Annotated in this window: 51 protein-coding genes and 2 pseudogenes (1 of these 53 running past the window's edge); 14 read left to right on the plus strand and 39 right to left on the minus strand. The window is 68.8% G+C overall.

Annotation, left to right across the window (positions count from 1 at the left end; translation table 11 throughout):
• The 22 genes and pseudogenes from AU196_RS25540 to AU196_RS13260 form a co-directional block, all read right to left on the minus strand.
• Positions 1–137 (minus strand): annotated as a pseudogene (locus AU196_RS25540) (HNH endonuclease); the annotation flags it as partial.
• Between the two features lie 180 nt (positions 138–317).
• Positions 318–1,139, minus strand: coding sequence for an EspK C-terminal domain-containing protein (locus AU196_RS26110; protein WP_231737555.1), 822 nt, complete (start codon positions 1,137–1,139; stop codon positions 318–320).
• A gap of 1,505 nt (positions 1,140–2,644) precedes the next feature.
• A complete protein-coding gene (locus AU196_RS13165) occupies positions 2,645–3,595 on the minus strand; it encodes an ESX-1 system-associated protein (RefSeq protein ID WP_231737556.1) in 951 nt (316 codons plus the stop codon).
• Between the two features lie 265 nt (positions 3,596–3,860).
• Complete coding sequence (locus tag AU196_RS13170; protein WP_231737557.1) at positions 3,861–4,676, minus strand: hypothetical protein; 816 nt, start codon at positions 4,674–4,676, stop codon at positions 3,861–3,863.
• Between the two features lie 189 nt (positions 4,677–4,865).
• On the minus strand, positions 4,866–6,224 hold the full coding sequence (gene pafA / locus AU196_RS13175) for a Pup--protein ligase (RefSeq protein ID WP_157530996.1): 1,359 nt from the start codon (positions 6,222–6,224) through the stop codon (positions 4,866–4,868).
• A gap of 87 nt (positions 6,225–6,311) precedes the next feature.
• Complete coding sequence (locus AU196_RS13180; RefSeq protein ID WP_059095525.1) at positions 6,312–7,100, minus strand: IclR family transcriptional regulator; 789 nt, start codon at positions 7,098–7,100, stop codon at positions 6,312–6,314.
• Between the two features lie 10 nt (positions 7,101–7,110).
• Positions 7,111–8,943, minus strand: coding sequence for a putative nucleotidyltransferase substrate binding domain-containing protein (locus AU196_RS13185; RefSeq protein ID WP_059095526.1), 1,833 nt, complete (start codon positions 8,941–8,943; stop codon positions 7,111–7,113).
• The gene (locus AU196_RS13190; protein WP_059095527.1) at positions 8,940–10,475 is read right to left on the minus strand and encodes a GMC family oxidoreductase; all 1,536 of its coding nucleotides are present in this window, start codon (positions 10,473–10,475) and stop codon (positions 8,940–8,942) included. Before AU196_RS13190 ends, AU196_RS13185 begins: the two co-directional genes overlap by 4 nt.
• Positions 10,468–12,033 (minus strand): APC family permease, encoded by a 1,566-nt coding sequence (locus tag AU196_RS13195; protein WP_059095528.1) that lies wholly within the window; start codon positions 12,031–12,033, stop codon positions 10,468–10,470. Before AU196_RS13195 ends, AU196_RS13190 begins: the two co-directional genes overlap by 8 nt.
• Before the next feature lie 19 nt (positions 12,034–12,052).
• On the minus strand, positions 12,053–13,555 hold the full coding sequence (locus AU196_RS13200; protein WP_059095529.1) for an aldehyde dehydrogenase family protein: 1,503 nt from the start codon (positions 13,553–13,555) through the stop codon (positions 12,053–12,055).
• Positions 13,556–13,558: 3 nt separating this feature from the next.
• The gene (locus AU196_RS13205) at positions 13,559–14,716 is read right to left on the minus strand and encodes an aromatic ring-hydroxylating oxygenase subunit alpha (protein ID WP_059095530.1); all 1,158 of its coding nucleotides are present in this window, start codon (positions 14,714–14,716) and stop codon (positions 13,559–13,561) included.
• Positions 14,713–15,846 (minus strand): N-methyl-L-tryptophan oxidase, encoded by a 1,134-nt coding sequence (gene solA / locus AU196_RS13210; protein ID WP_059095531.1) that lies wholly within the window; start codon positions 15,844–15,846, stop codon positions 14,713–14,715. Before solA ends, AU196_RS13205 begins: the two co-directional genes overlap by 4 nt.
• A 4-nt stretch (positions 15,847–15,850) precedes the next feature.
• Complete coding sequence (locus AU196_RS13215; protein ID WP_059095532.1) at positions 15,851–18,277, minus strand: GcvT family protein; 2,427 nt, start codon at positions 18,275–18,277, stop codon at positions 15,851–15,853.
• Positions 18,278–18,505: 228 nt separating this feature from the next.
• The gene (locus tag AU196_RS13220) at positions 18,506–19,546 is read right to left on the minus strand and encodes a ferrochelatase (protein ID WP_059095533.1); all 1,041 of its coding nucleotides are present in this window, start codon (positions 19,544–19,546) and stop codon (positions 18,506–18,508) included.
• Positions 19,547–19,554: 8 nt separating this feature from the next.
• Entirely contained in the window at positions 19,555–20,364 is an 810-nt protein-coding gene (gene inhA, locus AU196_RS13225) for an NADH-dependent enoyl-ACP reductase InhA (RefSeq protein WP_059095534.1), read from the minus strand.
• Positions 20,365–20,400: 36 nt separating this feature from the next.
• Complete coding sequence (fabG1, locus tag AU196_RS13230) at positions 20,401–21,165, minus strand: 3-oxoacyl-ACP reductase FabG1 (RefSeq protein WP_059095535.1); 765 nt, start codon at positions 21,163–21,165, stop codon at positions 20,401–20,403.
• Positions 21,166–21,221: 56 nt separating this feature from the next.
• On the minus strand, positions 21,222–22,229 hold the full coding sequence (locus AU196_RS13235) for a VWA domain-containing protein (protein WP_059095536.1): 1,008 nt from the start codon (positions 22,227–22,229) through the stop codon (positions 21,222–21,224).
• 31 nt (positions 22,230–22,260) lie between these two features.
• The gene (locus tag AU196_RS13240) at positions 22,261–23,208 is read right to left on the minus strand and encodes a DUF58 domain-containing protein (protein WP_059095537.1); all 948 of its coding nucleotides are present in this window, start codon (positions 23,206–23,208) and stop codon (positions 22,261–22,263) included.
• The gene (gene moxR1, locus AU196_RS13245; RefSeq protein WP_059095538.1) at positions 23,205–24,362 is read right to left on the minus strand and encodes a chaperone MoxR1; all 1,158 of its coding nucleotides are present in this window, start codon (positions 24,360–24,362) and stop codon (positions 23,205–23,207) included. The genes AU196_RS13240 and moxR1 overlap by 4 nt, the downstream gene beginning before the upstream one ends.
• A gap of 143 nt (positions 24,363–24,505) precedes the next feature.
• Complete coding sequence (ripB, locus tag AU196_RS13250; protein ID WP_082695710.1) at positions 24,506–25,231, minus strand: NlpC/P60 family peptidoglycan endopeptidase RipB; 726 nt, start codon at positions 25,229–25,231, stop codon at positions 24,506–24,508.
• On the minus strand, positions 25,225–26,652 hold the full coding sequence (ripA, locus tag AU196_RS13255; RefSeq protein ID WP_059095539.1) for an NlpC/P60 family peptidoglycan endopeptidase RipA: 1,428 nt from the start codon (positions 26,650–26,652) through the stop codon (positions 25,225–25,227). Before ripA ends, ripB begins: the two co-directional genes overlap by 7 nt.
• Positions 26,653–26,870: 218 nt before the next feature.
• The gene (locus AU196_RS13260; protein ID WP_059095585.1) at positions 26,871–27,401 is read right to left on the minus strand and encodes an Rv1476 family membrane protein; all 531 of its coding nucleotides are present in this window, start codon (positions 27,399–27,401) and stop codon (positions 26,871–26,873) included.
• A 190-nt stretch (positions 27,402–27,591) separates the two neighbouring features.
• Between AU196_RS13260 and acnA the strand changes: the two genes are divergently transcribed.
• The gene (gene acnA, locus AU196_RS13265) at positions 27,592–30,405 is read left to right on the plus strand and encodes an aconitate hydratase AcnA (protein ID WP_059095540.1); all 2,814 of its coding nucleotides are present in this window, start codon (positions 27,592–27,594) and stop codon (positions 30,403–30,405) included.
• A gap of 15 nt (positions 30,406–30,420) precedes the next feature.
• Positions 30,421–30,999 carry a TetR/AcrR family transcriptional regulator gene (locus AU196_RS13270; protein WP_059095541.1) on the plus strand — a complete coding sequence of 193 codons (579 nt, stop codon included), beginning with the start codon at positions 30,421–30,423 and terminating at the stop codon, positions 30,997–30,999.
• Here AU196_RS13270 and AU196_RS25160 read toward each other — a convergent pair.
• The 5 genes from AU196_RS25160 to AU196_RS13290 all read right to left on the minus strand — a co-directional run bounded on the left by AU196_RS25160 (position 30,992) and on the right by AU196_RS13290 (position 35,116).
• Positions 30,992–31,192 carry a helix-turn-helix domain-containing protein gene (locus AU196_RS25160; RefSeq protein WP_011559843.1) on the minus strand — a complete coding sequence of 67 codons (201 nt, stop codon included), beginning with the start codon at positions 31,190–31,192 and terminating at the stop codon, positions 30,992–30,994. The two genes, AU196_RS13270 and AU196_RS25160, sit on opposite strands and share 8 nt — an antisense overlap.
• A gap of 113 nt (positions 31,193–31,305) precedes the next feature.
• Entirely contained in the window at positions 31,306–32,943 is a 1,638-nt protein-coding gene (locus AU196_RS13275) for an ABC-F family ATP-binding cassette domain-containing protein (RefSeq protein WP_059095542.1), read from the minus strand.
• A 133-nt stretch (positions 32,944–33,076) separates the two neighbouring features.
• Positions 33,077–33,919, minus strand: a complete 843-nt coding sequence (locus AU196_RS13280) for an enoyl-CoA hydratase (RefSeq protein ID WP_059095543.1) — start codon at positions 33,917–33,919, stop codon at positions 33,077–33,079.
• A gap of 27 nt (positions 33,920–33,946) precedes the next feature.
• Entirely contained in the window at positions 33,947–34,312 is a 366-nt protein-coding gene (trxA, locus tag AU196_RS13285; protein WP_059095544.1) for a thioredoxin, read from the minus strand.
• 90 nt (positions 34,313–34,402) lie between these two features.
• Positions 34,403–35,116: an ankyrin repeat domain-containing protein gene (locus AU196_RS13290; protein ID WP_059095545.1), complete on the minus strand. Its 714-nt coding sequence runs from the start codon at positions 35,114–35,116 to the stop codon at positions 34,403–34,405.
• A gap of 69 nt (positions 35,117–35,185) precedes the next feature.
• Between AU196_RS13290 and AU196_RS13295 the strand changes: the two genes are divergently transcribed.
• Positions 35,186–35,551 (plus strand): SpoIIAA family protein, encoded by a 366-nt coding sequence (locus AU196_RS13295; protein ID WP_059095546.1) that lies wholly within the window; start codon positions 35,186–35,188, stop codon positions 35,549–35,551.
• Between the two features lie 54 nt (positions 35,552–35,605).
• On the plus strand, positions 35,606–36,874 hold the full coding sequence (locus AU196_RS13300) for an HNH endonuclease signature motif containing protein (protein ID WP_059095547.1): 1,269 nt from the start codon (positions 35,606–35,608) through the stop codon (positions 36,872–36,874).
• A 53-nt stretch (positions 36,875–36,927) separates the two neighbouring features.
• Here AU196_RS13300 and AU196_RS13305 read toward each other — a convergent pair whose 3' ends face one another.
• Genes AU196_RS13305 through AU196_RS13340 form a run of 8 tightly spaced genes read right to left on the minus strand, consistent with a single transcriptional unit; the run spans position 36,928 to position 43,848 of the window.
• Positions 36,928–37,494, minus strand: coding sequence for a hypothetical protein (locus tag AU196_RS13305; RefSeq protein WP_353647245.1), 567 nt, complete (start codon positions 37,492–37,494; stop codon positions 36,928–36,930).
• Between the two features lie 39 nt (positions 37,495–37,533).
• Positions 37,534–37,881 carry a metal-sulfur cluster assembly factor gene (locus AU196_RS13310; protein ID WP_059095549.1) on the minus strand — a complete coding sequence of 116 codons (348 nt, stop codon included), beginning with the start codon at positions 37,879–37,881 and terminating at the stop codon, positions 37,534–37,536.
• Entirely contained in the window at positions 37,878–38,336 is a 459-nt protein-coding gene (gene sufU, locus AU196_RS13315) for a Fe-S cluster assembly sulfur transfer protein SufU (protein WP_059095550.1), read from the minus strand. Before sufU ends, AU196_RS13310 begins: the two co-directional genes overlap by 4 nt.
• 1 nt (position 38,337) lies before the next feature.
• Positions 38,338–39,591, minus strand: a complete 1,254-nt coding sequence (locus AU196_RS13320) for a cysteine desulfurase (protein WP_059095551.1) — start codon at positions 39,589–39,591, stop codon at positions 38,338–38,340.
• Between the two features lie 14 nt (positions 39,592–39,605).
• Positions 39,606–40,382: a Fe-S cluster assembly ATPase SufC gene (gene sufC / locus AU196_RS13325; protein WP_059095552.1), complete on the minus strand. Its 777-nt coding sequence runs from the start codon at positions 40,380–40,382 to the stop codon at positions 39,606–39,608.
• Positions 40,382–41,572 carry a Fe-S cluster assembly protein SufD gene (sufD, locus tag AU196_RS13330; RefSeq protein ID WP_059095553.1) on the minus strand — a complete coding sequence of 397 codons (1,191 nt, stop codon included), beginning with the start codon at positions 41,570–41,572 and terminating at the stop codon, positions 40,382–40,384. Before sufD ends, sufC begins: the two co-directional genes overlap by 1 nt.
• Positions 41,573–43,036 (minus strand): Fe-S cluster assembly protein SufB, encoded by a 1,464-nt coding sequence (gene sufB / locus AU196_RS13335; protein WP_059095554.1) that lies wholly within the window; start codon positions 43,034–43,036, stop codon positions 41,573–41,575.
• The gene (locus AU196_RS13340) at positions 43,033–43,848 is read right to left on the minus strand and encodes a helix-turn-helix transcriptional regulator (protein WP_197415779.1); all 816 of its coding nucleotides are present in this window, start codon (positions 43,846–43,848) and stop codon (positions 43,033–43,035) included. The genes sufB and AU196_RS13340 overlap by 4 nt, the downstream gene beginning before the upstream one ends.
• Positions 43,849–43,881: 33 nt before the next feature.
• On the opposite strand from AU196_RS13340, the gene mptB reads away from it, so the two are divergent.
• The 3 genes from mptB to AU196_RS13355 are packed head-to-tail and all read left to right on the plus strand — an operon-like array spanning position 43,882 to position 47,326.
• Positions 43,882–45,612 (plus strand): polyprenol phosphomannose-dependent alpha 1,6 mannosyltransferase MptB, encoded by a 1,731-nt coding sequence (gene mptB / locus AU196_RS13345; protein WP_197415781.1) that lies wholly within the window; start codon positions 43,882–43,884, stop codon positions 45,610–45,612.
• 32 nt (positions 45,613–45,644) lie between these two features.
• The gene (locus AU196_RS13350) at positions 45,645–46,553 is read left to right on the plus strand and encodes an ABC transporter ATP-binding protein (protein WP_082695714.1); all 909 of its coding nucleotides are present in this window, start codon (positions 45,645–45,647) and stop codon (positions 46,551–46,553) included.
• Positions 46,550–47,326: an ABC transporter permease gene (locus tag AU196_RS13355; RefSeq protein ID WP_059095557.1), complete on the plus strand. Its 777-nt coding sequence runs from the start codon at positions 46,550–46,552 to the stop codon at positions 47,324–47,326. Before AU196_RS13350 ends, AU196_RS13355 begins: the two co-directional genes overlap by 4 nt.
• Here the strand turns inward: AU196_RS13355 and AU196_RS13360 are convergent.
• Positions 47,294–47,923, minus strand: coding sequence for a hypothetical protein (locus AU196_RS13360; protein WP_059095558.1), 630 nt, complete (start codon positions 47,921–47,923; stop codon positions 47,294–47,296). The two genes, AU196_RS13355 and AU196_RS13360, sit on opposite strands and share 33 nt — an antisense overlap.
• An 85-nt stretch (positions 47,924–48,008) precedes the next feature.
• On the opposite strand from AU196_RS13360, the gene AU196_RS13365 reads away from it, so the two are divergent.
• Both AU196_RS13365 and AU196_RS13370 read left to right on the plus strand, forming a co-directional pair.
• Positions 48,009–48,578 (plus strand): TetR/AcrR family transcriptional regulator, encoded by a 570-nt coding sequence (locus AU196_RS13365; protein ID WP_059095559.1) that lies wholly within the window; start codon positions 48,009–48,011, stop codon positions 48,576–48,578.
• 77 nt (positions 48,579–48,655) lie between these two features.
• The gene (locus tag AU196_RS13370) at positions 48,656–49,657 is read left to right on the plus strand and encodes a COX15/CtaA family protein (protein WP_231737559.1); all 1,002 of its coding nucleotides are present in this window, start codon (positions 48,656–48,658) and stop codon (positions 49,655–49,657) included.
• Positions 49,658–50,227: 570 nt separating this feature from the next.
• Here the strand turns inward: AU196_RS13370 and AU196_RS26425 are convergent.
• Positions 50,228–50,479 (minus strand): annotated as a pseudogene (locus AU196_RS26425) (DcsG N-terminal domain-containing protein); the annotation flags it as partial.
• A gap of 24 nt (positions 50,480–50,503) precedes the next feature.
• Between AU196_RS26425 and AU196_RS13375 the strand changes: the two are divergent.
• Both AU196_RS13375 and AU196_RS13380 read left to right on the plus strand, forming a co-directional pair.
• A complete protein-coding gene (locus tag AU196_RS13375) occupies positions 50,504–51,478 on the plus strand; it encodes a quinone oxidoreductase family protein (protein ID WP_059095561.1) in 975 nt (324 codons plus the stop codon).
• A 51-nt stretch (positions 51,479–51,529) separates the two neighbouring features.
• Complete coding sequence (locus tag AU196_RS13380) at positions 51,530–52,336, plus strand: DeoR/GlpR family DNA-binding transcription regulator (protein WP_059095562.1); 807 nt, start codon at positions 51,530–51,532, stop codon at positions 52,334–52,336.
• Here the strand turns inward: AU196_RS13380 and AU196_RS13385 are convergent, their stop codons facing one another.
• Together AU196_RS13385 and AU196_RS13390 are read right to left on the minus strand one after the other, a co-directional pair.
• The gene (locus AU196_RS13385) at positions 52,337–53,098 is read right to left on the minus strand and encodes an inositol monophosphatase family protein (RefSeq protein ID WP_059095563.1); all 762 of its coding nucleotides are present in this window, start codon (positions 53,096–53,098) and stop codon (positions 52,337–52,339) included.
• On the minus strand, positions 53,095–53,910 hold the full coding sequence (locus AU196_RS13390; protein WP_059095564.1) for a BtpA/SgcQ family protein: 816 nt from the start codon (positions 53,908–53,910) through the stop codon (positions 53,095–53,097). Before AU196_RS13390 ends, AU196_RS13385 begins: the two co-directional genes overlap by 4 nt.
• A 155-nt stretch (positions 53,911–54,065) precedes the next feature.
• Between AU196_RS13390 and AU196_RS13395 the strand changes: the two genes are divergently transcribed.
• The 3 genes in view from AU196_RS13395 to AU196_RS13405 are tightly spaced (at most 59 nt apart) and all read left to right on the plus strand, a layout consistent with a single transcriptional unit that may run on beyond the window.
• Positions 54,066–55,550, plus strand: coding sequence for an FGGY-family carbohydrate kinase (locus AU196_RS13395; protein ID WP_059095565.1), 1,485 nt, complete (start codon positions 54,066–54,068; stop codon positions 55,548–55,550).
• Positions 55,550–56,341, plus strand: coding sequence for an SDR family NAD(P)-dependent oxidoreductase (locus tag AU196_RS13400; protein ID WP_059095566.1), 792 nt, complete (start codon positions 55,550–55,552; stop codon positions 56,339–56,341). Before AU196_RS13395 ends, AU196_RS13400 begins: the two co-directional genes overlap by 1 nt.
• 59 nt (positions 56,342–56,400) lie before the next feature.
• Positions 56,401–57,671, plus strand: the 5' portion of a protein-coding gene (locus AU196_RS13405; RefSeq protein WP_059095567.1) for an ABC transporter substrate-binding protein. Its footprint extends 61 nt past the window's final position; the window shows 1,271 of its 1,332 coding nt (coding positions 1–1,271); its start codon is at positions 56,401–56,403; its stop codon lies off the right edge, out of view.

Consider the following 57,671-nt stretch of genomic DNA (forward strand, 5'->3'; position numbering starts at 1 on the left):
ATTTCGGCGGCGATCTCCACGATGCGGCCGTCGATGGCGTTGCGCTGACCGGCCAGCTCGGACAGTTCCTCGAACAGTGCCTCCAGCCGCGCAGCACTCGGCGTGCTCGGGACGAAACACGGTGCGCTCGAGGGCATGACTACATACAAGCAGAGGGGTACGACAAATCTGAGGCCCGTGGACCTCGCTTCCCAACGCCACGCGCTGCAGCGATGCCACCGCCCGTGTCCCACTTCGTCTTGCGACTTGTCGGCCGGCGCGAACGTTCGCAGTGGCCATTTCGTCAGTCGCTATCGCGCATCAACGCAATGCTCCGATTACTGTTTGACGACGATGGCGTCGCTGCTCACCACGCTGATGTGTTGCCAGTACACCCAATCGGCGATTGCCGCGCGCTGTGTCTCGGCATCGGCCGCCGTTTGCGCTCTGTGCAGGGCAAGCTCTTGCGCGTGGTTGGCGTAGTGGACCATCGCTTCGAGATGCGCAGGTCCGCGATCATCGGACGTGCTCATCAGCGGCTTCATCACGTCGAACCACAGCATCCTCGAATTGTCGGCGGGCGGAGTCGCGTCTGCGGGCGCGGGCGGCAGGAGCTCAGCGAGCATCGGGTCCCCGACTGAGTCGAGTTGGCGTGCAGCGTCCGGTGCGATGACCTCGAGACGGGAACGGCCCGACATGTCACCTCGCTCGGGGATGTCCTCGGGTTTGAGGATGACGCGCGCTGCGCCCGGATCGAACCCGTCGAACTGATCGGCCGTCGCGATCACGGCGCGCAAAGGGTTGTCGTGGTGCTGGGCCCATCCGTGCAGCGCGAGCATGGGGAACGTCGCCCACTTCGCGCGGTCCTCGATCGGGATCGACTCGTCGGCGCTGACCATCTTCACGCCCTCGGGCAGTTTCACCCCTCCCGGGATGTAGCCGATGCCGTAGCTGTTGGCGACGAGGATGGCGCCGTCCTTGGTGACGCCCGTCGCCCAATAGAAGCCGAAATCCGTTGACTCGGCGGCGTTTAGCGCTGCGGCAACGCGACGAGCGACTTGCACGGGGTCACCGCTGGACGGTCGTCGCATGGAAGCGGCGATAGCGTCGCGCTCGGCGCGTGCCGCCGACACCGGCACCGGAGCGGGCGCTCCGACCACCGACCCGGCGCTTGAGGCCGCAGGCGCCACGGGAGGTGGCGCGGCGGACGCGGGTACGACCGGCGCGGCGGGCGCCGGTGTAGGGGGCGGACCCAACGGCATCGGAGGCGGAGGCATAGGCGGACCACCACCGGCCATCGGCACACCGCCGCCGGCCGACGGCGGAGCGACGGGTGCGACTGGAGCGTGAGCCGCTTGGCTCGTCACCGGATTTGCGGGAGCAGCCGGAGCGGGCGCTGCGACGTCCGCCGGCGCGGCCGGTGCGGCCATCGGCGCGGAGGTGGGTTGCATCGGAGGTCCGATGTTCGACAAGGTTTCGGCGATCGGTGGGGACTGGTAGGACGGCTGCCCCCCGCTGCCGGAGGCCAGACCCGAGGCGCCCTTGGTCGGATCGATGCTTGGCTGGTCGCCCGCAGGGGACGGGCTGTCGCCGATCGGGCTGCTCGAGGTGTCGCCTCCCAACGACCCGCCACCGCCGCCGACCCCGGATGAAGCGCCACCGCCGGTCGAACCGCCGCCTCCGCCGAGACTTGGCACTCCGCTGGGCGACGACGGTTGGGTACCGCTAAGCGGCGACCCTAAAGACCCGGTAGGTGGTGGCGGACCCGTGGCGACGCCGCCAACAGGTTGAGAAGCCGACCTCGGCGGAGTTGAGGGGCCGGGCACGTTGGGCCGAGCGGGAGGCACGTACGCCCCCGTAGTCTCGCCAGACTGTCCCGTTCGCAAATGATTCGCCCCAGGATGTGCAACCGTCGCGAGCGGGGGTGACGTCGCTTGGGGCCCCGCACTTTCCTCAGTCTGGGACGTCCTTGCTGACCCACTCGCTCCGAGCGGAGCCGAACCTGACGGCGGCGCGAAGAAGTCGGCGCCATGCGTTTCTCCACGTTGGCCATCTCGGCTTATTCTGCTGACTAATTGAACGCGATCAGAATCCTCCTCACGGCTTGGCTCCGCCACCGGGCCTTGTTCATCCTCCTCGTCAAACGGGGCCTGCGGCGGAAGGGGTTTGCCTCCAAGCCCTACGGCGAGCGTGTTTATTGTTTCGAGGTTCTCGAAGTATTTGGTATTCACCAAGGCGTGTACCTGTTGGGTGGGGTCCGTACCCGCCCTCGCTGCCTCGTCCTCGATATCGCGAATCTGCTCTTGTCCGTCTCTGACGTTCTTAGTGACAGTTTCTTTCGCGCCAACGATATTCGTTGCAGCTTCATCGCACCAAGAGATCGCTTCGCGGAGTCGCTGCTCATGCTCGCTCATCGACCTGGTGCAGTCGTCCACTCTGCCCCCGGCTTTCGTCGCACCTGCACCTTGCCAGACATACTCGCCATTAAATAGTGATGCCTGGTTCAACTGCCAACTCTGCCGAGCGCCCGTCATCGCGGACAAAGTCTGATTCAGTTCGCTCGCGCGCTCCTTGAAAACGATTTCGTCAGTTTCCGGCCAGGCGCCGTTGCTCGTCATCTCCGTTGCGAAACGTCCAGATGGCCGTTCGACGCCCGCACGGCCAATCATTGTGTTGCCTTACACGCGCTGTCTACGACTCGAACTAAGAAAGTGGCTGACTGCGCGAGAAAATTGTCATTGGGGTCGTAAGTGGGTATGGCTTCAGCGAAGCCGCGCCGGTATTGTGCGCCCAGACTAGCGAAATCTCCAAGCACTGCGTTTTCGCTTTCCTGTCCCAGCTTAACCAACTCATCGGCGTTCGCGTCCATCACACGAGCCGCGTCCTCGTTGATTCTCTGTTGTTCGAGACTCCAGTCGCTTGCCGGCACAGCTGGATCTAGTGCCACCCAATCTGCAGTTTCATCGCCGAACCTGATGACCATGTCACCCCACTTCTCACATACCGGGTTGACCCGCTCCAGGAACCGGGTAGGCGACGCAGGATCGCCGATAGGTGCGGTGGCGGTCGGTGGTGAAGGCGTGGAAAGCAGCGGCGCGATTGCAGCCGCGGAATCGTAATCGATGGCGGAACAGATGTTCGCCGTGGCGGTCACCAAAGAATCCGTCGTGAAAGCTAAATGCCGATCTGGTTCGTCGTACTCGGGGATCGTCGAAACAAAGGCGGCCGAATATGCGATAAATTGCTGATACAGCTCGCGCATGACGCGATGCGGGGTGCTTCTCGCCAAATTAGCAGCCTGGTCGGCAGCTCGGCTCATCGCGTCCCCCACTGCTTCATACATAGAGCGCTGGTCCGACGTCCACGCTGAGGCAGGTAACTGGGGATCCCTTTTCTCCCAGCCGACGGCCTTCGTCTTGTCTACGAATTCTCGCGCCACCTTCCCCCAGGCGTCGCACGTCGGGTCCTCGGTGATGATGTTGACCGGTCCGGTGTCGTTGGCACTCGCGAACTCCGACGCCTGCCCGTCCCCCGGCGGCGTCGGCGAACTCCCGCCTGAACCGTCGCGCGTCACCAAGATCGTCAGCGTCACCGCCAGCGCGACGACCAGCAACACGATTACCCCGCCAAGAATCCACTTCCCCTTGCCACCCTTCTGCGGTGGCGGACCGGGGGGCGAGCCACCCCACTGCGGTTGCTGCGGCGGCGGGCCCCACGGCGGCGGCCCACTGAACTGCCCCTCACCCGCACCCGGCTGCTGGCCACCCCACTGCGGCTGACCTCCGTACTGCGGCTGGCCGCCATAGGGCGGCTGGCCACCGTACGGATTCGGAGGGGGAGGCAGACTCATATGCGCACCTTCGCGTCAGAAACACTCACGGTCACAACACAATCGACGAATCGGCAGGCCTGGTGGGCGCCGGCTTCGGGCCGGGCGGCGTGGGCTCCGGCGCCGCAGCAGCGTCCGGTGTCTCCGGAGCCGCGTGCCGCGGCACGTACTCGGGTGCCCGCTCCCCTGTCCCCTCGGCCGGCGCCGCGCCCTCCTGCTCCCGCTCCTCGGCCGGCACGTCTTCCTTCTCGCGCAGTTCGTCTTCGAGTGTCGCCTTCTCGTCCTTCTCGGCGCCGTCCGTCTCACCGAACTGGCTCGTCATCTGGCCGACCTGCTGCATTCCGCTCTGAACGCCCTGCATGATCCCCTGCGGGATCTGCATCGCCATCCCGGCGAGCTGCATCGGGATCTGAGCGGCCTGCTGCGCCAACTGCATCGGCATGCCCATCATCTGGCCCATGTCCTGGCCCGCGCCCGCGCCTCCCCCACCTGCCGCACCGGTCGCAGTGCCGACGGCACCGGCGCCGGCACCGCCACCCGCAGCGCCACCACCGCCCGCAGCTTGGGCGCCGTCCAATTCCGCCAGCGCCTTGCGCACCTGATCGGCGATCTGCTGATCGCTCTGCTCGTAGAGCGCGGCGGCTCTGATGATGTTCTCCGCCGTCGCCAGCGCTTCGGCCTTCGTCTTCGGCATGCCCTCGATGAGGGGCAACTCGACCTCGTTGGTCCGGGCGGCCAGCGCGAGCGAGAGCGCATCCGTGCCCGTGGTCACCAGCGGCTGCAGCGGCTCCGGAATCGCCTGTGCGCCGCTGACCAGACCGTTCCCCCCGTTAGCCAGCTCACCGGTGTTGACTCTCAACTCGGTCATCGCCACCCCCACTCACCCAGCGCGCGAAGGCCTGCCGTCGAACCGCCCAGCAAGTGCTTCGCCGACAAGATCAAACCCTCATCTGCCTCGGGACACGTCTCGACCACCCGTTTCACGAATCGTCCAGCAAATGTTACCTGAGCAGGGCTCGACCCCACCGCACGAAATTCGGCGCCGGTGGGGCAGGGACTACATGCTGGCGATGAGCCGCTTGACCCGTTCGTCGACCGAGCGGAAGGGGTCCTTGCACAGGACCGTGCGCTGCGCCTGGTCGTTGAGCTTGAGGTGCACCCAGTCGACCGTGAAGTCCCGGCCGGCTTCCTGTGCCGCGCTGATGAACTCACCGCGCAGCTTCGCGCGCGTGGTCTGCGGCGGCGTGTCCACGGCGGCGTCGATGTCCTCGTCGGTGGTGATGCGCGCCGCCAGGCCCTTGCGCTGCAACAGGTCGAACACCCCGCGGCCGCGCTTGATGTCGTGGTAGGCCAGGTCGAGTTGGCTGATCTTCGGGTCGGACAGCTCCATGTTGTAGCGGTCCTGGTAGCGCTGGAACAGCTTGCGCTTGATCACCCAGTCGATCTCGGTGTCGACCTTCGCGAAGTCCTGACTCTCCACCGCGTCGAGCTGGCGGCCCCACAGGTCCACGACCTGCTCGATCTGCGAGTTCGGCTCCCGCGTCTGAAGGTAGTCGACGGCGCGCGAGTAGTACTCGCGCTGGATGTCGAGCGCGCTGGCCTGCCGCCCGCCGGCCAGCCGCACCGGCCGCCGACCCGTCAGGTCGTGGCTGACCTCGCGGATCGCCCGGATCGGGTTGTCCAGCGAGAAGTCGCGGAACGGCACGCCCGCCTCGATCATCTCCAACACCAGCGAGGCCGTGCCCACCTTCAGCATGGTGGTGGACTCGCACATGTTCGAGTCGCCGACGATCACGTGCAGCCGTCGGTACTTCTCGGCGTCGGCGTGCGGTTCGTCGCGGGTGTTGATGATCGGCCGGGACCGGGTGGTCGCCGAGGAGACGCCCTCCCAGATGTGCTCGGCGCGCTGGCTCAGGCAGAACGTCGCGGCCTTGGGCGTCTGCAGCACCTTGCCCGCACCGCAGATCAACTGCCGGGTCACCAGGAACGGCAACAGCACGTCGGAGATCCGGGAGAACTCACCGGCGCGGACGATCAGGTAGTTCTCGTGGCAGCCGTACGAGTTGCCCGCCGAGTCGGTGTTGTTCTTGAACAGGTAGATGTCGCCGCCGATGCCCTCGTCGGCCAACCGCTGCTCGGCATCGATGAGCAGGTCTTCGAGCACCCGCTCGCCGGCCCGGTCATGGGTGACCAACTGGATCAGGTTGTCGCATTCGGCCGTGGCGTACTCCGGGTGGGACCCGACGTCGAGATACAACCGCGCGCCATTGCGCAGAAAGACGTTCGAACTGCGGCCCCACGACACCACCCGCCGGAACAGATATCGGGCGACCTCGTCCGGACTCAACCGGCGGTGGCCATGGAACGTGCAGGTCACGCCGAATTCGGTCTCGATCCCCATGATTCGTCGCTGCACCTCATCGAGCTTACGGGTTTGTCCCCGGTCTCGGCAGGCAAGGCGCCCGATGACGCGCCGTCGACGTGACACCGACGGGTCGGTCTGTCACACCGTGTCGGGGTCGATCCAGCCCAGTCGCCGGCTGATGGCGTCGGCGGCGGCGACGGTCTGTTTGGCGACCTCGCCGAACTTGGCCTCACCCAGCCGGTACGACGGCCCCGACACACTCAGCGCGGCGACGACGCGGGAGTTCGCATCCCGGACCGGTGCGGCGACCGCGTTGAGGCCCACCTCGAGCTCCTCGGTGACGCTGGCCCACCCGCGGTCGCGGACCTCGGCCAGCTCGGTCAGCAGCCGGGCCACCGTCGCGATGGTGGCCGGGGTGAACGACGCCAGCGGATCGGTCAGCCGCGTCCGCACCTCGGCGACGTCGAGCCCGGCCAGCAGCACCTTGCCACTCGACGTCGCGTGCGCCGGGCAGCTCTGCCCCACCCAGGTCCGCAGCGTGATCTCGCCGGGACCGATGGACTCGACGATGTTGACGATGCGGTTCTCGTCGAGGATGGCGACGTTCGTGGTCTCGCCGAGCGCCTCCGTCAGGCCGTCGCACACGTCCTGACTGAGCCGCCCCAGGTCGAGGTGGCCGCTGCTGGCGCGCGCCAACCGGGCGATCGCGAAGCCGAGCCGGTACTTGCCCCGGCCGGACACCTGCTCGACGTAACCGCGCGACTCCAGCACCGCGATCAGACGCGAGACGGTCGACTTGTGCACGTCGAGCGCGGTGGCGATCTCGGTGACCCCGGCCTGACCGGCCTTGGCGAGGATCTCCAGGACGACGAGTGCGCGGTCGACGGACTGCACCGCCGCGGCCGGCCTGTCGTCATCCCTGGGCATCGGCGTCAGCCTAAACCGGTGGGATGCCGGTTTGGCGCAGCCGCCGCTGCACGGCGGCGATCTCCCGCAGGCCTTCGTTGAGCAGGCTCCGGTTGAGCGGCGACAACTCCGACATCGTGATGACGTCACCGGGGGTGTGCCCGGCGGCGAGTTGCTCGACCTGATGGGTCATGCGCAGGCGCTGCAGCATGAGGAAGACGTCGCACAGGGTGGTGGCGTCCTGGCTGCTGATGGCCCGGGCCTGCGCGGCGGCCGCCAGCCGCGCCGGTGTGGTCGCAGTCGTCACACCGGCCGTCAGACCACCCCACCTGGCCAGGTTGACGATCGGCGTGACGGCGTGGCTCTTGAGGTCGAAGGTGCCGCCGCGGCGGGCGAGCACGTCACGTAGCGAGCGCGTGCGCACGCGGCCCGACACGGCGTCGAGCAGTTGCAGCCGCAGCGCCTCGGGATGGTCCCGCAGCCGGCGGTACGCCGTCGGCACGGTGTGCAGCGCCGGGTCTCCCCAGACCACCCGGGCGTCGATCATCAACGAGGACATGATCAGGCCGCGGTCGCGCAGCGGATGGTCCAGCCAGCCCTGCGCCGCGGTCGACCACTGCGAGGCCGACCGGGAGAACCCGGGTTGGGTGGCGACGGCGCCGTTGGAGTCCGACGGCAACCCGCAGCCGTCGAGGATCGCGTGGGTGCGGGCCGCCACCTCCCGCAGTTGCGCCGCCTCCCAGCGGGGTTCGTCGCGCCACGACAGCGCGCTGTCCACGTCGGACGACGGCATCGCCTCCCGCCTGGCCACACTGCCCAGCGTGAGCCATGCGAATCCGTCCACGCTGCAACCGGTTTCGGACAAGGCGAGCTCGAGCGCGCGGTGTACCAGACTGTCGACGACGACCGACAGGATCGCACTGGTCGCCGACGCCTTCGTCCCGTTGCGGAACAGGTCACCCGCGATGCGCCGCACCCGCTGTCCGGCGCGCTGCAATTCGCGGGCGTCCACGGCCGAACCGATCGCCCGGCGCAGCAGGAAACTCTGCCGCGCCGACGCCGCGAGCAGGTCGGCGTCCTCGAGCACGCCGACGACGTCACCGCGGCCGGTCAGCACCGGCATGTGCCGCACACCGCTCTCGAGCATCTCCATGAGCACCGTCTCGGCGGTCAGGTCGGCGGTGACCGTGCGCGCCGGGGCGCTCATCACGCGGCTGATCTCCACGTCGACGGGCAGCCCCGCCGCGACCACCCGGGTTCGCAGGTCCCGGTCGGTGAAGATGCCCAGACCCCCGTCGGGCAACCAGATCAACGCGTACGACACGCGGTGGCAGGTCATCTGGGTGACGGCCTCACGCACGGTGGTGTGCGGGGGGACGGTCAGGACGTCCCCGGCGACCATCTCGCCGACCGCCTGACCGGCCGATGCCGCGGGCGGGCGCGCGGCCGTGGTCGCGGCCCACGCCGACGACGCCAGGAACGCCAGCCCGGCCGGGCTGGCGAACTGCGACCGCACCAGCGCGGAGGGGAGCCGAATCAACCTGCTCGGCAACGCCGTACGGGCCTGGAACTGCATCTCGCCGCCCACGAGCATCGGGGTGTATCCGAAGATCCCGCCCGGATCGACGGTGTCGATCAGCGCGCCGTCCACGCTGGCGTGCAGGGTGACCTGCCCGTCGAAGACCATCCACACGCCGTCCGGGACCCCGCTGGCGTAGTCGGCGACCACGGCGCCCGGGGGGAACTCCTCGACACGGGCGCCGTCGGCCAGCCGGTCGAGCTCCTCGTCGGGCATCGACTGGAAGGGAGTGTGCCCGGCGAGGAACGCCCGGACCGCGTCGTCGGTCGAGCCCGCGGAGGTCATGACGCTCGGATCAGGTCAGCACATTTCTCCGCCATCGTCATGACGGTGATGTTCGGGTTGACCGCGGGCAGTTTCGGCATCGCGGAGGCGTCGACCACCCGAAGCCGCGACACCCCCTTGACCCGCAGTTGCGGGTCCAGAACCGCCATCGGATCGCCGGTGGCGCCCATCCGCGCGGTCGCCGCGGGGTGGTAGACGGTGTTGTGGCACTGGTGGATGTAGTCGAGCAGTTCGTCGTCGGTGGTGGCGTCCGGCCCCGGCGCCAGTTCCCGCTGCACCCACGGCGCCAGCGGAGCCTGCTCGGCGATCGAGCGCGCCAGCTTCACCCCGGCCAGCATGATGCGCTCGTCGTAGCCGTCGGGGTCGGTGAAGTACCGCGGGTCGACGCGTGCGCGGTCGCGGAAGTCGCGGCTGCGCAGCCGTACCGTGCCCCGGCTGCGGCCCTGGGTCACGTTGGGCGTCAGGCAGAATCCGTTGTCGGTCGTGGGGTAGCCACGCCGCAGGGTGTTCATGTCGAACGGCACGCTGCCGTAGTGCATCATCAGGTCGGGTTGCGTCACTCCCTCGTCGAGGGTGGTGAACAGCCCGATCTCCCACCATTGCGTGGAGGCGGTCACCATGGGCCTGGCGGCCTCCCAGAACACCAGACCCTCGACGTGGTCGTCGAGGTTCGCCCCCACCCCCGGGGAGTCGACGCGCACCGGGATGCCGATCTCCCGCAAGTGCGCGGTGGGCCCGATCCCGGAGAGCATCAACAGCTTCGGGGTGTCGATCGCGCCGGCGCACACGATGACCTCCCGCCGCGCCGTGACGGTGTCGTAACCGGTCAGATCGGGGCGTTGGTAGCGCACCCCGGTCGCGGCGTTCGCTCCTGGTGTGTCGCTGTCGAACAGGATCTCGGCGATCCAGCAGTCGGTGCGCACCTCGAGGTTGCGCCTGGTGTCGAGGATCGGGTGCAGGAACGCGTGTGAGGTGGAGTTGCGGATGCCGTCTTCGCCGGCGTTGATCTGGAACCATCCGGCGCCGTTGCGGACCGTCTCACCGCGATTGAAGGCGACGGTCGGCATACCCATCGACGCGGCCGCCTCCAGCACCGCGGCACCGCACGGATCGTCGGGCGGGACGTCGCGCAATTGGACGGTCTTGGTCAATCTGTCGGTCAGCGGCAGGATCTCGGCGGCGCTCCAGCCATCGGCGCCCATGGTCACCCATTCGTCCAGCGCCTCGGCAGGCGGCCAGAACGCGATGCACGAGTTGTGCGACGAACAGCCGCCGAGCACGCGGGCCCGCGCATGCCGCATGAACGAGTTGCCGCGCTCCTGCGGTTCGATCGGATAGTCCCAGTCATAGCCCGAGTCGAGCAGGTGCATCCAGTCGGCGAGCACCAGGATCCTGTCGTCGCCGACGTCGGTCGGCCCGGCTTCGATCAGACAGACCGTGACGCCGGGGTCCTCCGACAGCCGCGCGGCCAGGACACAACCGGCGGTGCCGCCGCCGGCGATCACGTAGTCGAACGTGCCGGTGTCAGCCATCGAGGGCGGCCTCGTTTTTCGTTGTCGCCGCGTGGGATTCGAGGCACCCGATGTGGTGGCGGCCCTTGACCGCGTACCACAGCAGGCCCGCGCCCAGGATGACGCCGATGTACACGAACGCGCCCCAGGTGTTGTACCAGGGCTCCCCGTACACCGCGGCGCGCGGCCACGCCAGGTTGAGCGCCATACCGATTCCCCACACCACGGCGAAGATGTTCACCGGCAGACCCCAGCGGCCCATCGTGAAGTAGCCGCCGTCGGCGAGGTCCTTCGGCGGCCACTGCCCCTGCAGGCGTTTCTTGAGCAGCGGTCCGGTCACCATCAGATAGGCCAGGTAGATCATGATGATCGCGATCGATGTCAGCACCGTGAAGATCTTCGGCTGACCGATGTTGATGACGAGGATGAACACGGCGATGATGCCGATGGTCACCGCGGGCACGATCGGCGTCTGGGTCTTGGGGTTGACCGTCGCCAGCTTCTCGCCGAAGGGCAGCGCGTTGTCGCGCGCCATGGCGAATGTCAGCCGGATCGCGGCGGTGTGCACCGCGAGGGTGCACACGGTGACCGCGATGACGATGCAGACCAGGAACACCTTGCCGAGCGGACCCCACATCACCTGTTCGACGATGTACTGCAGTCCACCCGAGCTCTCACCGAGGGCGGGATCCTGTAGGTTCGGAGCGGCCATCACCGCGAAAACCAGGATGGCGCCGCCGATCACGAAGGAGGCCAGGATCGCGCGGGCGATGGCCTTGGGGGCGGTGCGGCGGGGTTCGACGGTCTCCTCCCCCAACGACGACGCGGTGTCGAAGCCGTACATGACGTACCCCGACGCCAGCGACGCCACCAGGAACGCTCCGAGGTATCCCATGCTCTCGTCGGCGCCGTATCCGTTCGCGGAGAAGAAGATGTCGGGGGCGTTCTGGACGTTGATGGCGAGCAGGAAGGCGATCAGCACGGCGGCGATCAGCTCGATGAACACCCCCGAACTGTTGATCATCGACATCAGCCGCACACCGAGCGCGTTGACCAGCGTGGTGAACAGGATCAGGATGGTGCCGAGCAGGACCGCGTTGGCGGCGTAGTCGTATTCGCCGGAGCCGTCGCCGATGATCTGGAATCCGCTCCACAGGCGCGGCAGGTTGAGCTGGTAGGCCAGCGCCACCGCGGAGATCGTCACGATGGACGCGGTGAGCATCAGCCACCCCGACGACCAGCCGACCAGGCGGCTCGCCAGCTTCTTGCTCCAGTTGTAGACCGATCCGGCGACAGGGTATTTCGCCGCCAGCTCCATGAAGCACAGCGCCACCGCCATCTGCCCGACGAACACGATCGGCCATGACCACAGGTAGGCCGGACCGGCGGTGCCGAAGCCGAAGTAGAACAGCTGGAACGTGCCGGTGAGGATCGAGATGTAGCTGACGCCTGCGGCGAAGCTGGCGAACTTGCCGATGCTGCGGTCCAGCGACTCCCGGTATCCGAAGTCGTCCAGGCCGCTGTCGGCCGACACATTCCCCGTCGCTCCGCTCGCCCCGGAAGGCTCCTTGATGACCATTGTGGTGTCCTTTCTGCGGTCAGCCCTTGAACCAACCGGCCTTCTGCGGCGCGACTCTGTGCCAGATATGTTTGATCTCTTGGTATTCCGCGAGCCCGGCGGGTCCGAGCTCGCGACCGTTGCCCGACTTGCCGTATCCGCCCCATTCCGCTGCGGCGGTGTAGTAACCGAAGTCGTTGAGCCATACCGTGCCGTGCCGCAAGGCCCGCACCACACGTTCGCCCCGCGCCGTGTCGGAAGTCCGCACACCGGCCGCGAGACCGTACTGCGTGTCGTTGCCGAGGAAGATCGCCTCGGACTCGTCGGTGAACCGCTCCACCGTCAGGATCGGCCCGAAGGTCTCTTCGGTGACGATCCGCATCGACCGGTCACACCGGTCGAAGATCGTGGGCAGGTAGAAACTGCCCTTGGACAACGCCGGGTCGCTGGGCCGCGCACCCCCGCAGACCAACTCGGCGCCCTCCGAGATACCCAGGGCCACATAGGCCTCCACCTTGGCGCGGTGCTGTTCGGACACCAGCGGACCGGTCTCGCTGGCGGGGTCCATTCCGTCGCCGACGCGGATCTTGGCGGCCCGCGCGGCCAGGTCGGCGACGAAGTCGTCGGCGATCGACTCCTCGACGATGAGCCGGGTCCCCGCCGAGCACACCTGCCCCGAATGCAGGAACACCCCGGTCAGGACCTGATCGACCGCCGTGTCGACCTGGCCCGCCTCCGCGACGTCGGCGAAGACGATGTGGGGGTTCTTGCCGCCGAGTTCGAGCGCCACCTTGGTGACGTGCTTGGCCGCGACCTCGGCGATGGTGCGCCCGGTGGCCACACCGCCGGTGAACGAGATGAAGTCGACGTCGGCGGTGTCGGTGAGCGCGCCGCCGAGGGTGGCGCCGCTGCCCTGGACGAGGTTCACCACACCGGCGGGCACGCCACATGCCGCGAAGGCCTCGTCGAGCAGCCGGGTGAACGCGATGGTGCTCAGCGGGGTGACCTCACTGGGTTTCATGACCATCGTGCATCCGGCGGCCAACGCCGGGGCCACCTTCCACGACATCTGCAGCAGTGGGTAGTTCCAGGGCGCGATGAGCACGCACACCCCGATGGGCTCGTGCACGACGCGGCTGACGACCGCCGGGTCGCCGACGTCGACGAGCCGGTCGGACTGCACGGCGATCAACCGCGCGTAGTAGCGGAACACCGAGGTGACGTCGTCGATGTCGATACGGCTCTCCGGCAGCGTCTTCCCCGTGTCACGGGTCTCCAGCAGCGCGAGGTCCTCCCTGTCGCGGACGAGCAGGTCGGCGATCCGGTCGAGCAGGGCCGCGCGTTCGGCGACGGGAGTGGCGGGCCAGGCGCCGTCGTCGAAGGCGTGCCGCGCGGCGGCGACGGCGGCGCGGGCGTCGTCCGGCGTCGCTTCGTCCACGGTGGCGGCGAGGCTGCCGTCGGCCGGGTTGACGATGTCGCGGGTACCGCCGTCACCGGCATGCCGCCAGGAACCTCCGATGTAGAGGTCCGGTCCACCGTCCATGGGTCAGCCCCTTGCGCCACCGTCCGACATGCCGAGACGGGACACTACCCACTGATGGAACTCCGCGAGGTGGTGTTCGGCGGGTACGAGCACACCGCCGTGCCGGTACGCCCGTGACGACATGGCCGGCTGCGTGCGTTCGCACGCCTCGAAATCCTGCTTGTTGACCCGGTGGAACAACTCGACCGAGCGTGTCACGTCGTGTCCGGCGGTCACGACGTCCGGTGCGTAGAGCCAGTCGCATTCGACGACGGTGCGGTCCGCCGCCAGCGGGTACATGCGGTGGAAGATGATGTGGTCGGGGACGAGGTTGACGAACACCGAGGGCCGCACGGTGATCGCGAAGTACCGCCGGTCCTGATCCCCCGACAGCCCGGGCAGGGTGCCGAATCCCGCCGACCCGTCGACGGTGAATCCGGCGACGTCCGAACCGAATTCGGCGCCGTGGCCCACGTAGGACTGGGCGGCCATGCCTCGCGCGAACTCGGGCAGCACGTCGACCAGCTCTGGGTGGATCGACGAGCAGTGGTAGCACTCCATGAAGTTCTCGACGATGAGCTTCCAGTTCGCGGCGACCTCGTAGACGATGCGGTGGCCGAGTCGGAGACCGTCCACGCCGTAGCGGTCGATGGTCCCGGCGTCGCCGAGCCGCAACGCCACCTCGCCCACGACGGTCTCCTCGAACGAGGGCGGCACGTCGGCCAGGCACACCCACGCATAACCCAGCCATTCGGTGAGCGCCACCGGCACCAGCCCGTACTCGTAGCGGTCGATCGCCGCACCGGTGTTGTCGGTGAGCGCCGCGATGTTCGGCGCGGCGACGAGCCGGCCGTCCAGCGCGTAGGTCCACGCGTGGTAGGGGCAGCGCAGCGTGCGCCGGACCTGGCCCTCGGGTTCGGTGCACAGTTGCGCGCCGCGATGCCGGCAGACGTTGAGGAACGCCCGGAGCATGCCGTCGCGGGCACGGACCACCAGCACGCTCTCCCGCCCGATCTGGATCTTCTTGAACTGTCCGGGCGCGGCGAGGTCGGCGGCGCGGACGGCGCACATCCAGGAGTCTTCGAAGATCCGGGCCTGTTCGGCGGCGAATACCGCGTCGCTGGTGTAGAACTCGCCGCCGAGGGTGGCGAGCAGGGTTGCGGACTGGTCGGTGGCGGTCATGCGGTCACCAGCCGGCGGGGATCGAAGAGGCCGATGGGATGGGCGGTGGCGCCGTTCGTGGCGAGGTCGGCGAGGATCTCGCCGACCACCGGCACGAACTTGAACCCGTGTCCCGAGAATCCGCATGCCACGGTCACATTGACGCTGTCGGGGTGACGGGCGATGACGAAGTGCTGGTCGGGGGTGTTCGAGTACATGCACGTCGCGGAGTGCACACAGGGCCCGTCCAGCGCGGGCAGCAGCTGTGCGACCTCGTCGCGCATCTCCCGGATCTCCTGTTCGTGCACGACGCGATCGATGGTGTCCGGTGTGCACACGATGCCCTTGCGGAAGAACGCGACCTTCACCCCTCCGCGCGGGCCGTCGATCGCCGGGAAACCGTAGATCTGCTCGGCGCGTTCGTTTTCGGCGATGAAGATGGGGTGGTCGGCGAACGGGTCGACGCCGCCGACCGGGTCGAGCCAGTACAGCACCTGACGCTCGACGGTGATGGGGATGCCGAACTCCGCGAGCAGTTGCGGCGCCCACGCGCCGGGGCAGATCACCAGCTGGCCCGCCGTGTACGTGCCGGCGGCGGTGGTCACGCGGACGCCGTCGGCGGTCTCCGACCACCCGGTGACCTCCTCGCCGAACCGCAAGGTGGCACCGGCCCGATCGGCGAGGTCCAGGTGGGCCTGCACAGTCGTCTCGGGGCGGGCGAACCCGGCCTTGGCCTCGTACAGCGCGATGTCACCGTGGCGGGGGGTGAAGTTCGGATAGCGGCCGCGGATCTCGCCGGCGTCGAGCACCTCGTGCGGCAGGCCCCACTGTCGGCTGGCGCGCAGACTGCCTGCGACGGTGAGGCAGTCGGGGGGCCCGATGAACAGGCCGCCGGTCAGCCGGTACACCTCGCGGGCGGAGTCGGCGGCGAGCCGGTCCCACAGGTCGTAGGCGCGCAGCAGCAGCGGAACGTAGGCGGGGTCCTCGAAGTAGGACTGCCGGATGATACGGGATCCGCCGTGGCTGGACCCCTTGTCGTGGGCCGGGGTGAACTTCTCCAGCCCGAGCACGCGCTGACCCCGGGCGGCCAGGTGATACGCAGCGGCGCTGCCCATACCGCCGAGGCCGATGACGATGACGTCGTAAGGCATCGGGCTATCTCCGGATTCGCAGCATGTCGGGGTCGACGACCGGCTCGCCGTGCACGGTGGCGGCGTGCCGGGCGCCCCGGTAGTCGACGGTCACCGCGTCACCGGTGTCCGCACCGGCGGGCAGCCAGGCGTAGGCGATGGTGCGCCCGACCGTCGGGGAGTATCCGGCGCTGGTCACGTGGCCGACGCAGTCATCGGCCACATGGACGGGCTCCTTGCCGAGTACGACGGCGCGAGGGTCGTCGAACACGATGCTGCGCAGCGTCTTCCGCGGCGGTGACGCCTCCTCGAGCGCTGCCCTGCCGACGAAGTCGCCCTTGTCCATCCGGACCGCGAACTCCAACCCCACGTCGGCGGGGCGGTGCTCGGTCGTCATGTCCGTTCCCCAGCTGCGGTAGCCCTTCTCGACGCGCAAGCTGTTGAAGGCCACTCGGCCGGCCGCGATCACGCCGTGTGCACGGCCCGCCTCGGACAGGATGTCCCACAGGGCGCGGCCGTACTCGGCGCCGGTGTAGATCTCCCACCCGAGCTCGCCGACGTACGACACCCGCATCATGGTGACGGGAACGGCGCCGAGATACGTGCGCAGCGCGCGGAAGTACCGGAATGCGCCGTGGGACAGGTCATCCGGACACAACGGCTGGACCATGTCACGGGCCAGCGGCCCCCAGACGCCGACGCAGCACGTGGCGCCGGTGATGTCGCGCAGGACGACATCGTCGGGCCGGTGGCGCTCGAGCCAGTCGAAGTCGCGCGGGGAGTTGGCCCCGACCTGGAAGGCCGCGTCGCCGAGGCGCGCGACGGTGAGGTCGCTGCGGATGCCGCCCTGTTCGTCGAGCAGCAGCGTGTAGGTGACCGAGCCGACGCTCTTGTCGACGTTGTTGGTGGTCATGCGCTGCAGGAACGTCGCGGCGCCCGCACCGGTGACCTCGTAGCGGGTCAGCGGTGTCATGTCGTACATCGCGACCCGCTCGCGGGTCACCCGCGCCTCGGCGATCGAGACGGGTGACCAGTGTCGGGCGGACCACTCGTCGCGCTCGGGCGCCTCCCCCTCGCGCAGGAGTGCGGCATTGGCCTCGAACCAGGCGGGCCGCTCCCAGCCCCCGCCTTCATAGAAGTGCGCGCCGAGTTCGCGGTGACGCTCGTGGAACGGGCTGGTCCGCAGTCCCCGTAGCGCGGTGCGGAACTGGTACGGATGGACCACGTCGTAGACCTCGACGAACGCCTGCGCGCTGGTCGTCCCGATGAATTCCGGACTGCGGGCCATGTCCTCGAAGCGGTAGAGGTCGCATTCGCCGACGTCCGTTGCCGGAGTGCCGTCGAGGATCCACTCGGCCGTCGCCTTCGCCACCCCGGCGGAATGCGTGACCCACACCGCCTCGGCCACCCAGAAACCGGCCAGGTCGCGGTGATGCCCCATGATCGAGTAGCCGTCGGGCGTGAACGAGAAGATCCCGTTGAACGCCTCTTCGACCTTCGAATCGTCGAGCACGGGAATCAGTTTCGCGGCCTCGCGCCACGCCGGGGCGAAGTCGTCGTCGGTGAACGGCAGCATCGAGGGCATCGCCTCGCCCGCGGTGTCGGCCATCAGCGTCGACAGGTCGACGGGCATGGGCCGGTGGCAGTAGGACCCGATGCCGATGCGGTCGACGTGTTCGCGGAAGTACAGGTCGGCATCCTGATGGCGCAGGATCGGCAGGCCGGCCTCGGAGTGCTCGGTGTTGCGGCCTATCAGTGGGGCGATCTGTCCCGTCCGGGCGTACTGGTGGGCCATCGGCACCAGCGGCAGCACCAGCCCGACCTGCTTGGCCAGTTCGGCACCCCAGAAGCCGGCGGCGCACACGACGACGTCGGCGGCGACCGCACCGTTCGATGTCCGCACCCCGGCCACCCGCCCGGCCTTCTCGACCACGCCGAGGACCTCGGTGTGCGGGAGAAAGACCGCGCCGCGGGCCATCGCCCGGCGGGCCTGCGCTTCGGCGGCACGAACGGCCTTCGCCAAACCATCTGTGGGAGTGTGGAATCCGCCGAGGATGCGGTCCCGGTCGATCAGCGGGTGCAGGGCGGCACACGCGTCGGCCGACAGCAGCCGCCCCTCGACTCCCCATGACTGCGCCCATCCGGCCTTGCGGTGCAAATCGGCCCAGCGCTCAGGCGTCGTCGCGACCTCCAGACCGCCGACCTGATTGAACGCCCAGCCGTCCGGGTGGTCGAGGGTGAGGAACTTCTCGACGGTGTAGCGGGCGAACGCGGTCATCGTCTTCGACGCGTTGGTCTGGAACACCAGTCCGGGCGCATGGGAGGTGGACCCGCCGGTGGCGAACAGCGGACCACGATCGACCACCGTGACATCGGTGGCGCCGCGCGCCGTCAGTTCGTCGGCCAGCGATGTGCCGACGATCCCGGCACCGATCACGACGATTTTGGGCATGGGCGGACCGCTTCCACTCAACGATTGAGTTGTTGCGTTATTTGCAACACGATGTTTATGACGCAACAGCGATGATTCACCCACGCCGCACTGTGCGCAAGACGAACACGCTGTGAGTTTTCTGCGTCGAGTGTGCGACCAGGGCGGAAGGTCAGCCGGATGGCCGCCGTGGCGGCACAGTCGGCGCCCTCACGGCACAATCGGCGCCCCGCCCCGTCCTGGGATCGGTCAGCCGGTGATGCGGGCGACGCAGCGCGGCGACTCGGCGCAGGTGGTGCCGTCGACGCTGTGCCCGCAGCCGGGTGCGGGGTCGGGGCCCACGAGGCGCGCGGGTGACCGGTCGGAACGCAGTTCGTCGACCAGGTCCAGGGCCAGCCGGGCGTAGCGCCGGTCGGCGTTGGGGGTGCGGGCCCGGGCCATCGCGATGCCGAGGTCGGCCGCCTGGTCGCGGACCTCGCTGTCGAGATCCCACACGACCTCGATGTGGTCGGCCACGAACCCGATCGGGCAGATGACGACCGCCTTGGTGCCGCGCTCGGCGAGGGCGGCCACGTGATCGCCGACATCGGGTTCGAGCCACGGGATGCGCGGCGGGCCCGAGCGCGACTGCCACACCTGGTCGAAGTCGGCGAATCCGGCCGCGTCGGCCACCAGTCGGGTGGCGTAGGCGACCTGGCGGCTGTAGAGGTGCGGGCCGTGCCGCTCGTCGGCGGCGACCGGGATGGAGTGAGCGGTGAACACCAGCCGGGCCTCGTCGCGCAATTCGGCCGGCAGCGACTGCACGGCAACGCCGATCGACTCGGCGAACATCTCCACGAGCAGCGGGTGGTCGAAGTAGTGCCGCAGCTTGACCAGGTGCGGGGCGTCGTCACCGGCGGCGGCGCGGCCTCGGGCGATGTCCTCGTTGTACTGCGTGCAACTGGAGTACCCGCCCCATGCGGAGGTGGCGAAGACCGCAGCGCTGCGCACTCCGTCGGCGCGCATCGCGGCCACGGCGTCCTCGACGTAGGGGTCCCAGTTGCGGTTGCCGAAGTACACCGGCAACGTCTCACCGCGGGCGTCGAGTTCGGCTTCGATCTCGGCGATCAGCGCCCGGTTGATGCCGTTGATCGGTGAGACGCCACCGAAGTGCAGATAGTGTTCGGCCACGCTCGCCAGCCGTTCCCGCGGGATTCCGCGGCCCCGGGTGACGTTTTCGAGGAACGGCATCACCTGATCGGGGCCCTCGGGTCCGCCGAAGGACAGCAGCAGCAGCGCGTCGAAGTCCACTGGAACAACTAGAGCAGCTGGGTGCTGGCGCCGCCGTCGGCGTACACGATGGTCCCCGTGGTGGCAGGCAACCAGTCCGACAGCAGGGCACACACGGTCTTGGCGACCGGCGTGGGATCCTTCATGTTCCAGCCGAGCGGGGCCCGCTGATCCCAGCCCTCTTCCAGCAGCTGCATCTGCGCACCGGCCTCGTCACCGAGGGCGCCACCGACGATCGCGCTCATCGCCAGCGTCCGGATCGGGCCGGCCGCAACGAGATTGGACCGCACACCGACCTTGCCGGCCTCGCGGGCGACGAAACGGTTGACCGATTCGAGGGCGCTCTTGGCGACCGTCATCCAGTTGTAGGCGGGCATCGCGCGGGTGGGGTCGAAGTCCATGCCGACGATCCCGCCGCCGGGGTTCATGATCGGCAGCAGCGCCTTGGCCAGCGAGGCGTACGAGTACGCCGAGATGTGGATGCCCTTGGCGACGTCCTCGTAGGGCGCGTCGAAGAACGGGTTGATGCCCATGCCGGTCTGCGGCATGAAGCCGATGGAGTGCACGACACCGTCGAGCTTGTTGCCCTCGCCGATCACCTCGGTGACCCGGTCGGCGAGCGTCTCGAGATGCTTCTCGTCCTGCACGTCGAGTTCGAGCAGCGGCGGCTTGGCCGGCAGCCGGTCGAGGATGCGCTCGATCAGCCGCATCCGGTTGAAGCCCGTGCACACGACCTCGGCGCCCGCCTCCTGGGCGACCTTGGCGATGTAGAACGCGATCGAGCTGTCGGTGATGATCCCCGTGACGAGGATGCGCTTGCCTTCGAGAAGCCCTGCCATGTCTGTCCTAAACCTTTCGGGTCCTGTTTCGGTCCTCTAGTGGCCCATGCCCATGCCGCCGTCAACGGGGATGACCGCACCGGCGATGTAGCCGGCATCCTCGGATGCCAGGAAGCTCACCGCGCCGGCGACCTCCTCGGCGGTGCCGACCCGCTTGGCCGGGATGAAGTCCAGCGCCCCGGCCTGGATCCGCTCGTCGAGCGCCCGGGTCATCTCGGTGTCGATGTAGCCCGGCGCCACGACGTTGGCGGTGACGTTGGCCTTCGACAGCTCACGGGAGATCGAGCGAGCCATACCGATCAGACCGGCCTTGGCCGCGGCGTAATTGGCTTGGTTGCCGATCCCCCACATACCCGACACCGAGCCGATGAAGATGATCCGGCCGAACCGCTTGCGTTGCATGCTGCGCGATGCGCGCTGGGCCACCCGGAACGCCCCGGTGAGGTTGGCGTTGATGACCTCTTCGAACCGGTCCTCGGTCATCCGCATGAGAAATGCGTCCTTGGAGATGCCGGCGTTGGACACCAGCACCTCGACCGGGCCCTGGTGCTCCTCGACCTCTTTGAAGGCGCGGTCGACGGCGTCATTGTCGGTGACGTCACATACGACGCCGAACAGCCCCTCAGGAGCGCCGGAGCCGCGGTGGGTGACGGCGACCTTGTGTCCGTCGGCCGCCAGCCGCTGGGCGATCGCCAGACCGATACCGCGGTTGCCACCGGTGACCAGCACAGATCGGGACACGAACGGCGGTCTGCCGCTCGTCGACTGGCTCTCGGTCTCGGCTACTGCGCTGTCGGTCATGTCCGTCAACTTAACGTCTGGCCCGTCGTCCGCCGAAATCGACTCGGGCACCGGCGTCATCCCGGCAGGCGCCGGTTGAACAACAACGCGGCGAGCGCCGACAGCGCCAGCACGAGCGCGCCGAGGCGCAACCAGCCCACGCTGGCGTCGCCCTTGATCGTCTCGTAGCCAATCTGCTGCTGCAAGTTGGCGTAGACCTCGCGGAGCTGCTCGAGGCTCGACGCGGTGAACGCCTCACCCTCCGACAGGTCCGCGATCTTCTTCAGCATCTGGTCGTCGACCGGCACCGGCTGGCGCTGCTCGTTGATCTCCACGTAGCCATACGGGGTGCCGAAGGAGATCGTCGAGATCGGCACGCCCTGATCCTTCGCGGTGCGCGCCGCGGTGAACGCGCCCTTGGGGTTGTCCGGGTTCGACGGCACCGTCTCCTTACCGTCGGAGAACAGCACGACACGCGCGGGCGGCGGCTCGTCCCCGCCCCCGATGACGGCCCCGACGGTGGCGATGGCCTGCAGGGCGGTGAAGATGCCCTCACCGGTCGCGGTGCGGTCGGCCAGCTGGAGTTTGTCGATCGCGTTCTTGGTGGCCTCGCGATTGGTGGTCGGCGACACCAGCACCGTGGCCGTTCCCGCGTAGGCGATCAGGCCGAGGTTGATGCCGGGTGTCAACTCGTCGGCGAACTGCTTGGAGGCCTCCTGGGCGGCCGCCAGGCGACTCGGCGACACGTCGGTGGCGCGCATCGACTGCGACACGTCGATCACCAGCATCACCACGGCGCGGTTGCGCGGGACCCGCACGTCGCGCGTCGGCCCCGCCATGGCGACGGTGAGCAGCACCAGAGAGGCGACGAGCAGGATCGCCGGCACGTGCCGCCAGCGGTTCGGCCGGTTCGGCGCGACACTCTCGAGCAGCTCCATGTTGGCGAAGCGCAGGATCCGGCGCTGCCGGGCCAGCGCGACGATGACGTAGAGCGCGGCCAGGCCGAGCACCACGATCAGGAACAGGAAGAACCACGGATGTTCGAAGCCCGAGAAAGACATCGGGCCGAGCAACGGTAATGTCATGTGCGGCTTGTCATTTCGATTGAGTGGTCGCTCACCGGCCAGCCATGGCACCGCGCCGGCGGCTCGCCACGAACCTCACCACGTCGGCGATCCAGTCCCGGTCGGTGCGCAGGCTCAACAGCGGGGCGTCGCAGCGCCGCAGCGTGCGGGCCACCTCGGCCCGGTGCTCGGCGGCCGCCCGCTCGAAGTCCTCACGCAGTTGGTGGTCGATGGTGAACTCGCGAGTCACCCCCGTCTCGGCGTCCTGCAGCACGACGTCGCCGACCTCGGGCAGCTCGACGTCGCGCGGGTCGAGCACCTCGATACCCAGCACCTCGTGGCGACCGGCGATCGCCCGCAGCGGGCGCATCCAGTTGATCGGTCCCAGGAAGTCGCTGATGACCACCGCCATCCCCCGCCTGCGCTCGGGACGGCGCAGTGCGTCGATCGCCTCGGCGAGGTTTCCGCGTACCCCCGGCGGGGCCTTCGGCGTCGTCGCGATGGTCCGCAGCACCTCCTGCTCGTGCATGCGCCCCGAGAGCGCCGGTACGCGCCGCATGGTCTCTCCGTTGGAGATCACCGCACCGAGCCGGTTGCCGCCGCCGCTGTTGAGGAACGCGATCGCGGCTGCCGCGGCCACCGCGAGGTCGCGCTTCTCGCACCCCGCGGTGCCGAAGTCGAGGCTGGCCGACATGTCGACCACCAGCCACGTCTCCAACTCGCGGTCGGCGATCATCTCCCGCACATGCGGGACGGTGGTGCGCGCGGTCACCGACCAGTCCATTCGGCGCACGTCGTCGCCGGGCTGGTAGCTCCGCGACTCCCCCGGCTCTGAACCGGGACCCGGGATCAGGCCGAGGTGATCACCATGCAGGACGCCGTCGAGTTTGCGCCGGACGGTGAGTTCCAGTTTGCGCAGCGCCGCCGACAGTGCGGGGTCGCGGATCTGGCCACGCTGCAGCGACGGCAGATCGACCGAACGGCCGTCGGAGGGGGTCACCGACCGCCCGCCACACCCGCTCCGGCCGGGACTGCGGGCTGCGCCGAAGGACCTTGTTGCGGAATGGCATTGACCTGCGGCAGCGCGACGGTCTGCATGATGCGGTTGATCACCGTCTCCGAGGAGACCTCGTCGGCCAGCGCGTCGTAGGTGAGTACGAGGCGGTGGCGCAGCACGTCCGGGATCACCTCGACGACATCCTGCGGGATGACGTAGTCGCGGCCGCGGATCAGGGCCAGCGCGCGGGATGCGGCGATGATGCCGAGCGACGCACGCGGCGAGGCGCCGTAGGCGATCCAGGACTTGGCGTCGGGCATGCCGAACTTCTCCGGTTCCCGGGTCGCGGTGACGATGCGGACCACGTAGTCGACCAGCGCGTGGTGCACGAAGGTGTTGGCCGCGACGTCCTGCAGGCGCAGCAGGTCACCGGTGGCGAGGATCTGCTTGGGCTCCGGGGGCTTCACGCCCATCCGGTAGATGATCTCGCGCTCCTCCTCGGGCGACGGGTAGTCGATGTTGAGCTTGAACAGGAAGCGGTCGCGCTGCGCCTCGGGCAGGGCGTACACGCCCTCCTGCTCGATCGGGTTCTGGGTCGCCATGACGAGGAAGGGCTGGGGCAGCGGGAAGGTCTTGCCGCCGATCGAGATCTTGCGTTCGGCCATCACCTCGAGCAGGGCGGACTGCACCTTCGCGGGGGCGCGGTTGATCTCGTCGGCGAGCAGGAAGTTCACCACGACGGGGCCGAGTTCGATGTCGAACTCCTCCTTGCCCTGGCGGAAGATGCGGGTGCCGACGATGTCGGTGGGCACCAGGTCGGGGGTGAACTGGATACGCGCGAACGTGCCGCCGACCACCTTGGCGAAGGTCTCGACGGCCAGCGTCTTGGCCACACCCGGGACGCCCTCGAGCAGGACGTGCCCCTTGGCGAGCAACCCGACGAGCATCCGCTCCACCAGCCGGTCCTGCCCGACGATGATGCGCTTGACCTCGAAGATCGCCCGCTCCAGCGTGTGCACCTCGGACTGCAGGCCACCGTTGCTCGGCGCGCCGGCAGGGCCCTGCGGCGCGGCGTGGGAACCGGAGGGGAAACCCTGCGCGGGGTTCTGACCGGAATAGCCTCCGGCGCCCTGCGGCGGCCCACTCGGTGACGTCATCGAGATTCCTCCCACTGTTGCTTCGTCATGGCCATGCCGCAGGCGTGTCCCGCGTCAGCACCAGGGCGCCCGGCGCCCGCCGTCAACTATTCCAGGCACTCCGGATTACGTCGACGTTGCCCGGTGTCCGCCTCAGGCTGTGCTCAGGATTCGATGATGCGGGCCACGTACGGCTGCAGTCCGGCGGTGCGCACGGGGCTGGTGGTCACCTTGCCCGCGCTGCCCGAGGACTCGAGCATCTGCCCGTTGCCGAGGTACATGGCCACGTGCTGGCTGCCGCCCGGCCCCCAGAACAACAGATCGCCCCGCTTCGCCTGCGACGTCGGCACTTTGCGCCCGGTGTTGTACTGGTCGCCGGAGTACTTCGGGATCAGCACGCCGACCCCGGCGTAGGAGAACTGGGTGAAACCCGAGCAGTCGTAGCCGACGATGTTGGCGCCGGAGTCGACGCCGCGGCTCGGCCCGTTCGGCTTGCCGCCGCCCCAGGAGTACGGAGTGCCCATCTGCGAGGCGCCCCGCCGGATGACGTATTCGATCGCCTGCGGACCGCGCACGCGCCCCGGCGCCACGCCCGCGGGCGCCGAGGACCCGCCGATACCCATGCTGGAGAGGAATTTGCGGCCCAGGTCCATGGTGACCTGGGTGGCCTGCGCGGTGGCCTGCAGCGAGGCGTTGGCGATGGCCAGCGGATCACCCGGCGCCCCGGCACTGAGCAGTTTGGGCAGGGTGGGATCCCACTGCCCGTCGTCGGGCGCCGCCGTGGCCGGACTGGTCATCCCGACCAGCAGCGCGACCGCGGCCATCGCCACAACGAAGATCTTGACGCCGTGAAAGAGCGTGCGGCGCAACGATTTCAACAATCTCACCATTCGATAAGCCGGGTCGCGTAGGGGGTCATACCGCTGGTCCGCACCGGCGAGACCTTGACCACCGACCCGGTGTAGGGGGCTTCGAGCATCTGACCGTCGCCGAGGTAGAGCGCGACGTGCTGGCTGGCGTTGGGGCCCCAGAACAACATGTCGCCGCGGCGCATCTGCGAGCTGGGCACCTTGCGGCCCGCGTTGTACTGCGAGCCCGAGTAGTGGTCGAGCTTGATGCCGACACCGGCGAACGCGTACAGCATCAGCCCGGAGCAGTCGAAGCCGACCGTGCCTGCGCCGGAGTCGATTCCGCGGCTCGGGCCGGCGGCGTTGCCGCCACCCCACGAGTACGGGACACCCATCTGCGACATGGCCCGCCGGATGACGTACTCGGTGGCCTGCTTGCCTGCGACGCGCGGGATGGCCCCGTTGGTGTAGCCGGTGGGGGTGGGCAGCAGGCCGATCTTCTGCAGGAAGGTGCGGCCCATCTGCTGGGTCACCTGTGCCGAGGTGGCCGTGATGCCCAGCACCGCGTTGATGATCGCGATCGGGTCGCCGCTGACGAATGCGCTGGGGATGGCGGGCAGCGTGGGATCCCATGCGGTGTCCCAGTTTCCGGCGGACGGTGCCGGGGCGCCCGGGGCGCGGTCCCAGTTCGAGGCCGGGTTCGGCGCCTTGGCCTGCGGGGCGGCCGCCGGTGCCGGCGCGGTCGACGCCCGTCCGGTCGAGGAGGTCTTGCGGACCTCGGCGAGCCGGGCCTGGGCGGCCGTGCGCTCGGCGCTGAGACGGTTCAGTTCGGCCTGCTGGCTTGCGAAGTTCTGCTGCGCCTCGGTGAGCGCGGCGACCGCGGTGCGCTGGCTGGCCTCGGCGTCGGCGGCGGCCTGGTCGGCCTTCTGCTTGGCCAGTCGCGCGGCGGACTCCTTGTTGACCTGTTCGGTCCTGGCACGCTGCAGGCCCTCCATCACCCGCGCCGAACTGATCGACAGGGTCTTGGCGGTCGACGCGGTGTGCAGGACGTCGGCCGGATCCGCGGCGGTGACATACGACGACGACGGACCATTGACATAGGTGGCGGCGGCGAAGGTGTCGAACCGCTTCTGCGCGCCGGCGATCGCGATGTTGGCGTCTTCGATACCGCGCTGGCTGGCCTCCAGCTCGCGCTGGGCGGTCGCGGCCGCGTCGCGGGCGTTCTGCACGTCGAGGATCGCCTTGTTGACACTCTCCTGTGTGCTCTGGACGGCCGCACCGAGATCCTGCAGCTTCTGGTTGGCGTTGGCGACCTCGGCCACCAGGGCCGCGACGTTGTCGGTGTCCGCCGACCCGGGAGCCCCGCTCCACAGCGCCGTGGACATCAGCATTCCGACCGTCAGGGGAAGCGCGCACATCCGGCCGACAAGCCGGGAAGCGGAGGCGCGAGCGGTGCGTCTCATTCGACTCAAGTCTCCTAGGGGTCGACGCGAACGCGAGGTTCGTGAGGGGCACCGATGCACACAAGTCACATCAGGCACAGCGACAACATTGGGTACCGAATGCACCGTACGTCACAATCGACGCTGAAGAAACTTTAGTCACAAACTACATGTTTGTAATTGAATTAACTGTTATCGAATGGTGATGTCCGGAATGCGCGACGCGGCGAAAGAACGCGTCAGCGCTGGTCAGAGACGGTGGGCGCAGCGTCGGCCATGGCCGCGCGTTTGCCTCGAACCTGTAACCATCGGGTGACCGCGGACGCCGCGCCGACGCCGATTACAAGGGCAATGGTCAATGCGGTCCAGGGAAAGTCGGGCGTGGTGACTTGGTCGACGAAATTCTTCGACGACTGCACGGGATCGCCGGTCTTGGCGAGGTCCTGCCCGGCCTCCAGCGTCACGCGGTCGAGGGTCGAACTGTAGGTCCCGGCGTACGAGGGGCTCAACGCCAGCACCGTCGATCCCGGGTACGCCTGACCGACCTCGGTCGCGATGTCCCGCAGCGGGGTGTCGATATGCGGGTTGGTGTCGATGACGACGATCTTGAGGTCGATACCGTCCGAGCGCGCCTCCGAGACCACCTGGCGGAGTCCCGCCACGTCGGCGCCGGGCGCGCTGACCCCGTCGTCCCCGACATCGGCGATCACCTTGGTCATGTCGACGTCCGGCGGGATGAACCCGGGCAGGATCGGGATGACATGCGGCATGAGGTCGCCCTGAGTCACAGGCAGACCGTACCGCGCGAGCGGGTATCCGGATGGCAGCACCCGCGCGCGAGGACCAGACTGTGACCGGAGATTCGACACCGCCCCAGGGTGTTTTGCAGGACAAACGTACTGTTAGAATCGGAGACGCCGCCGACACAGCCCGTCGCGGCGAGAACAACCGGGAGTTGATGTGACCAGCAAGGATTCGTCGATGAACTCGTTTGATGCCCGTGACACCCTGAACGTCGGGGACAAGTCTTACGAGATCTACCGCCTCGACGCCGTTCCCGGCACCGACAAACTGCCGTACAGCCTCAAGGTGCTCGCGGAGAACCTGCTGCGCACCGAGGACGGCTCCAACATCACCAAGGACCACATCGAGGCCATCGCGAACTGGGACCCCGAGGCCGATCCGAGCATCGAGATCCAGTTCACCCCCGCCCGCGTGATCATGCAGGACTTCACCGGTGTGCCCTGCATCGTGGACCTGGCCACCATGCGTGAGGCGGTCGGCGAACTCGGCGGCGACCCGCAGAAGGTCAACCCGCTCGCACCCGCCGACCTCGTCATCGACCACTCCGTGATCGCCGATCTGTTCGGCACCGCCAACGCGTTCGAGCGCAACGTGGAGATCGAGTACGAGCGCAACGGCGAGCGCTACCAGTTCCTGCGCTGGGGCCAGGGCGCGTTCGACGACTTCAAGGTCGTCCCGCCCGGAACCGGCATCGTGCACCAGGTCAACATCGAATACCTGGCCAGCGTCGTGATGGAACGCGACGGGGTGGCCTATCCGGACACCTGCGTGGGCACCGACAGCCACACCACGATGGAGAACGGCCTCGGCGTGCTCGGCTGGGGCGTCGGCGGCATCGAGGCCGAGGCCGCGATGCTGGGCCAGCCGGTCTCGATGCTCATCCCCCGCGTCGTCGGGTTCAAGCTGACCGGTGAGCGCCGCGCCGGCGTGACGGCCACCGACGTGGTGCTGACCGTCACCGAGATGCTGCGCAAGCACGGCGTGGTCGGCAAGTTCGTCGAGTTCTACGGCGAGGGCGTCGCCGAGGTGCCGCTGGCAAACCGCGCCACCCTGGGCAACATGAGCCCCGAATTCGGTTCCACCGCCGCGATCTTCCCGATCGACGACGTGACCATCGACTACCTGAGGATGACCGGCCGCAGCGACGAGCAGCTCGCCCTCGTCGAGGCGTACGCCAAGGAACAGGGCATGTGGCACGATCCGAGCCGCGAGCCGAAGTTCTCGGAGTACCTCGAGCTCGACCTGGCCGACGTGGTGCCCTCGATCGCCGGACCGAAGCGCCCGCAGGACCGGATCGCGCTCGACGACGCGAAGAGCGCCTTCCGCAAGGACATCCACAACTACGTCGAGAACGGCAACTCGGCCGCGCACTCCAACGTCGACGAGGCGGTCGAGGAGACCTTCCCGGGCAGCGATCCGGTGTCCCTGTCGTTCGCCGAGGAGACCGCGGTCGACGTGGTGTCGGCCGCCAACGGCGCGGAGGGCCGGCCGAGCAAACCGGTCGCCGTGAAGTCCGACGACCGCGGCGAGTTCGTCATCGACCACGGCGCAGTCGTGATCGCCGCGATCACCTCCTGCACCAACACCTCCAACCCCGAGGTGATGCTCGGCGCCGCACTGCTGGCCAAGAACGCCGTCGAGAAGGGTTTGACCAGCAAGCCCTGGGTAAAGACCACGATGGCCCCCGGCTCGCAGGTCGTCACCGACTACTACGACAAGGCCGGCCTGTGGCCGTACCTGGAGAAGCTCGGCTTCTTCCTGGTCGGCTACGGCTGCACCACCTGCATCGGCAACAGCGGTCCGCTGCCCGAGGAGATCAGCAAGGCGATCAACGACAACGACCTGTCGGTGACCGCGGTGCTGTCGGGTAACCGCAACTTCGAGGGCCGGATCAACCCGGACGTGAAGATGAACTACCTGGCGTCCCCTCCGCTGGTGATCGCCTACGCGCTGGCAGGCAGCATGGACTTCGACTTCGAGAACGATTGCCTGGGCACCGACGAGGACGGCAACCAGGTGTTCCTCAAGGACATCTGGCCGTCGCAGCAGGACATCAACGACACCATCGCCTCCGCGATCAACACGGACATGTTCACGAAGAACTACGCCGACGTGTTCAAGGGCGACGAGCGGTGGCGCAACCTGCCCACCCCCAGCGGGGACACCTTCGAGTGGGCCGACGACTCCACCTACGTGCGCAAGCCCCCGTACTTCGACGGGATGCCCGCCGAGCCGGAGCCGGTCAGCGACATCACCGGCGCGCGGGTCCTCGCGCTGCTGGGTGACTCCGTCACCACCGACCACATCTCCCCGGCGGGCAGCATCAAGCCGGGCACCCCGGCCGCGCAGTACCTCGAGGAACACGGCGTCGAGAAGAAGGACTACAACTCCTACGGATCGCGCCGCGGCAACCACGAGGTGATGATCCGGGGCACCTTCGCCAACATCCGGCTCAGGAACCAGCTGCTCGACGACGTGTCCGGCGGCTACACGCGGGACTTCACCAACGGCGGCGAGCAGGCGTTCATCTACGACGCCGCGCAGAACTACGCCGCGCAGGACATCCCGCTGGTGGTGTTGGGCGGTAAAGAATATGGGTCCGGGTCCTCCAGGGACTGGGCCGCCAAGGGCACCAGCCTGCTGGGTGTGCGCGCCGTCATCACCGAGTCGTTCGAACGGATCCACCGCTCGAACCTCATCGGCATGGGCGTCATCCCGCTGCAGTTCCCCGAGGGCGAATCCGCGGCGTCGCTGAAGCTCGACGGCACCGAGACGTTCGACATCACCGGTATCGAGGCGCTCAACGAGGGCAAGACCCCGAAGACCGTGCACGTCAAGGCGTCGAAAGAGGGCGGCGAGACGGTCGAGTTCGACGCGGTGGTGCGCATCGACACCCCCGGTGAGGCCGACTACTACCGCAACGGCGGCATCCTCCAGTACGTGCTGCGCAACATGCTGAAGTCCAAGTAACCGGGAGCTGGACGGATGCCCCGGGTCACCGACGACCATCTGGCGGCGCGCCGTCGTCAGATCCTCGACGGCGCCCGGCGCTGCTTTGCGCAGTACGGATACGACAAGGCGACCGTGCGGCGGCTCGAAGACACCATCGGGCTGTCGCGCGGCGCCATCTTCCACCATTTCCGCGACAAGGACACGCTGTTCTTCGAGTTGGCGCGCGAGGACGCCGAGCGGATGGCAGACGTCGCCTCCCGCGAAGGTCTGATCCAGGTGATGCGTGACCTGCTGGCGGCCCCCGACCAGTTCGACTGGCTGGCGACCCGGCTGGAGATCGCGCGCAAGCTGCGCAACGACCCGGTGTTCCACCAGGGCTGGGAGGAACGCTCAGCCGAACTCTCCGCGGCCACCACGGCGCGGCTGCACCGCCAGAAGGAGGCGGGCCGGCTACGCGACGACGTCCCCAGCGAGGTGCTGCAGACCTACCTCGACCTGGTGCTCGACGGGTTGGTCGCGCGGCTCGCCTCCGGTGACGACCCGAAGAAGCTCGGCGCGGTGCTCGACCTCGTCGAGGCCTCGGTGCGTCAGCAGGGGTCCAGCGTCAGCTGACGCTGGACCGCCGCGAACGGTGGTTCGGTCCGCCGCGGCTGCGCATCGTCGTTCCGGACTCGCGCAGCATGCTGTGAATCGACCCGTAGGACCGGCCGGTTTTCGCCACCAGAGCGCGAATACTCGCACCACCCTCATACTCGGCCCGCAACTCGTTGAGTAGTTCTTCCCGGGACTTTTCAGACTTCTTCATTGACATCTCCCCGCTGTTGCGATGCCCCGACTGCTCCTGAGAATTACCCATCGGGGCAGCCGCTAATCGGCGGTGGCGTCAGATGTCATCAATCGGGTGTGAACCCGGGGTGGCTAGGCGAGTTCGATGAGCTCCCGGTACTCCTCGGACCAGTAGTCCTCGGTGCCGTCGGGCAGCAGAACCACCCGCTGCGGTTCCAGCGCCTCGGCCGCGCCGGGGTCGTGGGTGACGAGCACGACGGCACCCTGGTAGCTGCGCAGCGCATCGAGGACCTGCTCACGCGAGGCCGGATCGAGGTTGTTGGTGGGTTCGTCGAGCAGCAGCACGTTGGCGGTGGACGCGACCAGCCCGGCCAGGGCCAGCCGGGTCTTCTCGCCACCGGACAGCGTGCCCGCGGGCTGGTCGAGCTGGGGACCGCTGAACATGAACGCACCCAGCAGGCCGCGCAGGTCCTGTTCGCCGGTGTCGGGGGCGGCGTGGCGGATGTTCTCCCACACGCTCGCTTCGCCGTCGATGGTGTCGTGCTCCTGGGCGAAGTAACCCATCTTCAGGCCGTGACCGGGTTCGATGACGCCGGCGTCGGCCTTCTCCACCCCGGCCAGCAGACGCAGCAGCGTCGTCTTGCCCGCACCGTTGAGCCCCAGCACGACGACACGGGAACCCTTGTCGATCGCCAGGTCGACGCCGGTGAAGATCTCCAGCGATCCGTAGGTCTTGGTCAGGCCCTTCGCCACCAACGGCGTGCGGCCGCACGCCGCAGGAGTGGGGAACCTGATCTTGGCCACTTTGTCGGCCGCGCGCTCTTCGTCGAGCTCGGCGATCATGCGCTCGGCTCGGCGCAGCATGTTCTGTGCCGCAACGGCTTTGGTGGCCTTGGCGCCCATCTTGGCGGCCTGCGTACGCAGCGCCGACGCCTTCTTCTCGGCATTGGCCCGCTCCCGGCGCCGACGCTGCTCGTCGGTGGCCCTCGCGCCGAGGTACTTCTGCCAGCCCATGTTGTAGACGTCGGCCTCGCCGCGCACGGCGTCGAGGAACCAGACCCGGTTGACGACGGCGGCGAGCAGCTCCACGTCGTGGCTGATGACGACCAGGCCGCCGGTGTGGTTCTGCAGGAAGTCGCGCAGCCAGGTGATCGAGTCGGCGTCGAGGTGGTTGGTCGGCTCATCGAGTAAGAGAGTGGTGCCTGAACCTCCAGCACCCGAACCGCTGTCGCTGGCCGCGAACAGGATCCGCGCCAGTTCGACCCGGCGCCGCTGGCCGCCGGAGAGTGTGCGCAGCGACTGGGTCAGCACACGTTCGGGCAGCCCGAGGCTCGCGCAGATCCGGCCTGCCTCGCTCTCCGCGGCGTAGCCGCCGAGTGCGGCGAAGCGTTCCTCGAGCTGACCGTAGCGCCGCACCGCCTTGTCGCGGGCCGCGTCGTCGGCGACCTCGGCCATCAGCACCTGCTGCTTCTCGAGGTCGGCGAGCAGGGTGTCGAGGCCGCGGGCGGACAGCACCCGGTCCCTGGCCAGCACGTCGAGGTCGCCTTCGCGGGGATCCTGCGGCAGGTAGCCCACCTCACCGCTGCGGATGACGGTGCCCGCGTAGGGTTCGCCTTCGCCGGCGAGGATCCGCATGGTGGTGGTCTTGCCCGCGCCGTTGCGCCCGACCAGTCCGATCCGGTCGCCGGGCTGCACGCGCAGCGTCGTGCCCTCGGTGTAGAGCAACGTGCGCGCCCCGGCGCGGACCTCCAGGTCCGTTGCGGTGATCACGGGCGCGTTTCCTCCATACGGGGGTGGGTGACGAATTCGGGCGCGACGAAGCCGGCCGCCATGACATGGCTACGTCGAGGTTACGTGCAGGTAGGCACCGCGCGCCAACTCATTACCGCGGTCGTGGCGACGCTCACGCTTTGTCGTCGGTGAAGACCGCCGGACGCTTCTCCTTGCGCGCCGCGACCGCTTCCTCGAAGTTCGCGGTGAGCAGCCGCACGTAGAGCTGGCCGAGCCCTTCGGCCTGCATGTGCGCTTCGAGGCTGCCGGCGTCCAGACCGCTCCACAGGGTGCGTTTGGTCAACTCGACGCCGGGGCGGGAGAACGCGGCGATACGCTCGGCGATCTCGCAGCAGACGTCGAGCAGATCCTGTTCGGGGACGGTGCGCGACACCAGCCCGATGCGCTGCGCCTCGTCGGCGTCGACGTCGCGGCCGGTCAGCATGATCTCGAACGCGCGCGACGAGCCGATGGCCCGCGGCAGCAGGTAGCTCAGCCCGAGTTCGCTGGCGGTGAGGCCGTTGTTGATGCCCGCGGCCCGGAAGTAGGCGCCGGATGCCGCCACCCGGATGTCGGCGGCCAAAGCCAGGCAGAGCCCGCCGCCGATCGCCGCACCGTTGACCGCGGCGATCACCGGTTGGTGCATCTTGCGCAGGGCCAGGATGACGTCGTCGAGGATCTCCATCGACCGCAACCCGTAGGAGGGCCGGGTCAGCCCGTCGACGTGTGGGACCGCACCGGCCGACTTGTGGTCGGCGCCGGAGGAGAAACCCCGGCCGGCGCCGGTGAGGACGACCGCGCGTACGGAGTTGTCGTAGGTGAGCTCGTCGAGCACGTCGCGCAGCGGCACCATGACGTCGAACGCCATCGAGTTCATCCGCTCCGGGCGGTTGAGCGTCACCACCGCGACCTGGGGACGCGGGCGGTCGACGAGAACGAACGAGCCGTACGAATTGTCAGCGGTCACGCTGAGCACGCTAGCGCGTGCCCGGCGTCGAACCCGTCACTCGGATTGGGCGTTTTCCTGCTCGGCGATCGCGGCGTCGATGTCGAATTCCTTGACCTTCTGCACGAGGTCCTCGAGCGCGGCGGGCGGGAGGGCGCCGGCCTGGTTGAACACCAGCTTGCCCTTCTTGAACGCCATCAGCGTCGGGATCGAGCGGATGTCCGCCGCGGCCGCCAGTTGCTGCTCGGCCTCGGTGTCGACCTTGGCGTGCACGACGTCCGGGTGCTTCTCGGACGAGGCGGCGAAGGTCGGGGCGAATGCGCGACACGGCCCGCACCACGACGCCCAGAAATCGACGAGCACGATCTCGTTGTCGTTGATCGTCTCGTTGAACTGATCTGCGGTGATGTCTTGGGTAGCCACGTCTGTCCTAACGCCGGAGTCGGGCGCAGTGTTCCCCCGCCGGTCGTGCGCAAACCGTCGCGGCGATCGAGGTCATGTCTGGTCCGTCACTCACAGGTCGAACTCCTCGTCGGTGAGCACGAATCCCTGGTGCGTGATGACGTGGGCCTGGGCTGATCCGCCGGCCACGCGACACCAACTCAGTGATTCGAGGTACCCCTGCCGCAGCGTGACGTGGAAGCCGCCGTACATGCCGGGGATCGGAAACCACACCGACTGGCCCGGCGCCTCGTGAAGCACGCCGACGGGCGGGTAGCGCAGCGCCTTGCGAGGGTCCCGGTCGGGGTAGTCACGGTCGAGCCCGAATTCTCGGACGCGTCTGTCGATGACCTCGGCGAGATACCGGTCGAACAGTGCGACCCGCTGCTCACCCAACGGGGATCGACGCGGGGTCAGAAGTGTGATCACGTCGTCCGAATGCCTGCGCTCCACCGCGACGTCGCGAGCCGTCCGCCCCTTCGCGTCCATCAAGGACCGGAGTGCTCCGCGCTCGAGGAGCGCCGCGACCACCGGAACCGGGGCACCGTGCCAGGCTGCTTGATGCAGGGGCGTGAACCACTTCGGGCTCCCCGGCCGCCATTGGTTCGGATTCAGCTCGATGTCCTTGATGCCCAGGTCGTCGCCGCCGCTGTCGAGCAGATGGAGGACGGCGCTCCAATCACCAGCCCGGGCCGCGTCTGCCAGTCGGTGTCGTGCCGCGACGACGGCTTCGGAGAGCATCGACGGGTCCAGAACGCCCGCCCAATCGAGCGGTTCCTCGTCCATTCCCGGAGCATATTCGCGACACTGGGACCAGATCTCGGGATCGATCCTTCACTGCTGCCGGGGGCCGTCATGATCGAAATGCTGTCCGACATGCCGGAAGGCGTCACCGGCATCCGCGTATCGGGGCGGGTGGGCGGTGATGAACTCCGCGAGATCGGGCCGACGATGGAGCAACTCGGCGAATCCGGCGAGATCAGGATCGTCGAGGTCATCGAGGACTACGCGGGGTTCGGCCCCGGCGGATTGGTGCAGGATCTGAAGCTGGGTCTCGGCGTCCTCTTCGAGCACCACTCGGCTTTCAAGCGGATCGCCATCGTCACCGACATGGACTGGGTCACCCATACATTGCACCTGTTCGCATGGATGGTCCCCGGCGAGATCAAGCTGTTCGGGCTCGCCGACCTCGAGCAAGCCAAGCAGTGGGCCGCCGGCTGACGTCGGCCTCCGCATCCGCGTATCGATGTCGGACCCCTCTGCTTGTATGGGGTCATGTCTTCGGTCGCACCGTGTTTCGTGCCGAGCGCGCCTGGCGCTGCGCGGCTGGAGGCGTTGTTCGAGGAACTGTCCGAGCTGGCCGGTCAGCGCAACGCCATCGACGGCCGCATCGTGGAGATCGCCGCTGAGATCGAGCACGACGGGTTGTGGGGCGCCACCGGGGCCCGTTCAGTCGCCGCGCTGATGGCGTGGAAAACCGATGTGTCTGCGGCGAATGCGAAATCGATCGTCGCGGTGGCCGAACGGATCGAGGAGCTTCCCCGCTGTGTGCAGGGTCTCCGCGAGGGACGGCTGTCGCTGGATCAGGTCGGGATCATCGCCGAGAAAGCCGGCGCCGGATCCGACGAGCACTACGCCGAGTTGGCCAAGCACGCCAGCGTCAGCCAACTGCGCACCGCGATCAAACTCGAAACCAAACCCGCACCCGAACCCGAGCTCGAAAACGAGCCCAAACCCGCGGCTGAGCCGCCGCAGGCGTCGATCACCTCGACCAGCGATGAGCAGTACACCTACTGGCGCATCGCCCTACCCCATGTCGAGGCGGCGGTGTTCGACGCCGCCCTGCAGTCCCACCACGATGGGTTGATCGCGCAGTGGAAACGCGACCACGGTAAGAGCGGGTCCGCCGACCGGCCGCCGATGCCAACCCGCGCCGACGCGTTCACCGCGCTGGTCGAAGCCGGCTGGGACACCTACGCCGCCCGCCGCCCCCACAGCGCGCACACCACCGTCGTCGTGCACCTCGACATCAAAGACCGCATCGCCGCCCTCCACCTCGGCCCACTGCTGCCCGACGCCGACCGGCAATACCTGACCTGCGACGCCACCTGCGAGGTGTGGTTCGAACGCGACGGCCACGTCATCGGCGCCGGGCGCACCACCCGGCTGATCAACCGCCGCCTAAGGCGTGCCCTCGAGCACCGCGACTCCACGTGTGTCGTCCCGGGCTGTGGGGCCACCCGTGGGTTGCACGCCCACCACCTCCAGCACTGGGAGAACGGCGGACCCACCGAGCTCGACAACCTCGTGCTGCTGTGCCCCTACCATCACCGGGCCCACCACCGCGGGATCATCACCATCACCGGCCCCGCAAGCCAACTCGTCATCACCGACAGCCGCGGCCAACCCATGCAACCGGGATCGTCGGCGCGACCACCCACCACCGCACCACCCACCGTGCCGCCCTACCCCGGACCATCCGGAGAACGCGCCGACTGGTGGTGGTACACCCCATACCAACCCCCACCACCCACCAACAACTAGATCGCGCTGAAAGTCATTGCTGCACAGGGTAATCGGCAGCCGCCGAACGCGGCCTACCCTTCCTCCGACGGCTCCTCCGCGAGCACCTGTCTGGCCAGCGCCGTCGCGAGCGCGGAGTTCAGCAGCAGTTCCCGGCGGCGGGCGGGCCACCAGGTCAGTTCGATGGCCAGCAGTCCCAGGTAGACGCAGGAGGCGACGGTCTCGCGCATTGATCCGGTGACCGCGTCGACCGCCGCGGTCACGAGCGCGACGACCAGCACCAGCGGCAGCACCCAGCGGTAGCGGTCCAGCGGTTCGGCCGAGGCGCGCAGGCCGGCGTCGTAGTCGACCACACTGCGGGCCAGCCGCGGATCGCGGACGGGGTACCCGCGCCGCGCGGCCCGCACCACGGTCACCCGGTCGGCGGGGCTGAGTTCGTCGGCGCCGGGCCAGTAGCGGTTCATCCTGCGCACCGTCAACGTGCCGAGGAATGCGCCGGTGACGACGGTGACAATCGCGCCCACCACGAGGAATCCGGAATCGAGGAGCGCGAGCGCCCCGAGGAACAGTCCTGCGACGGCGCCTATCAACAGCCCCCGGCCGACCGGACCACCTCGCCATCCGGTGGCGGGAACTGTCATCACAGCGAGATTGTCACCCGCCGCACGACATCAGGGGACTTAGACGGTGAAACCGAGCGCGCGGAGTTGTTCGCGGCCGTCCTCGGTGATCTTGTCCGGGCCCCACGGCGGGTTCCACACCCAGTTGATCTTGATCTCTTTGACCAGTCCGGCGCCGACCAGCGCGGTCCGCGACTGGTCCTCGATGACGTCGGTCAGCGGGCAGGCCGCCGACGTCAGCGTCATGTCGATCAGCGCCACGTCGCCGGTGTCGCCCTTCTCGACGTCCAGCCCGTAGACGAGTCCGAGGTCGACGACGTTGATGCCGAGTTCGGGGTCGACGACGTCGCGCATCGCCTCCTCGATGTCGGCGAGCAGTTCCTCGTTGGGGGCCGTCGTTTCGCTCATCGTTTCTCCTCCGAATCGTGGGACGCCTGGGCCACAGCGTCCTTGAAAGCCATCCAGCCGAGCAGCGCGCACTTCACGCGTGCCGGGTACTTCGAGACACCGGCGAACGCGATGCCGTCACCGAGCACATCCTCGTCCCCCTCGATGGTGCCCCGCGACGAGACCATCTCGGTGAACGCGGCCACGGTTTTGAGCGCGTCGCCGACGGACTCCCCGATCACCTGATCGGCGAGCACCGACGTCGACGCCTGACTGATCGAACAACCCTGTCCGTCATAGGACACATCCGCCACCGTCTCGCCGTCGTCGGCCAACGCCACGCGCAGCGTGACCTCGTCCCCGCAGGTGGGGTTGACGTGGTGCACCTCGGCGCCGAACGGCTCCCGCAGCCCACGGTGGTGCGGATGCTTGTAGTGATCCAGGATCACTTCCTGGTAGATCTGCTCGAGGCGCATGTCAGTCCCCGAAGAACTCGACGGCGTGGCGGACACCGGCGACCAACCGCTCCACCTCGTCGAGGGTGTTGTAGACCGCGAACGACGCCCGGGCGGTGGCGGTGATGCCGAACCGCCGGTGCAGCGGCCACGCGCAGTGGTGGCCGACGCGCACGGCCACGGCGTCGTCGTCGAGCACCTGACCGACGTCGTGGGCGTGGATCCCGTCGACGACGAACGAGACGGGCGAGCCACGCTCGACCGTCGACAACGGCCCGACGATGCGGACGCCGTCGATCCCCGAAAGCCCCTCCAGCGCAGCGGACACCAGTTCGGCCTCGTGCGCCTCGACCTCGGCCATGCCGATCGCCGACAGGTACCGCGCCGCCGCAGCCAGCCCGACGACCTGTGAGGTCATCGGGGTGCCCGCCTCGAAGCGCTGCGGGGCGGACGCATAGGTGGCGCCCTCCATGGTGACCGTCTCGATCATCGAACCGCCGGTGAGGAACGGCGGCATCGTCGCGAGCAGCTCACGCCGGCCGTAGAGCACGCCGATCCCGTTGGGGCCCAGCATCTTGTGACCGGAGAACGCGGCGTAGTCGACACCGAGACCGTGGAAGTCGATCGGCTGGTGCGGCACCGACTGGCAGGCGTCGAGCACCGTCAGCGCCCCGACCGCCCTGGCCCGCTTGACCACTTCGGCGACCGGCGCCACCGCACCCGTGACGTTCGAATGATGGCTGAAGGAAACGACTTTCACCCGCTCGTCGAGCTGCAGGGAGTCCAGGTCGATCCGGCCGTCCTCGGTGACCGAATACCAGCGCAGCGTCGCCCCGGTGCGGCGGGCGAGCTCCTGCCACGGGATCAGGTTGGCGTGGTGCTCGAGTTCGGTGGTGACGATGACGTCGCCCGGGCCGACGGCGTGACCCTCGAACCGCTCGTCACCCAGCACATAGGCGACGAGATTGAGCGCCTCGGTCGCGTTCTTGGTGAACACCAGCTCGTCGGTGTCGGCGCCGACGAACGCCGCGATGTCGGCACGGCCGGCCTCGTAGGCGTCGGTCGACTCCTCCATCAATTGGTGGGCGCCGCGGTGCACGGCACCGTACGACGTGGTCAGGAAGTCACGTTCGGCGTCGAGGACCTGCAGCGGACGCTGCGACGTCGCGCCGGAGTCGAGATATGCCAGCTGATTTCCGCCGCGCATCACCCGCTGCAGGATCGGGAAGTCCGCACGGATCCCCGCCACGTCCAGTCGGCTCGCCGCGGTCGTCATGGCAATGGCCCCCTTTACGCGCCCGCCGCCGCGGCCTGCTGGGTGAAGCGCACGTATCCGTTGGTCTCGAGTTCGTCGGCGAGTTCGGGTCCGGCTGACTCGACGATGCGGCCGCCGACGAACACGTGGACGAACTGCGGCTGGATGTAGCGCAGGATCCGGGTGTAGTGGGTGATCAGCAGCACGCCGCCGTTCGACTCCGCCGCGTAGCGGTTCACGCCTTCGCTGACCACGCGCAGTGCATCGACGTCGAGGCCGGAGTCGGTCTCGTCGAGGATCGCGATCTTCGGCTTGAGCAGCGACAGCTGCAGGATCTCGTGGCGCTTCTTCTCGCCGCCCGAGAAGCCCTCGTTCACACTGCGTTCCGAGAACGCCGGATCGATCTCGAGGTCGTCCATCGCGGCCTTGACCTCTTTGACCCAGTGCCGCAGCTTCGGCGCCTCACCGCGCACGGCCGTGGCGGCGGTGCGCAGGAAGTTCGACATCGACACGCCCGGCACCTCGACCGGATACTGCATGGCCAGGAACAGACCGGCGCGGGCCCGCTCGTCGACGCTCATCTCGAGGACGTCCTGACCGTCGAGCGTGATCGACCCCGAGGTGACCGTGTACTTCGGGTGGCCCGCGACCGCATACGACAGCGTGGACTTCCCGGACCCGTTGGGGCCCATCAGCGCGTGCGTCTCCCCCGAGTTCACGGTGAGGTTGACACCCTTGAGGATGGCCTTGGCCTCGGTGTCGTCACCGCCGGTGACGCTGACGTGAAGATCCTTGATTTCCAATGTGGACATTACGAGTTGCTTCCTTCAGTGAGCTCGAGTTCGCGTTCGATGGCGGCGGTGAGGCGTTCCCGCACGGCGGGCACCGCGATCTTGCCGATGATCTCGCCGAAGAAACCGCGCACGATCAACCGGCGCGCCTGGTCTTCGGGGATGCCCCGCGCCTGCAGGTAGAACATCTGCTCGTCGTCGAATCTGCCGGTGGCACTGGCGTGCCCGGCCCCGACGATCTCGCCGGTCTCGATCTCGAGGTTGGGCACCGAGTCGGCGCGGGCGCCGTCGGTGAGCACCAGGTTGCGGTTCACCTCGAAGGTGTCGGTGCCGGTGGCCTCCGCCCGGATCAGCACGTCGCCCACCCAGACGGTGTGGGCGTCGGGCTTGTTCGAGTGCGGATCACCCTGCAGCGCACCCTTGTACAGCACGTCGGACTTGCAGTTCGGCTGCGCATGGTCGACGAGCAGGCGCGACTCGAAGTGCTGGCCGTCGTCGGCGAAGTAGGTGCCGAGCATCTTCGCGTCACCGCCGGGCGCGGTGAACCGCACGGTGGCCGTGGTGCGCACGACGTCGCCGCCCAGCGTCACGTTGACGTGCCCGAGCACCGCATCCTTGCCCAGGCGGGCGTGATGGGAGCTCACGTGCACCGTGTCGTCGGCCCAGTCGGCGATCCAGATCACGCCCAGACCGGCCGAATCGCCGACGATGATCTCCACGTTGTCGGCGTAGGTTCCGCTGCCGCGCAGGTCGACCACGACGATCGCTCGCGAGAGTTCCTCGACGCGGATCTGCAGATGTCCGTAGGCCACCGCACCCTCGCCGGGCCCCTCGACGGTGATCTCGATGGGCTCGGCCACCTCGGTGTCGCGGGCCACGGTCACCACGGTCGCGGACTCGAACGACGAGAACGCCTGGGCGGCAACGCGGTCCGAGGGCACACCGCCCTGGCCGAGTCGTTCGTCACCGCGCTGCACCGTCTCGATCGTGACACCGGGGCGCTCGGCGACCTGGATGCGGGCCTGCGCCGTCGCGGCCGCCGACCCGTCGTGCAGGCCGCGCAGCCGCTTGAGCGGTGTGAACCGCCAGATCTCGTCACGGCCGCCGGGCACCTCGAAGGCGTCGACGTCGAACGACGAGAACAGTTCACCCTTGTTGAGTGCCGAGCCGGCCGGTGTTCCCTCTGCCGCGGCTGTCAGATTCTGCGTCACTTATCCGACCGCGCCTTCCATCTGCAACTCGATCAGCCGGTTGAGCTCCAGCGCGTACTCCATCGGCAGCTCCTTGGCGATCGGCTCGACGAAGCCGCGCACCACCATCGCCATCGCCTCGTCCTCGGTGAGGCCGCGGCTCATCAGGTAGAACAGCTGGTCCTCGCTGACCTTGGACACGGTCGCCTCGTGACCCATCGTGACGTCGTCCTCGCGGATGTCGACGTACGGGTAGGTGTCGGAGCGGCTGATCGTGTCGACAAGCAGCGCATCGCATTTCACGCTCGAGCGGGAACCGTGCGCACCCTTGTTCACCTGGACCAGACCGCGGTAGGAGGCGCGGCCACCGCCGCGGGCCACCGACTTGGACACGATGTTGCTCGACGTCTGCGGCGCCAGGTGCAGCATCTTGGCGCCGGTGTCCTGGTGCTGGCCCTCGCCGGCGAACGCCACCGAGAGCACCTCGCCCTTGGCGTGCTCACCGGTCATCCACACGGCCGGGTACTTCATGGTGACCTTGGAGCCGATGTTGCCGTCGACCCACTCCATGGTGGCGCCCGCCTCCGCCCGGGCACGCTTGGTGACCAGGTTGTAGACGTTGTTCGACCAGTTCTGGATGGTCGTGTAACGGCAGCGGCCACCCGGCTTGACGATGATCTCGACGACCGCGGAGTGCAGCGAGTCGCTCTTGTAGATCGGGGCGGTGCAGCCTTCGACGTAGTGCACGTAGGCACCTTCGTCGACGATGATCAGCGTGCGCTCGAACTGGCCCATGTTCTCGGTGTTGATCCGGAAGTAGGCCTGCAGCGGGATGTCGACGTGCACACCCGGCGGCACGTAGATGAACGAGCCACCCGACCACACGGCGGTGTTGAGCGCGGAGAACTTGTTGTCACCGGCCGGGATCACCGTGCCGAAGTACTGCTTGAACAGCTCGGGATGCTCGCGCAGGCCGGAGTCGGTGTCGAGGAAGATCACACCCTGAGCCTCGAGATCCTCGCGGATCGAGTGGTAGACCACCTCGGACTCGTACTGCGCGGCCACACCCGACACCAGCCGCTGCTTCTCGGCCTCGGGGATGCCGAGCTTGTCGTAGGTGTTCTTGATGTCGGCGGGCAGGTCGTCCCACGTGGCGGCCTGCTTCTCGCTGGACCGCACGAAGTACTTGATGTTGTCGAAGTCGATGCCCTCGAGGTTGGAGCCCCAGTTCGGCATCGGCTTCTTGTCGAACGTGCGCAGCGCGCGCAGCCGGATGTCGAGCATCCAATCGGGTTCGCTCTTCTTCGCCGAGATGTCGCGCACCACGGCCTCGGACAGCCCGCGCTGGGCGCTGGCGCCCGCGACGTCGGAGTCCGCCCAGCCGTAGCCGTAACGGCCCAGCGAGGCGATGGCCTCCTCCTGCGACAGCGGCTCGCCGATCGTGTGGTCGGGCGTGACGCTCGTCGTGTCCGGGGTGGCGGTCATGTCGACGCTCCTTGGTCGGTCGGTACGGATCCGGCGCGGGCTGTGCGCCGGAGGGGTGGTGCCTGGTCGGGCTGCAGCGGCACGTGGGTGGTGCAGGCACAGTCGCCGTTGACGATCGTGGCCAGCCGCTGCACGTGGGTGCCGAGGATCTCCGCGAACGCCTCGCGCTCCGCCTCGCACAGCTCCGGGAACTCCTCGGCGACGTGCGAGACCGGGCAGTGGTGCTGGCAGATCTGCACACCGTCGATCGGGCCGCTGACCCGGGTGGTGGTGGTCGCGTATCCGGCCTCGGTGAGCGCATCGGCCACCCGGCCGGCAGTTGATTCAACACCATCGGCCCCCTCGGTTACTCCCGAGAGGATGGTGTCGATGCGCCGGCGGGCGAAGGTGCGCACGGCTTCGTCGCCGCCGATCTCCCGCAACTGCCGCATCGCCGCGGCGGCGAGGTCGTCGTAGGTGTGGCCGAGCTTGGCGCGTCCGGCGGCGGTCAGACGGTAGCGCTTGGCTGGGCGGCCCCGGCCGGTGTGCTGCCACGCCGCGGCCGCCGCGGCCTGCGCGTCGCCGGCTTCGATCAGCGCGTCGAGGTGCCGCCGCACGCCTGCGGCGGAGATGCCGAGCCGCTCGCCGATCTCCGATGCGGTGACCGGGCCCTGCAGCAGCATCTGGATGATCGTGCTGCGGGTATGCCCATCCGAGACGTGCGCTGCGGACACGCCGACAGCCTCGGTGGGGATTTTCACAACACCATTGTGACCGAATTCGACAGGTGGTTCCACCAAGGCCACCCTTAGTCGGAGCGTGAGAATGGCCATAGGCCCGGCGGCTACTCTGCTCGAATGGCTCGTATGGCCGGGCGGCTGCAGTCCTTCAGTTCCTCGATCGCCCGCTGGCACGGCGACGAGCGCACCGTCGGCTCACCGCTCACCGAGGCCGATCTGGTCGCGCTGCGCCGGACGCGGTTGTTCGGGGCGACCGGCACCGTGTTGATGGCCATCGGCGCGCTGGGGGCCGGAGCCCGCCCCGTCGTCCAGGACCCGACCTTCGGCGTCCGGTTGCTCAACCTGCCCTCCCGCATCCAGACCGTCTCGCTGACCATGACGACGACGGGCGCGGTGATGATGGCGCTGGCCTGGCTGATGCTGGGTCGCTTCGCGCTCGGCAGCAGGCGGATGTCACGCAGCCAGACCGACCGCACGCTGCTGCTGTGGGCCATCCCGCTGCTCATCGCCCCGCCGATGTACAGCAAGGACGTCTACTCCTACCTCGCGCAGAGCGAGATCTCCCTGCAGGGACTCGACCCGTACGAGGTCGGCCCCGCCCCCGGGTTGGGACTCGACCACGTCTTCACGCTGTCGGTGCCCAGCCTGTGGCGCGAGACGCCCGCGCCCTACGGTCCGCTGTTCCTGTGGATCGGCCAGACCATCTCCTCGATCACCGGCGAGAACATCGTCTGGGCGGTGCTGTTCCATCGCCTGGTCGTGCTGGCCGGGGTCGGCCTGATCGTGTGGGCCACCCCGCGGCTGGCCCGCCGCTGCGGGGTAGCCGAGGTCAGCGCGCTGTGGCTGGGACCGTGCAATCCCCTGCTGTTCATGCACCTGGTCGCGGGCATCCACAACGAGGCGCTGATGCTCGGCCTGATGCTGGCGGGCACGGAGTTCGCGCTGCGCGGCGTGGACGCCGCCCGGCCACTCGTCCCGCGGCCGTTGCACTGGCCGTCGGGGGCGGCGCAGTGGTCGCGGTGGTACCCGATGGCCATGCTGCTCGTCGGCACCGTGCTGATCGCGATGTCGTCGCAGGTGAAACTGCCGTCGCTGCTCGCGCTCGGGTTCGTCGCGATGGCGCTGGCGTGCCGGTGGGGTGGCACGGTCAAGGCGTTCTTCATCGCCGGCGGATCGCTGACCGCGGTCGCGGTGGCGGTGATGGCGATCATCGGCTGGGCCAGCGGGCTCGGGTTCGGCTGGTTGTTCACCCTCGGCACCGCCAACGTGGTGCGCAGCTGGATGTCCCCGCCGACGCTGATCGCGCTGGGCACCGGTCAGGTGGGCATCCTCCTCGGGCTGGGCGACCACACCACCGCGATCCTGGGACTCACCCGCGCCATCGGTGTGAGCATCATCGCGGTCCTGGTCAGCGGACTGCTGCTGGCGGTGCTGCGGGGGCGGTTGCATCCGGTCGGCGGCCTCGGCGTGGCATTAGGGGCGACGGTGCTGCTGTTCCCGGTGGTGCAGCCCTGGTACCTGCTGTGGGCGATCATCCCGCTCGCGACCTGGGCCACCCGCCCGGGATTCCGGGGGTCGACGATCGCGGTCACGCTGATCGTCGGCATCTTCGGCCCGACCGCCAACGGCGACCGGTTCGCGCTGTTCCAGATCGTGATGGCCACACTCGCCAGCACGGTCGTGGTCGCGGTGCTGATGGCACTGACCTGGCGCAGGCTGCCGTGGAAGCCGCTGCCCGACGGCGATCCGCCGGCCATGCCGGGGCTGCCGCCCGAGTCGCCGGCGCCCGCCGACGAGGAGCCCCGACCACCGCAACCGCGGTCCGCCGCGCCGGGCGCATACGCTGATTCCCCGTGACCACCGGATCCGAACGCTCGTCCGCACAGCCCGTGCGGCTGCGCGGTGTGAGCAAGCGCTACGGGTCGACGACGGCGGTCGCCAACCTGGACCTCGACGTGCACCGCGCGGAAGTGCTCGCGCTGCTGGGACCCAACGGCGCCGGCAAGACGACGACCGTCGAGATGTGCGAGGGGTTCCTGCGCCCCGATTCGGGCACCATCGAGATCCTCGGCATGGACCCCGCCGCGCACAACACCAGGGTCCGCGAGCGCATCGGCGTCATGCTGCAGGGCGGCGGGGGTTACCCGGCGGCCCGGGCCGGCGAGATGCTCGACCTGGTCGCCGCCTACGCCGCCGACCCGCTCGACCCGCGGTGGCTGCTCGACACCCTCGGGCTCACCGACGTCGCCCGCACCACCTACCGCCGGCTGTCCGGCGGCCAGCAGCAGCGGCTGGCGCTGGCCTGTGCCGTCGTCGGCCGTCCCGAACTGGTCTTCCTCGACGAACCGACGGCCGGGATGGACGCCCACGCCCGCATCGTGGTCTGGGAGTTGATCGACGCGCTGCGCCGCGACGGCGTCACCGTCGTGTTGACCACCCACCAGCTGACCGAGGCCGAGGAGCTCGCCGACCGGCTGGTGATCATCGACCACGGTGTCGCGGTGGCCGCCGGGACGCCCGCGGAGCTGATGCGCAGCGGCGCCGAGAACCAGTTGCGGTTCAGCGCGCCGCCCAAGCTGGACCTGTCGCTGCTGATGACCGCGCTGCCGGAGAGCTATCAGGCAACCGAGACCACACCGGGCGAATACCTCGTCGAGGGGCATGTCGATCCGCAGGTGCTGGCCACCGTGACGGCCTGGTGCGCGCGGCTGAACGTGCTGGCCACCGACATGCGCGTCGAGCAGCGCAGCCTCGAGGACGTGTTCTTGGACCTGACCGGCCGGGAGTTGCGCAAATGACGACCAACCAGTTCGCGCCGGGCACGTTCACACCCGATCCGCGGCCCGCGGCCGTACCGAAGATGCTGGCCGCGCAGTTCGGCCTGGAACTGCGGTTGCTGCTGCGCAACGGCGAACAGCTGCTGCTGACGATGTTCATCCCGATCACGCTCCTGGTCGGGCTGATCGTGTTGCCGCTCGGCGATTTCGGGGACGACCGCGCGGGCACGTTCGTTCCCGCGATCATGGCGCTGGCGGTGATCTCGACGGCGTTCACCGGCCAGGCCATCGCGGTCGCCTTCGACCGTCGCTACGGCGCGCTGAAACGGCTCGGCGCGACGGCACTGCCGGTGTGGGGCATCATCGCGGGCAAATCGCTGGCGGTGGTCACCGTCGTGTTCCTGCAGTCGATCCTGCTCGGCGCCATCGGGATGGCGCTGGGATGGCGTCCCGAGGTGGTCGGACTGCTGCTCGGTGCGGTGATCATCGCGCTGGGCACCGCGGGGTTCGCGGCGCTGGGCCTGCTGCTCGGGGGCACGCTGCGCGCCGAGATCGTGCTGGCGGTCGCCAACCTCCTGTGGTTCGTGTTCGCGGGTCTGGGCGCACTCACCCTCGAGGGCCAGGCGGTTCCCGGTGCGCTCGCGTGGGCCGCCCGGCTCACGCCGTCGGGCGCGCTGACCGAGGCTCTGACGCAGGCGATGACGCTCTCGGTCGACTGGTTGGGACTGGCCGTGCTCGCCGCGTGGGGCGGCGTCGCGGCGCTAGGCGCGTTGCGCTGGTTCCGCTTCACCTGAGACGAGCGCGGGCAGCAGATACTCCAACTGGCCGACCTCTTCGATGTTGTGCCGCACCCAGGCACGCATCTTGTCGTCGGGGAAGTGCCGCGACACCAGCCGGTTCACCGGCGCCAACAGCGGGGACCGGACCCCCAGGTCCATCACCGTGACGTAGTGCGCACCGTCGGTCCCGGCCGACCAGGTGTGCTCGAGCTGGAAGAACACCGCGCCCGCGACCCGCTTGACCAGGCGGATGCCCGTCGCGTCCAGCTTCTCGACCCGCGCCACCTCGTCGATCGTGAATTCGGGACGCCCGCCGAACGCCTCCATCATGCGGAAACGGGCGCCGTCGGCCGCCCCGCCACCCGGCGCGGGACGGGCCAGCTCCCACCGGATGTGGTCGATCGGGTGCCACGCCAGATAGCGGTCGATCACCTCGCCGCCGTAGCGCATCGTCGCGTCGAGATGGGTGAACCAGTCGAGCAGCATCGCCGGTGTCACGCCGGCCAACGGCCGGTGGTCGATCGTCACCCGGCGGCGGTGGTGCGGCGCGTCGATGATCTGCACGGTGGCGGTGTCGACGGAGCGCAGCGGGTAGAGCACGGGACGGGACATGGTGGCCTCCAAGAAACGATTTCGTATCTCCAACGCTAGAACCGTCGGCTAAGATACGCAAGCGTTTCTTCGGACGAGGAGGGTCATGGCCAGGCGACACGGCGCGGAACTCGACGCGGCCATCCGGGGCGCCGTGCTGACACTGCTGACCGAACAGGGACCGGGCGCCGTGACCATGGAGTCGGTGGCCGCCGCGGCCCGCACGAGCAAGCCGGTTCTCTACCGGCGGTGGCCGGACCGGGCCACCCTGCTGCGGGACACGCTGATGCAGATCGCGACGACGGCCATCCCACACGACGACACCGGGAGCTACCGCGGCGACATGCTCGCGGTGCTGCGCGGCTGGGCCACGCTGTTCACCGGTCCCGACGCCGCGGTGATGAAGGCCGCCGTCGCCGCCGCCGCCCATGATCCGGAGCTGACCGCCGCGCTGCGCCACGACGTCATCGGCTGGCGCAAACGGGAGATGGCCGTGCTGCTGCGCCGCGGAATCGACCGGGGCGACGTACGCCCCGACGTACCGGTGGAGATCGCCCGTGAACTCGGCCAGAGCGTGCTGTGGCACCGGCTGCTCATCACCGGGGATCCGATCACCGACGACCTGGTGGTCGCGCTGGTCGACGAGGTGCTGGTGCCCTTCGTCGCGCCCCGGTGACGGGCAGGCCTACTACGAGCCGTAGTTCGGCCTGCTCTACCATCGGATTCGTGCCCGTCAGACGACTCTTCCTGCGGCTGGTCGACCTGCTGCCGCTGCCCAGTCTGCGGGTTCAGCGTGCAATCGCGGTCGCGGTCATCCTGACCCAGGGCGGCATCTCGGTCACCGGCGCGATCGTCCGCGTCACCGCGTCGGGGCTGGGCTGCCCCACCTGGCCGCAGTGCTTCCCCGGCAGCTTCACGCCGGTACCGCACGCCGAGGTGCCCGGCATCCACCAGGCCGTCGAATTCGGCAACCGCCTCATCACCTTCCTCGTCGTGCTCACCGCCGCAGCCGCCGTCCTGGCCGTCACCCGCGCCCGGCGCCGCCGCGAAGTGCTCGTCTACGCGTGGCTGATGCCGGCCTCGACGGTGGCGCAGGCGGTGATCGGCGGCATCACCGTGCTGACCGGTCTGCTGTGGTGGACCGTCGCCATCCACCTGCTGGTCTCCATGGCCATGGTGTGGCTGTCGGTCCTGCTGTTCGTCAAGATCGGAGAACCCGACGGCGGCGCCCCGGTGCGCACCGTCCCCAAACCCCTGCGCCAGTTGACGCTGCTGAGCGCGCTGGCCCTGGCCGCCACCCTGGTGACCGGCACCCTGGTGACCGGGGCCGGGCCACACGCGGGCGACAAGAGCATCGAGCAGCCGGTCCCCCGCCTGCAGGTCGAGATCACCACGCTGGTGCACCTGCATTCGTCGCTGCTCGTCGCCTACCTGTCCCTCGTGGTCGCCCTCGGCTTCGGACTGCTCGCGGTGCGGGCGCAACGGCCGGTGCTGATCCGGCTGGGCGTCCTGGCCGCGATCGTCCTCGCCCAGGGCACGGTCGGCGCGGTGCAGTTCGTCACCGGGGTCCCGGCCGCGCTCGTCGCGGTCCACGTGGCGGGGGCGGCGGCCTGCACGGCGGCCACCGCGGCCCTATGGGCGTCGATGCGACAGCGGACCGAGACCGAGGCGCTCCAGCGCGACCTCGACGGCGACGGCGAAGTCGCGCTGGCGGTCCGCGCGCGTGGCGGCGTCGAGTTGCCGCCAACCCAGTGACGGCTCGACCAGCTCCACCTCGAGGACGCGCGCGTCCGCGTCGGTCCCGATGACGTCGACCCTCGCGTAGAGGAACTCCGCCACCGCCATCCCGAGGGTGTCCGCGGCCGCGTTCAGGGCCGCGTGCCCGAGATCCCACAGTTCGAAATCCGGTTCGGCGGGCCCCAGCGTCTCCAGCGCGTAGGTGCCCGACTCGTCGAAGGCGGGCGGCCCCTCCGGCGGCAGCATCGCGGCCTTGGTGAACGCATGGGACTGCTCACCGCCGAGGAACACCAGCGCCGTCTCCCCGTACTCCACCCGCGCGTCGTACGTCTGCACGATGACCGCGCGGCCCTGCGCCTGCAGCTGCGCCGCGTGGGCGGCGGCGGCCACCGGATCGGTGAAGCGTTGCGCCCCCGCCGAACCCCCGCTGACCGCGGGTTTGACCACGACCTCACCGTCAGGGACGACGACGGTGTCACCGCTGCCGAAGTAGCGGCCCGGCACCGTCGGGATCCCCCGCGCCTCGAGGTCGGCGAGGTAGCGCTTGTCGGTGTTCCAGGCGACGACGTCGGGGGCGTTGAGCAGGTTGCGCACCTGCCGCGTCCACACCTTGAACTCGTCGAGACGCTCGATGTAGTCCCACGTCGCCCGCAGGATCACCAGGTCGGCGTCCAATACCGCCGGATCGTCCCACGCCAGCCAGCGGGGGTGCAGTCCGCGCGTGCGCAGCGCCTCGACCAGCCCGTCGTCGTCGCCGTCGCCCTCGGGCAGCGCGGGGCAGCCGGCCAGCACGATCCGCGGGTGGAACAGGTCCGGTCGCGCGAGCCTCACCTGCGTCATGCTAAGCCGTGGATGATGGTTCGCATGTACGCCATCGAAGTCTCCGAAACCGGCGGTCCCGAGGTCCTCACCCACGTCGAGAAGGATCCCCCGTCGCCCGGCCCGGGTCAGGTGCTGATCAAGGCCGAGGCGATCGGCGTCAACTTCATCGACACCTACTTCCGGTCGGGCCTGTATCCGCGGGAGGTGCCGTTCGTCGTGGGCACCGAGGTCTGCGGCACCGTCGAGGCCCTCGGCGACGACGTCGCGGCCCTTCAGGTGGGCGACCGGGTGGTGACCGACAAGGCGCTCGGCGCCTACGCCGAATACACCGTCGCCCCGGCGGATTTCGTGGCGTACGTACCCGCCGGGGTGGCTCCCGCGGTCGCCGCCTCCTCACTGCTGAAGGGGATGACCGCCCACTACCTGATCAAGTCGACCTATCCGGTCCAGCAGGGCGACACGGTGCTGGTGCACGCGGGAGCCGGCGGGGTCGGGTTGATCCTCACCCAGTGGGCCACCAGCCTGGCGGCCAAGGTCATCACGACCGTGTCCACACCGCAGAAGGCCGAGCTTTCCCGCCAGGCCGGGGCGATCGAGGTGCTCGACTATCCGGAGGACCCGCAGGAGTTCGGCGCCCGGATCCGCGATCTCACCGGCGGCAACGGTGTGGCCGCCGTCTACGACGGCGTGGGTGCGGCGACGTTCGACGCCAGCCTGGCCAGCCTCGCGGTGCGCGGCACGCTCGTCCTGTTCGGTGGGGCGAGCGGCCCGGTACCGCCGGTCGACCCGCAACGCCTGAACTCCGCGGGGTCGGTCTACCTGACCCGGCCAAGCCTGGTGCACTACACCCGCACCCCCGACGAATTCTCCTGGCGCGCAGGCGAAGTGCTCGACGCGATCGCCAGGGGGCAGATCACGGTGACGGTCAGCGAGCAGTATCCGCTGCACGAGGCGGAGCGCGCACACCGCGATCTGCAGGGGCGCAAGACCGTCGGATCGGTGGTCCTGGTTCCGTAACGATCGTGTGACTGGTGTGAAAATTTCACACTGCTGGCCTACGCTGGAGCGGTGCCCACTCTGAACGCGCATGCTCGGCGAGCGGCCATCGCCGCCAGGATCAACGCCGACCGGGAAGTCGACTTCGCCTCGCTCGCAGAGGAGTTCGACGTCTCGGAGATGACGATTCGGCGCGACATCGAGCGACTGGAGGACCAGGGCATCGCCCGCCGCGTGCTGGGCGGCGCGATCGCGTTCGGCGGTAAGTCCACCGAGCCGTCGTTCGCCTCCCGCGCGGCCGAGGCGGCCGACGAGAAGACCCACATCGCCGGCGCGGTGGCGGATCTGTTGACCCCGCAGGAGACGGTCATCCTCGACAGCGGCAGTACCGTCCTGGCGGTGGCCCGGGCGATCAAGGGGCGTGCCCTGGGCCTCACCGTGATCACCCCGAGCATCCTGGTCGCGGTGGAACTCGCCGACGAACCCGACACCACGATCCTGCTCACCGGCGGCAAGGTCCGGCCCGGCGAATTGAGCCTCATCGGCGCCGAGGCGGAGGATTTCTACCTGCGCTACAACTGCGACACCTACGTGATGGGCATCGCCGGAGTCGACGGCAAACGCGGTGCGTCGGAGTACCACCGCGAAGAGGGCAACGTCAAACAGGCGGCGATGCGGTCCGCCGACCGGGTGATCGTGGCGGCCGACGCCGCCAAACTCGGTCGTGTGCAACTGATCAACGTCGCCCCGGTGTCGGACATCTCGGTCCTGGTCACCGATGGCCCGTGCGACCACCCGACCGTGGAGAGCCTGCGCGCCGCGGGCGTTCAGGTGGTGTGCGTCGACGCCGCGGGACCGCAGACCACCGCGACGGCCTGATCAGCCCCAGCGCACCGAGACGGTCTCGTCACCGTCGGTGGGCCGGTCCACCGTCGCGCCCGCCTCCTCGGCGATGAGGGCGCCGGCCGCCCAGTCGTGCACCGCCAGATCGTCCTCGACGAAGGCGTGCAGACTGCCCTGAGCGACGAGGCACAGGTCGACGGCCGCGGCGCCGAAGCGGCGCATGTCGGTGTAGTCGGCCAGCAGCGCGCCGAGTTCCCGGACCTGACGCCGGCGCCGTGCGGGATCGTAGGACAGGCCGGTGCCGATCAGCCGCGCCGACGTGGTCGGCAGCTGCAGCGGCAGCTCCGCCCGCTGCGCAGGCGACCTGAGCTGCGCTCCCCCGCCTCTGGCCGCGCTCCAGGTGGCCCCGAGCGCCGGTGCGCTCACCGCACCGGCCAGCCAGGCCCCGTCGGAGGTGCGGCGCACCGCCACCGAGGTGGCGAAATACGGGATCAGCCGGGTGTAGTTGGTGGTGCCGTCCAGCGGATCGACGACCCACTCGAGCCCACTGGTCCCGGTGTGCGCGGGCAGTTCCTCACCCAGCACGGAGTCCCCGGGGCGGGCGTCGAGCAGGATCTGCCGCACGGCTTCCTCCGCCGCCCGGTCGACCGGGGTGACGACGTCGCCGGGAGCGCCTTTGGTGCTCACGACGATCGGCTCCCCGAGCCGGCTCAGACACAGCCCCGCTCCCGTCTCGGCGGCCAGGACGGCCAGCTTCTCGAGCTCTGCGGCCGGCGCCGGAAACTCCCGGACGTTCACAGCGTGGCGCGGAAGTCCCGGACGGCGGTCATCAGCTCGGTGACGCGGGACGCCACCGCGCGATTCTCGAACACGCCGTCCTCCTTGAAGTACGTCCCGACGATGGCTCCGTCGGCGATCGACAACTGCTCGGCGGCGTTGTGGGCGCGCACACCGGTGTTGACGAACACCGGCACGTCACCCGCCTCGTCCTTGACCACCTGCAGGGCCTGCGAGTCGGTGGACGCCCCCGCAGTCAGCCCGGAGACGCAGATCCCGTCCGGCCGCGTCGCGAACACCGTCGTCTTGGTGATCGACGCGAGGTCGCGGTCGGACAGATAGGCCGCCGACTCCGGCACGATGTTGAACAGCAGCTTCACCCCGGCCCCGCCGATGCGGTGCCGGTGGCGGGCCACCGCGCCGACGTTGGTGTCCCAGAGGCCGAAGTCGCTGGCGTACACGCCGGTGAAGATCTCGCGCACCCACTGTGCGCCGGTCGCCACCGCGAGGTCGATCGACGCCCGGCCGTCCCACAGCACGTTGACGCCGTAGGGCAGCGTGAGGTCGGGCAACAGCTCCCCGATGATGCGTGCCATCGTGATGGCGGTGATGGGTTCGGTCTTGGTCAGGTACGGCAAGCTGAATTCGTTGGAGATCATCACGCCGTCGACGCCGCCCTCCCGCAGCGCGGCCAGTTCGCCCTTCGCGCGGTCCACGACCGCGCTCAGCCCGGCCGCGGAGTCGTATCCGGGATCCCCGGGGAGCGCGGACAGGTGCAGCATCGCGATCACCGGTTTCTGGACCGCGAACACCTCATCGAGCCAATTGGTCATGGAACGCCTCTCACGGTTGTCGTCGACATCCTGGGTGTTATTAGATAACAGTCAACGTGCGGCGGCACAGCGTTTTACGTGACGGTTACACACAACGTGTGAGAATCTAACAGATGCGCGGTACGGTCAGCATCCGAGCGAGACGAGAGGACGGCATGTCGGAGTTCACGATCGGTGTCGACGTCGGCACCACGGGGACCAAGACGGTGCTCATCGACGTCGCGGATGCGCGGATCGTCGCTCAGGCGTCCGCCGAGAGCCGGCTCTTCGCCGATGCGCCCGGCCATGCCGAAGCCGATTCGGCGCAATGGATCGACAACGCGCACAGCACGATTCGCACAGTGCTCGAGGAATCCGGCGTGGCCCCCGAGCGGGTCGGCGCACTCGCCACCACCGGCATGGTGCCCGCGGTCGTACCCGTCGATGCCCACGGCGTCCCGGTGCGCCGCGCCCTCCTGCAGAACGACGCCCGCGCCACCGCGCAGATCGACCGGTTGAGTGCGGCACTCGACCCTGCGGACGTCCTGGCGGCTACCGGATCGGCGATCACCCAGCAGTCGGTGGCGCCGACCGCGATGTGGCTGCGCGAACACGATCCGGACTCCTGGGCACGCACCGTCCGCCTGGTCGGGTCCTACGACTGGGTGCTCATGGCGCTCGGGGCGCGGCCGCACGTCGAACTGAACTGGGCCATCGAGTCCGGCCTCGCCGCCCTCGACGGCCGCCGCTACGACCCGATGTTCACCGCCGCCGACCTCGGCCCCGACGTCATGCCCGACGTGCTGACCCCCGGTCGCCAGGCCGGCACGCTGAGCGCTCCGGCCTCCGCGGCCACCGGGCTGCCGCAGGGCCTGCCGCTGATCGTCGGCGGGGCAGACCACGTGCTGTCGGCGTACGCGGCGGGAGTGAACGCCGCCGGCGACTGGCTGGTGAAACTCGGCGGCGCCGGCGACGTTCTCGCCGCCAGCGACACCCCCGTCGTCGACAGCCGCCTGTACCTCGACGCCCATCCGGTGCCCGGTCGCTGGCTGCCCAACGGCTGCATGGCCACCAGCGGCAGCCTGATCCGGTGGTTCCAGACGCTGACCGGCGGCGTGGACCTGCTGCAGCTCGACGACGAGGCCACCGACCGCGGTGCAGCCGAAATCCTCTGCCTGCCTTATTTTCTCGGCGAGAAGAGCCCGCTGCACGATCCGGACCTGCGCGGCGCCTTCGTCGGGCTCGACCTGGCTCACACCCGGGCGGACATGTACCGCTCCGTACTCGAGGCCATCGCCTTCGGATTCCGGCACCACACCGACGTCTTCGCCTCGATCGGGGTTCCGCTGCGGCGCGCGATGGTCACCAACGGCGGAAGCCGATCGGTGCTGTGGAAGCAGATCCTCGCCGACGTCCTCGACACCCCGCTGTGGCCGGTCGTCGGGCATCCGGGAGCGTCACTCGGTGCGGCGGTCATCGCCGCCATCGGGGTCGGCGCACTCGACGACTGGGCCGCCGTCGAGCGTTTCCTGACCCTCGGCGACGCCGTCGAACCCGATTCCCGTCGCGTCGACCGGTACGCCGAGGCCTACACCCAGTGGCGCACCCTCGGCAGCCTGCTCACTCCCGTCTCCCACGAACTCGCCCGAAAGGCCCAGTGATGACCGACGTTTCACCCTCGATCCGCACCGCCGTCGTCACCGGCGCCGGCTCCGGGATCGGCCGCGCCATCGCCACCACGCTGGCCGCGCGCGGGTGGCGGGTCATCGTCACCGACATCGACACCGCGGGCGCCGCCGCGACGGTGGCCGGCCTCGACGGCGCCGCCGAGCGCGGCCACGAGGCGCTGCCGCTGGACGTGACCGACGCCGCGGCGGCCGGTCGGCTCGCCGACGACGTCGCCGCCCGGCTCGGCCTCGACGCGTGGATCAACAACGCGGGCATCTCGGCGATGGAGCGCTTCGTCGACGTCACCGCCGGTCAGTACGACCGCACGCTGGACATCAACACCAAGGCGGTGTTCTTCTGCGGGCAGGCCGCGGCGCGGGCCATGGTCCGCACCGGTCGGCGAGGCACGATCGTCAACACCGCGTCCATGGCCGCCAAACAGGGCCGGGTCCCGTTCCTCTCGGACTACGTGGCGTCCAAATTCGCCGTCCTGGGCCTCACGCAGGCGATGGCCTACGAACTGGCCGACCATCAGATCACGGTGAACTGTGTGTGCCCGGGCTTCGTCGCCACCCCCATGCAGTCGCGGGAACTGGAGTGGGAGGCGCGGCTCACCGGCTCCACCCCCGACGCCGTACGCGAAAGCTGGATCGAGGCAACGCCTTTGGCCCGGCTCCAGACACCGGAGGACGTCGCCCGCGCGGTGGCGTTCCTGGTGTCCGAAGACGCCCGGTTCATCACCGGGGAAGCGCTCTCGGTCAACGGCGGTGCGTACATGGATTGAGCCGGGCCCCGCCGACCCGGTCAGCTCGATCCAGTCCAACCAGGAGGAAGTGAGTACCCATGAAGATCCCGATGCTCGGCCGGCCCCCGGCGCGGCGGACCGCCACGCGCTGGATGCCGGCACTGGCCATGACCGCAGGGCTCGTGCTGGCCGGCTGCGCCGGATCCGGCGGCTCCGGCGAGGAGCAGAGTTCGTCGGGACTGGGCGACATCCCGACCGACACCAAGGCGACGGTGCGGGTGCTGATGGAGAACGTGCCCGACACCGACATCGTGCAGGGGATGATCGGCAGGTTCAACGAGAAGTACCCCGACGTCGCGGTCCAGGTCGAGACCATGACGTTCGACCAGATGCGCGACCGCCTGGTGTCGTCGTTCCAGTCGGCTGAGCCCGCCTACGATCTGATCGTCGTCGACAACCCGTGGATGGACGACTTCGCCGCCGCCGGGTTCCTGGAGCCGCTCAACGACCGAATCTCCTCCACCAGCGACTACCGGCCGGACGACTTCTTCCCGTCGCTGACCGACATCACCGACGTGGACGGCACGACCTACGGGGTCCCGTTCTACAACTACGCGCTGGGCTACATCTACAACACCCGCGACCTCCAGTCGGCGAACCTGCAGGCGCCCACCGATCTCGACGCTCTGGTCACCACGTCGCAGCGGCTCAAGGCCGGCGACCGCGCGGGCATCGCCATGCAGCCGCAGCGTGGATACAAGATCTTCGAGGAATGGGCGAACTGGCTCTTCGCCGCGGGCGGGTCGATCTACGACCAGGACGGCAAGCCCACGCTGAACACCGAGCAGGCCGCCCGCGCGCTGGACGCCTACATCGAGACCTACCGCACCGCCGCCCCGGCGAACAGCCTCTCCTGGGGCTTCGACGAGGCCTTCCGCTCGGTCTCCGGTGGCAACGCCGCCTCGATGATCGGCTACAACTGGAACCTGCCCGCCCTCAACGATCCGGCCGGCGCCTCCGGGGAACGGGCCGGACAGTTCGCCCTCGCGCCCATCCCGGGCGGTAAATCCGCCCTCGGCTCGTGGAGCTGGGCCATCCCGGCCAATTCCGCGGCGCCCGACGCGGCGTGGGCCTTCGCGTCGTGGATCACCTCACCCGCCGTCGACGCCGAGCGGGTCGCGGCCGGTGGCGCGGTGATCCGCCAGAGCTCGCTGACCGACCCGAAGGTGCTCGCCGACGGATACGGCGAGCAGTACTACCGCGTCGTCGGTGAGATCCTGCAGGACGCGGCCCCGCTCACCCAGGGCCGCGGTGGCGAGGAGATGATCCAAGCCGTGGGAACCGAACTCAACGACGCGGCGGCGGGCAA

It is taken from the genome of Mycobacterium sp. IS-1742 (genome assembly GCF_001500125.1).
Lineage (GTDB): Bacteria > Actinomycetota > Actinomycetes > Mycobacteriales > Mycobacteriaceae > Mycobacterium.

Bases quoted from the DNA above. Each gene is read 5' to 3' on its own strand.
- AU196_RS13170 (WP_231737557.1), bottom strand. From the start codon at position 4,676: ATGACCGAGTTGAGAGTCAACACCGGTGAGCTGGCTAACGGGGGGAAC.
- AU196_RS13180 (WP_059095525.1), bottom strand. From the start codon at position 7,100: ATGCCCAGGGATGACGACAGGCCGGCCGCGGCGGTGCAGTCCGTCGAC.
- AU196_RS13185 (WP_059095526.1), bottom strand. From the start codon at position 8,943: ATGACCTCCGCGGGCTCGACCGACGACGCGGTCCGGGCGTTCCTCGCC.
- AU196_RS13190 (WP_059095527.1), bottom strand. From the start codon at position 10,475: ATGGCTGACACCGGCACGTTCGACTACGTGATCGCCGGCGGCGGCACC.
- AU196_RS13195 (WP_059095528.1), bottom strand. From the start codon at position 12,033: ATGGTCATCAAGGAGCCTTCCGGGGCGAGCGGAGCGACGGGGAATGTG.
- AU196_RS13200 (WP_059095529.1), bottom strand. From the start codon at position 13,555: ATGGACGGTGGACCGGACCTCTACATCGGAGGTTCCTGGCGGCATGCC.
- AU196_RS13205 (WP_059095530.1), bottom strand. From the start codon at position 14,716: ATGACCGCCACCGACCAGTCCGCAACCCTGCTCGCCACCCTCGGCGGC.
- solA (WP_059095531.1), bottom strand. From the start codon at position 15,846: ATGCCTTACGACGTCATCGTCATCGGCCTCGGCGGTATGGGCAGCGCC.
- AU196_RS13215 (WP_059095532.1), bottom strand. From the start codon at position 18,277: ATGCCCAAAATCGTCGTGATCGGTGCCGGGATCGTCGGCACATCGCTG.
- inhA (WP_059095534.1), bottom strand. From the start codon at position 20,364: ATGGCAGGGCTTCTCGAAGGCAAGCGCATCCTCGTCACGGGGATCATC.
- fabG1 (WP_059095535.1), bottom strand. From the start codon at position 21,165: ATGACCGACAGCGCAGTAGCCGAGACCGAGAGCCAGTCGACGAGCGGC.
- AU196_RS13235 (WP_059095536.1), bottom strand. From the start codon at position 22,229: ATGACATTACCGTTGCTCGGCCCGATGTCTTTCTCGGGCTTCGAACAT.
- moxR1 (WP_059095538.1), bottom strand. From the start codon at position 24,362: ATGACGTCACCGAGTGGGCCGCCGCAGGGCGCCGGAGGCTATTCCGGT.
- ripB (WP_082695710.1), bottom strand. From the start codon at position 25,231: ATGGTGAGATTGTTGAAATCGTTGCGCCGCACGCTCTTTCACGGCGTC.
- ripA (WP_059095539.1), bottom strand. From the start codon at position 26,652: ATGAGACGCACCGCTCGCGCCTCCGCTTCCCGGCTTGTCGGCCGGATG.
- AU196_RS13260 (WP_059095585.1), bottom strand. From the start codon at position 27,401: ATGCCGCATGTCATCCCGATCCTGCCCGGGTTCATCCCGCCGGACGTC.
- AU196_RS13270 (WP_059095541.1), top strand. From the start codon at position 30,421: ATGCCCCGGGTCACCGACGACCATCTGGCGGCGCGCCGTCGTCAGATC.
- AU196_RS25160 (WP_011559843.1), bottom strand. From the start codon at position 31,192: ATGAAGAAGTCTGAAAAGTCCCGGGAAGAACTACTCAACGAGTTGCGG.
- AU196_RS13290 (WP_059095545.1), bottom strand. From the start codon at position 35,116: ATGGACGAGGAACCGCTCGATTGGGCGGGCGTTCTGGACCCGTCGATG.
- AU196_RS13295 (WP_059095546.1), top strand. From the start codon at position 35,186: ATGATCGAAATGCTGTCCGACATGCCGGAAGGCGTCACCGGCATCCGC.
- AU196_RS13300 (WP_059095547.1), top strand. From the start codon at position 35,606: ATGTCTTCGGTCGCACCGTGTTTCGTGCCGAGCGCGCCTGGCGCTGCG.
- AU196_RS13305 (WP_353647245.1), bottom strand. From the start codon at position 37,494: ATGACAGTTCCCGCCACCGGATGGCGAGGTGGTCCGGTCGGCCGGGGG.
- AU196_RS13310 (WP_059095549.1), bottom strand. From the start codon at position 37,881: ATGAGCGAAACGACGGCCCCCAACGAGGAACTGCTCGCCGACATCGAG.
- sufU (WP_059095550.1), bottom strand. From the start codon at position 38,336: ATGCGCCTCGAGCAGATCTACCAGGAAGTGATCCTGGATCACTACAAG.
- AU196_RS13320 (WP_059095551.1), bottom strand. From the start codon at position 39,591: ATGACGACCGCGGCGAGCCGACTGGACGTGGCGGGGATCCGTGCGGAC.
- sufC (WP_059095552.1), bottom strand. From the start codon at position 40,382: ATGTCCACATTGGAAATCAAGGATCTTCACGTCAGCGTCACCGGCGGT.
- sufB (WP_059095554.1), bottom strand. From the start codon at position 43,036: ATGACCGCCACCCCGGACACGACGAGCGTCACGCCCGACCACACGATC.
- AU196_RS13340 (WP_197415779.1), bottom strand. From the start codon at position 43,848: ATGGCCATTCTCACGCTCCGACTAAGGGTGGCCTTGGTGGAACCACCT.
- mptB (WP_197415781.1), top strand. From the start codon at position 43,882: ATGGCCGGGCGGCTGCAGTCCTTCAGTTCCTCGATCGCCCGCTGGCAC.
- AU196_RS13355 (WP_059095557.1), top strand. From the start codon at position 46,550: ATGACGACCAACCAGTTCGCGCCGGGCACGTTCACACCCGATCCGCGG.
- AU196_RS13360 (WP_059095558.1), bottom strand. From the start codon at position 47,923: ATGTCCCGTCCCGTGCTCTACCCGCTGCGCTCCGTCGACACCGCCACC.
- AU196_RS13365 (WP_059095559.1), top strand. From the start codon at position 48,009: ATGGCCAGGCGACACGGCGCGGAACTCGACGCGGCCATCCGGGGCGCC.
- AU196_RS13375 (WP_059095561.1), top strand. From the start codon at position 50,504: ATGTACGCCATCGAAGTCTCCGAAACCGGCGGTCCCGAGGTCCTCACC.
- AU196_RS13390 (WP_059095564.1), bottom strand. From the start codon at position 53,910: ATGACCAATTGGCTCGATGAGGTGTTCGCGGTCCAGAAACCGGTGATC.
- AU196_RS13395 (WP_059095565.1), top strand. From the start codon at position 54,066: ATGTCGGAGTTCACGATCGGTGTCGACGTCGGCACCACGGGGACCAAG.
- AU196_RS13400 (WP_059095566.1), top strand. From the start codon at position 55,550: ATGACCGACGTTTCACCCTCGATCCGCACCGCCGTCGTCACCGGCGCC.